The sequence below is a fragment of the Mesorhizobium sp. M1403 genome (assembly GCF_040317695.1).
In the GTDB taxonomy this organism is placed as follows: domain Bacteria; phylum Pseudomonadota; class Alphaproteobacteria; order Rhizobiales; family Rhizobiaceae; genus Mesorhizobium.
Genome location: NZ_JAMYKY010000011.1, coordinates 1 through 55,406, shown reverse-complemented (window position 1 = coordinate 55,406; position 55,406 = coordinate 1). Strand labels below are relative to the sequence as shown.

At 62.7% G+C, this 55,406-nt stretch carries 54 protein-coding genes and 1 pseudogene; 24 read left to right on the top strand and 31 right to left on the bottom strand.

Features of this window, described 5'->3' with window-relative positions:
- Positions 1-53: 53 nt before the first annotated feature.
- Both NKH01_RS18760 and NKH01_RS18755 read right to left on the bottom strand, forming a co-directional pair.
- Positions 54-413, bottom strand: coding sequence for a hypothetical protein (locus tag NKH01_RS18760; RefSeq protein WP_023719320.1), 360 nt, complete (start codon positions 411-413; stop codon positions 54-56).
- A 247-nt stretch (positions 414-660) separates the two neighbouring features.
- Positions 661-1,107, bottom strand: a complete 447-nt coding sequence (locus NKH01_RS18755) for a YcgN family cysteine cluster protein (RefSeq protein WP_023719321.1) — start codon at positions 1,105-1,107, stop codon at positions 661-663.
- A 224-nt stretch (positions 1,108-1,331) separates the two neighbouring features.
- Here NKH01_RS18755 and NKH01_RS35320 point away from each other — a divergent pair, with 224 nt between their 5' ends.
- Positions 1,332-3,530: an OmpA family protein gene (locus NKH01_RS35320; protein ID WP_502912645.1), complete on the top strand. Its 2,199-nt coding sequence runs from the start codon at positions 1,332-1,334 to the stop codon at positions 3,528-3,530.
- A gap of 237 nt (positions 3,531-3,767) precedes the next feature.
- Entirely contained in the window at positions 3,768-4,283 is a 516-nt protein-coding gene (locus NKH01_RS18740; RefSeq protein ID WP_023719323.1) for a TIGR00645 family protein, read from the top strand.
- A gap of 54 nt (positions 4,284-4,337) precedes the next feature.
- Here the strand turns inward: NKH01_RS18740 and NKH01_RS18735 are convergent, their stop codons facing one another.
- Positions 4,338-5,204 (bottom strand): SDR family oxidoreductase, encoded by an 867-nt coding sequence (locus NKH01_RS18735; protein WP_353021633.1) that lies wholly within the window; start codon positions 5,202-5,204, stop codon positions 4,338-4,340.
- Positions 5,205-5,402: 198 nt separating this feature from the next.
- On the opposite strand from NKH01_RS18735, the gene NKH01_RS18730 reads away from it, so the two are divergent.
- Both NKH01_RS18730 and NKH01_RS18725 read left to right on the top strand, forming a co-directional pair.
- Positions 5,403-5,669, top strand: a complete 267-nt coding sequence (locus NKH01_RS18730; RefSeq protein ID WP_023719325.1) for a type II toxin-antitoxin system VapB family antitoxin — start codon at positions 5,403-5,405, stop codon at positions 5,667-5,669.
- Positions 5,666-6,055, top strand: a complete 390-nt coding sequence (locus NKH01_RS18725; RefSeq protein WP_023719326.1) for a type II toxin-antitoxin system VapC family toxin — start codon at positions 5,666-5,668, stop codon at positions 6,053-6,055. Before NKH01_RS18730 ends, NKH01_RS18725 begins: the two co-directional genes overlap by 4 nt.
- Before the next feature lie 7 nt (positions 6,056-6,062).
- Here NKH01_RS18725 and NKH01_RS18720 read toward each other — a convergent pair whose 3' ends face one another.
- Both NKH01_RS18720 and NKH01_RS18715 read right to left on the bottom strand, forming a co-directional pair.
- Positions 6,063-6,695 carry a helix-turn-helix transcriptional regulator gene (locus tag NKH01_RS18720; protein ID WP_353021629.1) on the bottom strand — a complete coding sequence of 211 codons (633 nt, stop codon included), beginning with the start codon at positions 6,693-6,695 and terminating at the stop codon, positions 6,063-6,065.
- Positions 6,696-6,702: 7 nt separating this feature from the next.
- Positions 6,703-7,575, bottom strand: a complete 873-nt coding sequence (locus NKH01_RS18715) for a S1C family serine protease (RefSeq protein ID WP_023719328.1) — start codon at positions 7,573-7,575, stop codon at positions 6,703-6,705.
- 175 nt (positions 7,576-7,750) lie between these two features.
- Between NKH01_RS18715 and NKH01_RS18710 the strand changes: the two genes are divergently transcribed.
- The gene (locus NKH01_RS18710) at positions 7,751-8,701 is read left to right on the top strand and encodes a S1C family serine protease (RefSeq protein ID WP_353021626.1); all 951 of its coding nucleotides are present in this window, start codon (positions 7,751-7,753) and stop codon (positions 8,699-8,701) included.
- Here the strand turns inward: NKH01_RS18710 and NKH01_RS18705 are convergent.
- Positions 8,698-9,124 (bottom strand): annotated as a pseudogene (locus NKH01_RS18705) (VOC family protein). The gene NKH01_RS18710 and the pseudogene NKH01_RS18705 sit on opposite strands and share 4 nt — an antisense overlap.
- Before the next feature lie 66 nt (positions 9,125-9,190).
- On the opposite strand from NKH01_RS18705, the gene NKH01_RS18700 reads away from it, so the two are divergent.
- A complete protein-coding gene (locus tag NKH01_RS18700; protein ID WP_353021624.1) occupies positions 9,191-9,790 on the top strand; it encodes a TetR/AcrR family transcriptional regulator in 600 nt (199 codons plus the stop codon).
- Here NKH01_RS18700 and NKH01_RS18695 read toward each other — a convergent pair.
- Positions 9,750-10,706 (bottom strand): LysR family transcriptional regulator, encoded by a 957-nt coding sequence (locus tag NKH01_RS18695; RefSeq protein ID WP_352639934.1) that lies wholly within the window; start codon positions 10,704-10,706, stop codon positions 9,750-9,752. The genes NKH01_RS18700 and NKH01_RS18695 overlap by 41 nt on opposite strands.
- 109 nt (positions 10,707-10,815) lie before the next feature.
- Between NKH01_RS18695 and NKH01_RS18690 the strand changes: the two genes are divergently transcribed.
- A complete protein-coding gene (locus NKH01_RS18690) occupies positions 10,816-11,460 on the top strand; it encodes an FMN-dependent NADH-azoreductase (protein WP_353021620.1) in 645 nt (214 codons plus the stop codon).
- Positions 11,461-11,522: 62 nt separating this feature from the next.
- Here NKH01_RS18690 and NKH01_RS18685 read toward each other — a convergent pair whose 3' ends face one another.
- The gene (locus NKH01_RS18685; protein ID WP_023719334.1) at positions 11,523-11,813 is read right to left on the bottom strand and encodes an HlyU family transcriptional regulator; all 291 of its coding nucleotides are present in this window, start codon (positions 11,811-11,813) and stop codon (positions 11,523-11,525) included.
- A 113-nt stretch (positions 11,814-11,926) separates the two neighbouring features.
- The gene (locus NKH01_RS18680; RefSeq protein ID WP_023719335.1) at positions 11,927-12,610 is read right to left on the bottom strand and encodes a PadR family transcriptional regulator; all 684 of its coding nucleotides are present in this window, start codon (positions 12,608-12,610) and stop codon (positions 11,927-11,929) included.
- 272 nt (positions 12,611-12,882) lie between these two features.
- Between NKH01_RS18680 and NKH01_RS18675 the strand changes: the two genes are divergently transcribed.
- A complete protein-coding gene (locus NKH01_RS18675; RefSeq protein ID WP_023719336.1) occupies positions 12,883-13,140 on the top strand; it encodes a DUF2798 domain-containing protein in 258 nt (85 codons plus the stop codon).
- A 62-nt stretch (positions 13,141-13,202) separates the two neighbouring features.
- On the opposite strand, the gene NKH01_RS18670 is transcribed toward NKH01_RS18675, so the two are convergent.
- From NKH01_RS18670 to NKH01_RS18650, 5 genes are all read right to left on the bottom strand, one after another.
- Positions 13,203-13,583, bottom strand: coding sequence for a thiol-disulfide oxidoreductase DCC family protein (locus tag NKH01_RS18670; RefSeq protein WP_031194130.1), 381 nt, complete (start codon positions 13,581-13,583; stop codon positions 13,203-13,205).
- 236 nt (positions 13,584-13,819) lie between these two features.
- Positions 13,820-14,113, bottom strand: a complete 294-nt coding sequence (locus tag NKH01_RS18665; protein ID WP_023719338.1) for a GYD domain-containing protein — start codon at positions 14,111-14,113, stop codon at positions 13,820-13,822.
- Between the two features lie 205 nt (positions 14,114-14,318).
- Positions 14,319-16,340, bottom strand: coding sequence for an RNA polymerase sigma factor RpoD (gene rpoD, locus NKH01_RS18660; protein ID WP_023719339.1), 2,022 nt, complete (start codon positions 16,338-16,340; stop codon positions 14,319-14,321).
- Between the two features lie 373 nt (positions 16,341-16,713).
- On the bottom strand, positions 16,714-18,690 hold the full coding sequence (gene dnaG / locus NKH01_RS18655) for a DNA primase (RefSeq protein WP_352494942.1): 1,977 nt from the start codon (positions 18,688-18,690) through the stop codon (positions 16,714-16,716).
- A 158-nt stretch (positions 18,691-18,848) separates the two neighbouring features.
- Entirely contained in the window at positions 18,849-19,238 is a 390-nt protein-coding gene (locus NKH01_RS18650; protein ID WP_353021614.1) for an RcnB family protein, read from the bottom strand.
- 378 nt (positions 19,239-19,616) lie between these two features.
- Here NKH01_RS18650 and NKH01_RS18645 point away from each other — a divergent pair, with 378 nt between their 5' ends.
- From NKH01_RS18645 to NKH01_RS18635, 3 genes are all read left to right on the top strand, one after another.
- Complete coding sequence (locus NKH01_RS18645) at positions 19,617-21,281, top strand: Na/Pi cotransporter family protein (protein ID WP_023719342.1); 1,665 nt, start codon at positions 19,617-19,619, stop codon at positions 21,279-21,281.
- A gap of 123 nt (positions 21,282-21,404) precedes the next feature.
- Positions 21,405-21,614 carry a DUF2061 domain-containing protein gene (locus NKH01_RS18640; RefSeq protein ID WP_023678301.1) on the top strand — a complete coding sequence of 70 codons (210 nt, stop codon included), beginning with the start codon at positions 21,405-21,407 and terminating at the stop codon, positions 21,612-21,614.
- A gap of 128 nt (positions 21,615-21,742) precedes the next feature.
- Positions 21,743-22,924 (top strand): MFS transporter, encoded by a 1,182-nt coding sequence (locus NKH01_RS18635; protein WP_023719343.1) that lies wholly within the window; start codon positions 21,743-21,745, stop codon positions 22,922-22,924.
- A gap of 2 nt (positions 22,925-22,926) precedes the next feature.
- On the opposite strand, the gene NKH01_RS18630 is transcribed toward NKH01_RS18635, so the two are convergent.
- The 3 genes from NKH01_RS18630 to NKH01_RS18620 form a co-directional block, all read right to left on the bottom strand.
- On the bottom strand, positions 22,927-23,484 hold the full coding sequence (locus NKH01_RS18630; protein WP_023719344.1) for a GNAT family N-acetyltransferase: 558 nt from the start codon (positions 23,482-23,484) through the stop codon (positions 22,927-22,929).
- Positions 23,485-23,693: 209 nt separating this feature from the next.
- Positions 23,694-24,776 (bottom strand): arginase family protein, encoded by a 1,083-nt coding sequence (locus tag NKH01_RS18625; RefSeq protein ID WP_352592386.1) that lies wholly within the window; start codon positions 24,774-24,776, stop codon positions 23,694-23,696.
- 96 nt (positions 24,777-24,872) lie between these two features.
- Entirely contained in the window at positions 24,873-25,322 is a 450-nt protein-coding gene (locus NKH01_RS18620) for a GatB/YqeY domain-containing protein (RefSeq protein ID WP_353021609.1), read from the bottom strand.
- Positions 25,323-25,641: 319 nt separating this feature from the next.
- Here NKH01_RS18620 and carA point away from each other — a divergent pair, with 319 nt between their 5' ends.
- On the top strand, positions 25,642-26,856 hold the full coding sequence (carA, locus tag NKH01_RS18615) for a glutamine-hydrolyzing carbamoyl-phosphate synthase small subunit (protein WP_352848096.1): 1,215 nt from the start codon (positions 25,642-25,644) through the stop codon (positions 26,854-26,856).
- Between the two features lie 130 nt (positions 26,857-26,986).
- A complete protein-coding gene (locus NKH01_RS18610; protein WP_353021607.1) occupies positions 26,987-27,634 on the top strand; it encodes a helix-turn-helix domain-containing protein in 648 nt (215 codons plus the stop codon).
- Here the strand turns inward: NKH01_RS18610 and NKH01_RS18605 are convergent.
- The 3 genes from NKH01_RS18605 to ypfJ form a co-directional block, all read right to left on the bottom strand.
- Positions 27,562-28,509: an alpha/beta fold hydrolase gene (locus NKH01_RS18605; protein WP_353021605.1), complete on the bottom strand. Its 948-nt coding sequence runs from the start codon at positions 28,507-28,509 to the stop codon at positions 27,562-27,564. The two genes, NKH01_RS18610 and NKH01_RS18605, sit on opposite strands and share 73 nt — an antisense overlap.
- 312 nt (positions 28,510-28,821) lie before the next feature.
- The gene (locus tag NKH01_RS18600; RefSeq protein ID WP_353021602.1) at positions 28,822-30,087 is read right to left on the bottom strand and encodes a TCR/Tet family MFS transporter; all 1,266 of its coding nucleotides are present in this window, start codon (positions 30,085-30,087) and stop codon (positions 28,822-28,824) included.
- A gap of 151 nt (positions 30,088-30,238) precedes the next feature.
- On the bottom strand, positions 30,239-31,159 hold the full coding sequence (ypfJ, locus tag NKH01_RS18595) for a KPN_02809 family neutral zinc metallopeptidase (RefSeq protein WP_353021600.1): 921 nt from the start codon (positions 31,157-31,159) through the stop codon (positions 30,239-30,241).
- 207 nt (positions 31,160-31,366) lie between these two features.
- On the opposite strand from ypfJ, the gene NKH01_RS18590 reads away from it, so the two are divergent.
- Complete coding sequence (locus tag NKH01_RS18590; RefSeq protein ID WP_353021598.1) at positions 31,367-33,415, top strand: hypothetical protein; 2,049 nt, start codon at positions 31,367-31,369, stop codon at positions 33,413-33,415.
- 34 nt (positions 33,416-33,449) lie between these two features.
- On the opposite strand, the gene mntR is transcribed toward NKH01_RS18590, so the two are convergent.
- On the bottom strand, positions 33,450-33,905 hold the full coding sequence (mntR, locus tag NKH01_RS18585) for a manganese-binding transcriptional regulator MntR (RefSeq protein WP_023678308.1): 456 nt from the start codon (positions 33,903-33,905) through the stop codon (positions 33,450-33,452).
- Positions 33,906-34,141: 236 nt separating this feature from the next.
- On the opposite strand from mntR, the gene NKH01_RS18580 reads away from it, so the two are divergent.
- Both NKH01_RS18580 and NKH01_RS18575 read left to right on the top strand, forming a co-directional pair.
- On the top strand, positions 34,142-35,509 hold the full coding sequence (locus NKH01_RS18580; RefSeq protein WP_352483177.1) for an Nramp family divalent metal transporter: 1,368 nt from the start codon (positions 34,142-34,144) through the stop codon (positions 35,507-35,509).
- A 151-nt stretch (positions 35,510-35,660) separates the two neighbouring features.
- Positions 35,661-36,314: a dihydrofolate reductase family protein gene (locus tag NKH01_RS18575; protein WP_352494935.1), complete on the top strand. Its 654-nt coding sequence runs from the start codon at positions 35,661-35,663 to the stop codon at positions 36,312-36,314.
- A 55-nt stretch (positions 36,315-36,369) separates the two neighbouring features.
- Here the strand turns inward: NKH01_RS18575 and NKH01_RS18570 are convergent, their stop codons facing one another.
- Complete coding sequence (locus NKH01_RS18570) at positions 36,370-37,239, bottom strand: LysR family transcriptional regulator (RefSeq protein ID WP_352592404.1); 870 nt, start codon at positions 37,237-37,239, stop codon at positions 36,370-36,372.
- 92 nt (positions 37,240-37,331) lie between these two features.
- Between NKH01_RS18570 and NKH01_RS18565 the strand changes: the two genes are divergently transcribed.
- Positions 37,332-37,931: a LysE family translocator gene (locus NKH01_RS18565; RefSeq protein WP_352494934.1), complete on the top strand. Its 600-nt coding sequence runs from the start codon at positions 37,332-37,334 to the stop codon at positions 37,929-37,931.
- Positions 37,932-37,942: 11 nt separating this feature from the next.
- Here NKH01_RS18565 and NKH01_RS18560 read toward each other — a convergent pair whose 3' ends face one another.
- Positions 37,943-38,734 carry an SDR family NAD(P)-dependent oxidoreductase gene (locus tag NKH01_RS18560; protein ID WP_023719357.1) on the bottom strand — a complete coding sequence of 264 codons (792 nt, stop codon included), beginning with the start codon at positions 38,732-38,734 and terminating at the stop codon, positions 37,943-37,945.
- A gap of 196 nt (positions 38,735-38,930) precedes the next feature.
- Here NKH01_RS18560 and NKH01_RS18555 point away from each other — a divergent pair, with 196 nt between their 5' ends.
- Complete coding sequence (locus NKH01_RS18555; protein ID WP_353021594.1) at positions 38,931-39,389, top strand: MarR family winged helix-turn-helix transcriptional regulator; 459 nt, start codon at positions 38,931-38,933, stop codon at positions 39,387-39,389.
- 38 nt (positions 39,390-39,427) lie between these two features.
- Here the strand turns inward: NKH01_RS18555 and NKH01_RS18550 are convergent, their stop codons facing one another.
- Positions 39,428-40,606 carry an MFS transporter gene (locus NKH01_RS18550; RefSeq protein WP_023719359.1) on the bottom strand — a complete coding sequence of 393 codons (1,179 nt, stop codon included), beginning with the start codon at positions 40,604-40,606 and terminating at the stop codon, positions 39,428-39,430.
- Between the two features lie 182 nt (positions 40,607-40,788).
- Here NKH01_RS18550 and NKH01_RS18545 point away from each other — a divergent pair, with 182 nt between their 5' ends.
- On the top strand, positions 40,789-41,145 hold the full coding sequence (locus NKH01_RS18545) for an ArsR/SmtB family transcription factor (protein ID WP_023719360.1): 357 nt from the start codon (positions 40,789-40,791) through the stop codon (positions 41,143-41,145).
- Between the two features lie 90 nt (positions 41,146-41,235).
- Positions 41,236-41,982, top strand: a complete 747-nt coding sequence (locus NKH01_RS18540; protein WP_352846739.1) for a metallophosphoesterase family protein — start codon at positions 41,236-41,238, stop codon at positions 41,980-41,982.
- Positions 41,983-42,098: 116 nt separating this feature from the next.
- Here the strand turns inward: NKH01_RS18540 and NKH01_RS18535 are convergent, their stop codons facing one another.
- Complete coding sequence (locus tag NKH01_RS18535) at positions 42,099-44,510, bottom strand: DNA/RNA non-specific endonuclease (RefSeq protein WP_353021590.1); 2,412 nt, start codon at positions 44,508-44,510, stop codon at positions 42,099-42,101.
- 28 nt (positions 44,511-44,538) lie between these two features.
- Between NKH01_RS18535 and NKH01_RS18530 the strand changes: the two genes are divergently transcribed.
- Both NKH01_RS18530 and carB read left to right on the top strand, forming a co-directional pair.
- Positions 44,539-45,660, top strand: coding sequence for an SH3 domain-containing protein (locus NKH01_RS18530; RefSeq protein ID WP_353021588.1), 1,122 nt, complete (start codon positions 44,539-44,541; stop codon positions 45,658-45,660).
- A gap of 280 nt (positions 45,661-45,940) precedes the next feature.
- Entirely contained in the window at positions 45,941-49,444 is a 3,504-nt protein-coding gene (gene carB / locus NKH01_RS18525; protein ID WP_353021585.1) for a carbamoyl-phosphate synthase large subunit, read from the top strand.
- A gap of 363 nt (positions 49,445-49,807) precedes the next feature.
- On the opposite strand, the gene NKH01_RS18520 is transcribed toward carB, so the two are convergent.
- From NKH01_RS18520 to NKH01_RS18495, 5 genes are all read right to left on the bottom strand, one after another.
- Positions 49,808-50,821, bottom strand: a complete 1,014-nt coding sequence (locus NKH01_RS18520; RefSeq protein WP_353021583.1) for a hypothetical protein — start codon at positions 50,819-50,821, stop codon at positions 49,808-49,810.
- A 334-nt stretch (positions 50,822-51,155) separates the two neighbouring features.
- Positions 51,156-51,611 (bottom strand): hypothetical protein, encoded by a 456-nt coding sequence (locus tag NKH01_RS18510; RefSeq protein ID WP_353021581.1) that lies wholly within the window; start codon positions 51,609-51,611, stop codon positions 51,156-51,158.
- Positions 51,612-51,995 (bottom strand): DUF6152 family protein, encoded by a 384-nt coding sequence (locus NKH01_RS18505; RefSeq protein ID WP_353021578.1) that lies wholly within the window; start codon positions 51,993-51,995, stop codon positions 51,612-51,614.
- Positions 51,996-52,316: 321 nt separating this feature from the next.
- Positions 52,317-52,829 carry a GNAT family N-acetyltransferase gene (locus NKH01_RS18500; protein WP_353021575.1) on the bottom strand — a complete coding sequence of 171 codons (513 nt, stop codon included), beginning with the start codon at positions 52,827-52,829 and terminating at the stop codon, positions 52,317-52,319.
- Entirely contained in the window at positions 52,822-53,643 is an 822-nt protein-coding gene (locus NKH01_RS18495) for a transglycosylase SLT domain-containing protein (RefSeq protein ID WP_353021570.1), read from the bottom strand. The genes NKH01_RS18500 and NKH01_RS18495 overlap by 8 nt, the downstream gene beginning before the upstream one ends.
- Positions 53,644-53,806: 163 nt before the next feature.
- On the opposite strand from NKH01_RS18495, the gene NKH01_RS18490 reads away from it, so the two are divergent.
- On the top strand, positions 53,807-54,376 hold the full coding sequence (locus NKH01_RS18490; RefSeq protein WP_353021568.1) for a methylated-DNA--[protein]-cysteine S-methyltransferase: 570 nt from the start codon (positions 53,807-53,809) through the stop codon (positions 54,374-54,376).
- 48 nt (positions 54,377-54,424) lie between these two features.
- Here the strand turns inward: NKH01_RS18490 and NKH01_RS18485 are convergent, their stop codons facing one another.
- Positions 54,425-54,751, bottom strand: coding sequence for a hypothetical protein (locus NKH01_RS18485; protein ID WP_023719370.1), 327 nt, complete (start codon positions 54,749-54,751; stop codon positions 54,425-54,427).
- Positions 54,752-55,049: 298 nt separating this feature from the next.
- Between NKH01_RS18485 and NKH01_RS18480 the strand changes: the two genes are divergently transcribed.
- Positions 55,050-55,262 carry a cold-shock protein gene (locus tag NKH01_RS18480; RefSeq protein ID WP_023678332.1) on the top strand — a complete coding sequence of 71 codons (213 nt, stop codon included), beginning with the start codon at positions 55,050-55,052 and terminating at the stop codon, positions 55,260-55,262.
- Positions 55,263-55,406 lie beyond the last annotated feature (144 nt).

Sequence of the window (55,406 nt, the reverse complement as noted above, 5' to 3'; positions counted from 1 at the left end):
AGGCTCCGCTACTTTACCGGCTGAAAGACGCCGGCCGCAAAGCTTCGACGGGCTTAGCGATAGATAATCGGACAACCGCGCTCGTTGGCGAATACGATCACCACGCGGTCGCCGTACTGGCGGCCAGCGACCTTGACCGTGCGGCGGTTGATGTCGACGATGCGGGCGCGGCGCAGGCCCATACGTTCGGCCTTGTCGAGGGCACGCTCCGGCGAACAGGAGCGGCGCCAGTTGCGCTCACGGCGGTGTTCGCGATAGTAACCATCATCTTCGTCGCCGGTATAGACGCCGACGCGCGGATCTTGGTTGTTGCCGAAGCCGAGATAGATACTGTCTGCATGGGCTGGGATGGCAGCAAGCGTGCCAAGGCCGACAAGAGCCGAAAGAGCCGCCGTCTTGATGGTGTTGAACATTGTCTTCTCTCCTTGTTTGAGGGTTTCCACCCGTTTTCGTCGAACCGATGGGAGGAGAATGCACCCGCCTGTCTGAATTTTTTGCGAACCGGCCGTTCATCTCCGGTTCATGCGGCAGAACCGGGATAGTCTCTCGCTTCCGGAACCGGTGCTATGGACGGCGGTCCTACATAGGGTGGACCGGCATGGGCGGATAGGCAACGTCCGTTTTGCTGTCGGTTCTGGGTCCTCGATTCCGGAGTAAATCCTAAGGCTCGTCTGCAAGCATATGGTCGAAATAATCCTCCGGCTCGGCAAGCTCCGTCTCGCTGGCGCTGACCCGGCCGCGCATCGAGATGCCGGCCTCGTGCACAGTCTCGTCGCTTCCCGACACCAGCCTGTGCCACCAATAGAGATCGCGGCCCTCGGCAACCAACCGGTAAGCGCAGGTCTTGGGCAGCCAGCTGATGGTGCGCACATTCTGCGGCGTCAGCCCGACGCAATCCGGAACACGCGCCAGCCGGTTGGTATAATCGGAGCAGCGGCAGCTTCCAGCGTCGAACAGCCGGCAGCCGACGCTGGTCCAGTAGATATCTCCGGTGTCCTCGTCTTCGAGTTTGGACAGGCAGCATTTGCCACAGCCGTCGCAGAGCGATTCCCACTCGGCCGGGGTCATCGCCTCCAGCGTCTTGGTTTTCCAGAACGGCTTTTCCATCGTCGGCATGTGGACCTCGGAGGCGTCAAGGTCAAGCGCAGCAACCCATGCACCCTCGTCCGAACCATACGCCGGGACCATACGCCAAGACCATACGAATGACATGAAGTCGCCTTCAAAACGCCGGTCAATCGCCCTGTGCCACCGCTAAGACCTACAAACAGGAACCAAACATGGTTGCTGAAAGTTTGGGCAGGGATGGGACGCCACAAGGAGTGTTTATGATGAAACGCCAACCACGGATTCTGGCAGGCACGGCGCTTGGCCTGTTGATGGCGTCCGCGCCGTTAGGCGCGTTCCCGCTGCAAGGCAGCGCCGCATTCGGCCCCGCTCGGAACAGCGCAGTGCTTATCCCGGCGCAGTCGAATTGCGCCGAAGGCGAGTCGGCCGAAGCCTGTGCCCAAGGCGGGCAGGCGGAGCCGGAACAGAAGCCCGGCAAGAGGCGCGAACGGCAGGAGCGAACCGAAGCACCCGCCGAACAATCGGGCGAGTCCGAGCAAAAGCCGCGCCGGAACAAGCGCGAGCAGCAACAGACCGAATCCGCGCCCGCCGAACAACTCGCGCCCTCGGGCGGAGAGGAGCAGGGCAATCAACGCAGGAAAAAGAGGCAGCAACAGCAGATCGAAGCCGAACAGCCGGCCGAGCAGGCTGCACCCGTGAATGACGATCAGCAGATCAAGCCGCGCAGGAAGAAGCGCGACCAGCAACAGCGGGAAGCCGCACCTGCTGAACAGCCGGCCGAGCAAGCTGCGCCCGCGAGCGACGATCAGCAGCAGCTCAAGCAGCGCAGGAAGAAGCGCGACCAGCAACAGCAGGAAGCCGCACCTGCTGAACAGCCGGCCGAGCAGGCTGCGCCCGCGAACGACGTTCAGCAGCAGCTCAAGCAGCGCAGGAAGAAGCGCGACCAGCAACAGCAGGAAGCCGCACCTGCTGAACAGCCGGCCGAGCAGGTTGCCCCTGCAAACGACAACGAGCAGGGCAATCCGCGCAAGAGGAAGAATAAGCAGGACCAGCAGGCGGCGCCGGCTCTCCCACAGGCCGAGCCACTTCCAACCGACAAGCAAGCCGCTCCTGCTCAAGCCGAACAGCCCCAGGACCAGACGAAGAAACGCGGCAAGAAGCCCGTTGGGGAAGAGCCGGTGACAGGCGAACAGCAGCCCGCAACCGGTGAGCAACCCGCCACCGGCGAACAGGCAGCACCCGCCGAGGGTAGGCCCCCTGCTTCGGGCGAAGCCGCGGCCAACCCGAACGAGGCGCCCATACTGGACAGTCAGAAGGATGTCAGGCGCAGGCACGGCAAGGACCAAGGCCGCCAAAACGCGGGTCGCCAAAATGGCGGCAAAACGGGTGGTCAGGAAGGCAACCAGCCCGTCGAGGAGAACGGCAACCAGGCGGAAGTCTCGAAACCGGCTCCGGTCGACCAGGGGCCGCCCCCGACCGACGACCGGGCAGCGCAGCAGGAGATCAAACCTGAAAAGATCGCTCCCGTGACCGAGGAAAAAGGCAAGCGCGTCGAGCGCTCAGCCGATTTCGAGGATGTTCGTCGTCGGCGGCGCCCGCAAGGCACCAATGTCCTCAGGGAATTCGGCGACCGCGTCATCCTCCAGTTCAACAACCAGACGTTCGTCGAAAGCAGCGACGCCCCGCGTATGCACCGCGGCGCCAGGAATGTCTATTATGAGGACCTGTCGGGCGATCGCACCCGGGAAATCGTGGAGCGTGACAACGGTTTCCGGATCGTCACCATCCGCAACCGCTACGGCGACGTGATCCAGCGTTCACGCATCGCGCCTGACGGACGCGAATATGTGCTGAGCTATGTCGACGAGCGGAACTATGACGATGATGCAGACTGGCGCGACCCGGGCGACGACCTGCCGCCGATGCGCCTTACCATCCCGCAAGAGGAATACATTCTGGATTCCGAAGAGGTCGAGGATCCGGACGACTACTACACCTTCCTCGAACGACCGCCGGTGGAGAAGGTCCAGCGCCTCTATTCGATCGACGAGGTCAAACGCTCGGCCCGCGTGCGCGACATTGCCCGCCGCATCGACCTCGATACGCTCAACTTCGAATTCGGTTCGGCTTCGATTTCCGACACCGAGGTCCAGAAGCTGGAGGGTGTTGCCAACGCCATGGACAAGCTGCTGAAGAAAAACCCGGCCGAGACCTTCCTGATCGAAGGCCACACGGATGCAGTCGGCAAGCCGGAAGCGAACCTTGCATTGTCCGACCGCCGCGCCGAGGCAGTCGCCGAAGCCTTGACCAATGCCTTCGGCATCCCGCCGGAGAACCTGACGACACAGGGCTATGGCGAGGAGTATCTCAAGGTAGACACGTCGGGACCCAACCGTGAGAACCGCCGCGTCGCCATCCGCCGCATCACCTCGCTGGTGGCGCCGGTGGCCAGCGCCCAATAAGCGGAATGTGAACCGCGCGATCCGATCAACCATTGAATCGCGCGGTCACCAATCTTGAAACGCGAGGTCACCAATCCCAAATTTTGGAAAGGGCGTCCCTGCCCCGTCCCGACTCCAGCGGGACACACGAGCCCCGCCGGTTCCCCTCCCCGGCGGGGTTTCGTTTTTTAGAACCTTGCAAACCGCCGCAGCCTGCCCGAAATACGGCACTCCGACAACGGAGCCCGGAATCGCCGCATGAAGCGCCTCGAACTCGCCATCGAATCGATCATTCTCGCCTCGCGCTGGCTGCTGGTCGTCTTCTATCTCGGACTGGGCGCGGCGCTTGCCATCTATGCCGTGTCCTTCGGCAAGAAGCTGTTCGAGTTCGTCTCCGTGGCCTTCACGCTCGACGACACCGATACCATCCTGAAGATCCTCGGCCTCATCGACGCCGCGCTGGTCGCCTCACTGGTGGTGATGGTGATCATCTCGGGCTACGAAAACTTCGTAAGCCGCTTCGATGAAAATGACGGCAAGGTGCATTGGCTGGGCACGATCGATGTCGGCTCGCTGAAGGTCAAGGTCGCCTCGACAATCGTCGCCATCTCCTCGATCCACCTCTTGCAGGTTTTCCTGAACTCGGTCTCCTACACGACCGACCAGCTGATGTGGCTGACCATCATTCATCTGGCCTTCGTTCTGTCGGCACTGATGCTTGCCTATATCGACCGGCTGATGGGTCTTGGCAAAGCCAAGAAAGCCGAAGGCTGAGCACGCGTCTGTGCCGGTCTTTAAGAGATACGCCTGTCAGCTAGATGCTTTCCGTCAGTAAATACCTTTGATTTTGGTATCAGTCCGCTCGAACACCTCGTCCGGCACAAAAAAGTCGCCGGCGAGCGGGCCTGTCGCGCCCGGCGCATAGGCTGAGAAATCGCTGACGCCTTCGGCGCGCAGCACTTCTTCGTCGATGTAGAAATTACCGGTTGCCCCGCGCGACGGCCTGACCAGGATGGCGTGTGCGGCATCGGCCATGATGTCGGGCGAACGGCTCATCGCCGCCACCGTCGCCCCGCCCAGGAGGTTGCGCACCGCCGCCGTGTCGATGGTCGAGATCGGCCAGAGCGAATTGACCGCAATGCCATCCCTGGCGAACTCGGCGCTCATGCCCAGCGTGCACATCGACATGCCGAACTTCGCCATCGTGTAGGCGACATGGTTCTTGAACCACTTGGCCTTAATGTCGAGCGGCGGCGCCAGATTCAAAATGTGAGGATTTTCCGCCAACCTCAAGTGTGGAATGCACATTTTGGAGACGAGAAAAGTACCGCGCGTGTTGATCTGGTGCATCAGGTCGTAGCGTTTCATGTCGGTCTCCAGCGTGCCGGTGAGTTGGATGGCGCTGGCATTGTTGATGCAGATATCGATGCCGCCGAACGTCTCCACGGTTTTGGCGACGGCTTCGGCGACCTGCGCTTCATCGCGGATGTCGCACAGCGCCGGCAGCGCCTTGCCGCCGGCCCGCTCGATCTCTTGCGCCGCTGTGTAGATCGTCCCCGGCAGCTTCGGATGCGGCTCGGCGGTCTTGGCCGCGATCGTCACATTGGCGCCGTCGCGCGCGGCGCGCAGCGCAATCGCCAGCCCGATGCCGCGTGACCCGCCAGAGATGAACAGCGTCTTTCCCTTGAGCGACATCCTCGCCCCTCCCTGTGCTACTCTCTTTTCTACCATCTTTTCTCCTTGCGATCCTTGCCTGCACCGCCGGCGGATACAAGCGCCCTTAACCCGCAGCGGTGGTGTGACGCTACGGAGGGTCGTGGATTTCGCGGGAGCGCGCGTTGAATCTGTCGGGCAAGTTGGTATATATTCTATACGAAAAGGGAGAATATATAAATGGCCTTATCGATCAAGAATATGGCGGTCGAGCAACTGGCACGTGAGCTCGCCCGCCGGCGCCAGGTATCGGTGACGGAGGCCATCCGTCAAAGCCTCGAGCGCGAAGTTGCGCGCGAGCGGCTTGTGCCGCGCGACGAGACCGGTGACCTTTTTCAACGTCTGATGGCGATTGCGGAACGAGCTGCACGAATACCGGAGCGCAAAGATGCGATGAGCGACGATGAAATTCTCGGTTATGACGAACTGGGTATCCCGACGCGATGATCATCGATTCCTCGGCGCTGGTCGCCATTTTGCGCACGGAGCCGGGCTACGACCGCTTCGTTTTGGCGATCACCCAGGCTGAAAGACGTTTGCTTCCGGCACCGACACTGCTTGAAACGACAATGGTGCTCGTCGGCCGCTGGCAGGACCAGATTATCGATCGCTTCGAAACTTTTTTGCGCACCGCCTCGATCGAGACGATCCCCTTCACGGCCGACCACGCCGCGGTCGCTCGTCAGGCGTTCCTGCGCTATGGCAAGGGCCGGCATCCGGCCGCCCTCAACTTCGGCGACTGCATTGCCTATGCTGCGGCACGTATCGAAGCCATGCCGTTGCTGTTCAAGGGTGACGATTTCCGGCTGACCGACATCGAACCGGCTGTTTGATCCACGGCTAGACCAGCACCAGGCCCTGCCGCATGGCGATGGCGATCGCATCGGTGCGGTTGGCGGCACCGAGCTTCGTCAGGATCGCTGCGACGTGGAATTTCGCCGTATGCACGGAGATGTTCAGCCGCCGCGCGATGACCTTGTTGGGCGCGCCTTCGGCGAGCAGTGCCAGCACCTCGCTTTCGCGCGGCGAAAGCGTCGGCCGGACGATTTGCTCGTTACTCGGTTCCTCGTCGAACCGGTCGCTGTCATGAAAGGTAAAATCGTGCCCGTCTGACAGAGCGTGGCTGTCACGCGAAATCCGGTAGCCAGTCGCCGCCAGCCGCGCCGCAGCGGCGATCAGCACGTCGTCCGCTGCCACCGGCAGCACGGCAAACACTGTATCGGCCGGCCGCTCCCCGGCCGCTCGCGACGATAGCAGCACCCGAGGCATGGCGGCGTCGACGAGCCCGCCTTGCACCCCATGATCATCGACGATGGCGACATCCGCCGCCCAACGCCCGTCGACTTCGCCCGCCAGAAAAGGCTGCAGGTCATCGGTCGCAGCGAGAGCCGCGGACAGACTTCGCGCGCGCTCGACGTCACCGAGCACGATCAGCACCGTCAGCCGTCTGCCAGCGACCTCACCGCTTACCATCTATCCCTCAGCTCAGTGGTTTTTCACCGATGGTCAGTGAGACCTCACGGTTCTCGCCGCCGCGCACCACGCCGAGTGTCACCAAGGCACCGGCGCTGTCCGGCCCGAGCTTGCGGATCAGCTCGCGCGGGCCATGCACCGTCTCTGCGTTCCACGATACGATGATGTCGCCGAGACTGAGACCGGCGGCTTTCGCCGGGCCGCTATCGTCAAGGCTCATCACCATGGCGCCCTGTGTATCACCATTGCGGACCGGATGCAGGCCGGCACCAAGATAGCCCCTCGCCACATGACCCTTCTCGCGCAGCGTCGTGACTGCCCGCTCGATCGTTTCGTAAGGCATGACCAGCGCCCGCCGGCGTGGCCCGAACAGCAGCATGCCGATCAGTCCGCCCTTGGCGTCGAGCACAGGGCCGCCCTCGAAACGGCCGCCGGCATTGACGGCAAGGTTGATGCGCCGGTCGATCGTGCCGCCGCGCATTGAACGCCAGGCCGGGCCGACCTCGCCGACCGTGCCGAAGGTAGCGAGCGAGGTGCCGTCGCTATTGCCCGCGACGATCGCCAGATTGCCCGGCCGCACTGCATCCGCCTTCACCAGGGACGGCACGCTTGGTGCGCCGGTGGGTTTCAAAACGGCCGTGCCGGTGGACGGGTCGCGGCCGACCAGCTCGGCCTTGACGGTCTCGCCCGAAGGAAACGTCAGCTCGATCTCCTCGCCGGCCTCGACCGCCTCCTCGGCAGTGACGAAATAGCCGTCCTGCCAGTGGAAAGCGGTAGACGTGCGGTGGTGGTGCGTCGCGAAGCTGGCCGTCGCTGGAGCCGCGGCTGCGGCGATGTCGGCAATGGCGTCGGAAAATGTGCTCAGATTGAAATCGCTCATGATTTGTCTCCTGGGTTCCTCGTGACCCAGATATCGCCCGGCAGGGCGTTGGCGGATACTCGCCTGACGGCTAGTTGGGCGTTTGACTGGCCATCTGGTCAGGTCGCGGCCGGTCCGGCCGCTCCGCACATATAGGCATTGTTCATCTTGTTCCAAAAGCTACGGAGCCCCGCAGATGGCCCTGCCCGCCCAGCAATTGCAATATGACGATGCCCTTCTCGATGCCTATTCGGCGACGGTCGCCGATGCCGTCGACCGCATCGGGCCCGCCGTCTGCCGCATCGAGCGTGTCGGTGGCCCGGGCGGCCATGGCTCAGGCTTCGTCATCGCGCCGGACGGGCTGGTCGTCACCAACTTCCACGTCGTCGGCGATGCGCGCAGTGTGCGCGTGTCGATGCCGGACGGCGCCTCCAGGGAAGGCCGCGTGCTCGGCCGCGACCCCGACACCGACATTGCGCTGGTGCGCGCCGACGGCAACTTTGCCGACGTTGCGCCGCTTGGCGATTCCAAGCGTTTGAGGCGCGGCCAGATTGCAATTGCCATCGGCAACCCGCTCGGCTTCGAATGGACCGTCACCACCGGCGTCGTCTCGGCGCTCGGCCGCTCGATGCGTGCCTCCACCGGCCGGCTGATCGACGACGTCATCCAGACTGACGCCGCGCTCAACCCCGGCAATTCCGGCGGACCGCTGGTGTCCTCGGCCGGCGAGGTGATCGGCGTCAACACCGCGATGATCCACGGAGCGCAAGGCATCGCGTTCGCGGTTGCCTCCAACACCGCCAATTTCGTCATCTCGGAGATCATCCGCTTCGGCCGCGTGCGCCGCGCCTTCATCGGCGTTTCCGCCGACACCACCAACCTGCCGCGCCGCGCAGCACTCTTGTCGCAAGTGTCGAGCAGCACGGCGGTGCGCCTGCGCAGCGTCGAGAAGAACAGCCCGGCGGACAAGGCCGGCCTCAGGGAAGGCGACATTATTGCTGCAATTGACGGCCGCCCGGTCACCGGCGTCGACGATCTCGTGCGCATGCTAGACGCCGAGCGCATCGGCCGCGAGACACTTTGCACGGTGGTGCGCCGCTCCGGCATTACCCAGGTCACGGTGATGCCGTTGGCGAGGGCAAGCTAGCTCGCTGCAGCACCCTGCGCATATTGCGCCAGGAATTCCGGGCTCGGCGGGATCGGCCTGATCACGTCGATCAGCACGCCGTTGGGATCCTTGGTGATGAAATGGCGCTGGCCGAAGGGTTCGTCGCGCAGCGTTAGCAGGATCGGCAGGCCGGCGGCGGTGATCCGCTCATAGACGGCATCCCGGATCCCTGACCTCGAAATTGATCAGCAGGCCAGACGTGCGGCCCCACCCCTTCTCCGGGATCGTCTCATGATCGCCCTGGACGATACCGAGATTGACGCGGCGATCTTCGGCTGAGCGCAGATGGATGTACCAGTCGGCCTCGAACAGCGGCTTGAAGCCGAAATGCGCGACATAAAAGGCTGCAGTGCCGGCAACATCGCCCGTCATCAGCACCGGATAATAGCTCGTCGTCTTCATCTTTCCTTCTCCAGGCGAACAACATACAATCTGCATGTAAATGTAACTAACATACAGGCTGAATGTATGCAACAGGGATCCGCTCGCCGCTCCAACCGCGATCGCACCGAGGCGACACGCGCCGAGCTCATCGCCGCGGCGCGAAAACTGTTCACCGAAAAATCCTATGCCGAGACCAGCACACCCGAGATCGTTGCCGCTGCCGGCGTAACGCGCGGCGCGCTCTATCATCACTTTGCCGACAAGCAGGCGCTGTTTGCCGCTGTGGTCGAACAGGAGGCGCAAGCCGTGGCAGAAGAGATCGAACGCGCGTCGCCGCCTTCGCTATTTGCCCGCGATGCGCTGATTGCCGGCTCGGATGCCTATCTGGCTGCCATGCGCGCCCCCGGCCGAACTCGGCTCTTGCTGCTTGATGGCCCCGCCGTGCTCGGCCGCGCCGCCATGGATGCGATCGACAATCGCCATGGCAACCGTTCGCTGCGTGAGGGCCTTGTTGCCGCGATGCGCTCGCACTCTATGACGAGATTGCCTGTGGAAGCACTGACCGCTTTGCTCGCCGCTGCCTTCGACCGCGCAGCGCTCGCCATTGAAGCTGGAGCATCGATCGAGGACTATCGCGCCGTTCTCATCGCGCTGATCGACGGTCTGTCTCCGGCTCCTCCTTAGGCACCTCACCCGGCTCGAATTCGTTGAAACAACCAAGCTGGCGCTTGAACTGATCGATCAGCCAGGCGGCCGCCGGTTTCGGGCTGCGATCGGCGCGGTGCATGGCATAAAGCGGCGAGCGGACTTCGCTGTAAGGCTCGAGATCGAGTTCGACGAGCCGGCCGTTCGCCAGATCATCGGCAATCAGCCATCGCGGCAGCCCGCCCCAGCCCAGCCCCTCGCGCATCAGCACGTGCTTGGTGCGCACATCCGTCAGCCGCCAAGTGCGGTAGGCGAAGACGCCATAGTCGCGCCCGCGCGTACGCTCGGACTGGTCCGAGACGACCAGTTGGATGTGTTCGCGGACATCCTCCAGCGCCACTGGTCTGGGCAGCAGCGCCAGCGGGTGATCAGGCGCTGCGGCCGGCACCAGGGAGAAGAAACCGATGCGCAGCAGATTCACGTCCGCCTCGCCCAGAAGCCCTCCGATGCCGAGATCGGCCTGTCCGCCGACAACATGATCGAGGATAAGGCCAAGCGAGCCGATATGCAGACGCAGTGTCACGGCCGGAAACTGCACCTCGAATGCCTTTAGCACCCGAACCAGCACCGGCGACGGTAGCGTCACGTCGACCGACAGCGCAACTTCCGCCTCCAATCCCTGCCGATATCCGTCGATACGCGAGCGGATGCGTTGCAGCACGCCGACCATGCGCCGCGCATCTTCCAGCGTCGCCTTGCCGACATCGGTCAGTTGCGGCTCACGCGTGCCCTCACGCTCAAACAGCTTCAGCCCAAGCTGCGCTTCGAGGTTGGCAATGGCGTAGCTGATGACCGACTGCGCGCGGTTGAGCTTACGGCCGGCAGCCGAGAAGGAACCGGTGTCGGCCACCGCAACCAGGATCTGCAGTTGGTCAAGCGTCGGGTTGGGCTGCATCTTTCAATCCACAATTTAGATGGATCATATACAAAATATACCAGTTTTTCAAATGGGTCTGCGCACACATATTTGCCGGGAGATTTTAATCCAACCCTGGAGAGTCACCATGTCCATCCTTCTTGTCACATCCAGCCCACGCGGCGCCGCCTCGCACTCGACCCGTGTCGCCAACGAACTCGCCGACAAACTGCTTGCCGCCGATCCTTCGGCCAAGCTTGTAGCCCGCGACCTCGTCGCCAACCCGCTGCCGCATATCGACCCCGACTATTCGACCGGCATCTATACGCCGGCCGAAGCGCGCACCCAGCGCCAGGCTGAGGTCGTCGGCGTTTCCGATACTGTACTGGACGAGCTGTTTGCGGCCGACACCGTCATTCTCGCCACCGGCTTCATCAACTTCAACATCTCGTCGACGCTGAAATCCTGGGTCGACCACGTCGCCCGCTCCGGCAAAACCTTTGCTTATAGCGATGCTGGCCCGAAAGGCCTCGTCACCGGCAAGAAGGTCTATATCGTGCTGGCTTCGGGCGGTATCTATTCCGAAGGTGCGGCCGTGCAGTTCGATCACGCCATTCCCTACCTGCGCAGCGTGCTCGGCTTTCTCGGCATGACCGATGTCGAGGTCATCCGCATCGAAGGAGTCGGCATGGGCGCCGATGCGGTAGCAGCAGCGCTGGCCAAGGCCTCGACCAAGGTCGACGCCATTGTGGCCGCGACCGGTAATGCCGAGCGCGTCGCCACCGCGGCGTAAAGCTGGCATTGACCACCGAAGCCAAAGGCAAGCGCTGACATGGCGCTTGCCTTACGACGGATCTACCCGAAGATCTTCTCGCCTTGCTCATCGACCAGCTGGATGCCCTTCTTGATCGAGATGTCGACAGCGTCATCAAGCCCGGCAAAGCGATCCGCGCGGATGAATTTGTGCTCCTTCATCACGCCGTCGATCTCCTTCGAAACCACGCCGCAGGTCTGGTACTGGCCCTCCGCCTTGTAGGGCGTGGCGCTGATCAAAAATCCCTTGTGCTCGATTTGCTTTACCGGCGCCGCTGTCTTTGGCTCAGCGGCTTCGTTGCCGCCGCCGAAAAGACGCTTCAGAAAAGACATGGGGTATCCTCCAACGGCAATCATCCTGCACCACATAGCGTGGTGCAGGATGATTTTCAGTACCGGTCCTTGGCCGAGCGGGCAAGGGCCGCAGCTGGCTTGGCACTCAGGGGTCAGTCGCGCGACAGCGCTTCCAGGGCCTCTGCGGCAGCTTCCAATATGCTGATTGCCTCGGCCTGCTTTGCTTCAGGCGCATCTACGATTTCGCCGAGCGCGGCGCGCAGCCGGTGGCGCACGGCGCGGAATTCGTCGCGCTTTTCCGAGCGGCCGCGGCCGCGCCGGCCACCGTCGCCGTCATCGTTCCAGCCGAACCACTCGCGCGCCTTCGCCATCTTGCGGCCGAAGCGCTCGAGATGGTCGAGCACGTGGTCGATCATCTCGCGATTTTCGTTGAGATGCGCCTGCCCTGCCTCGGTGATCGAAAACACCTTCTTGTTGCCTTCCGCCGCAGAAACGGCATAGCCGGCCTCTTCCAGGAAGGTCAGCGTCGGATAGACGACGCCGGGGCTCGGGCTGTAGACGCCGCTGGTGCGCTCCTCCAGCGCCTTGATGATGTCGTAGCCGTGCCGCGGCGCCTCGGCCAGCAGCGACAGCGTGATCAGCTTGAGATCGCCGTCAGCCAGCATACGCCCGGCGCGGAACATGTCGCCTGGTCCGCCGCGTCCGCCGCCGCCTCTCATGCCATGCCCGAACGGGCCGAACCCGCCGCGTCCGCCGAACTTGCCGGCCATATGCATGAAAACGCGCTCGGCGTGTTCGCCAAAACGATGATGCCCGAAATGATTGTCTTTGTGCATTGTCTGCTCCTTGAGTTATGTCTTACGATATATCTCAAGTAGGTGCTCGTCACGATCGAGTCAAGATATATCTTACGATGTATCTGAAAATGCGCCAGCAGGATTGATTTCGCCGGCAAGGGCAGCTAGGAAGCGCGTGAGGGTCGAAGACCCCTCCGTAAGCGTCTGACGTGAAGCAACGCATCCACCCCGGTCGTTTCCGGGCAGTTACGCCGGAAGACCGGCGAATGGATGCCAATGCGACGGACCGGATGCTTCAGGGAAAAATCCAAATGACCATGAAAACCCCGCGCAGGAAGCTGCCTGCGCGCTATGCCGCCGTCCTCGGCCCGCTGGTGCTGTCGTTGCTGATGACGTTCATCGTGTCGTTCATCTCGACACTGAAAAGCCTTGGCTTCCAGCCCGACCTGCCGGCCACCTGGCTGACGGCTTGGGGCCTGTCCTGGATGGTGGCCTTTCCGACGCTGCTGCTGTTGCTGCCGGCGGTGCGCCGCATCGTTGGCTGGCTTTGCGAGCCCGTGGCTCGATAGCAGGCTGCGCCAAGGGCCCGAAGCAACTTACGGGTCTTTCAGTGCGAAGTGAACGGACACTATCACCAACGGCCTTTGCGGCGGTTCCAGGCATAGAGCAGATCGGCGAAGCGATCATAGGCATAGCGCGTCAACGGCAGCGTGGCGGGATTGCCGAACAGCGTCGCCAACCAGCCCTCGCCCGGCGTTATCAGCCAAACCGCAACGGCAACATCGGCGCCGACCAGCAATTTGCCACCGGCGTCGGTCGCATGCAGCCGGCGCCGGATATCCTCCAGCCCGATGCCGTAGCGGGCCAGCGCCGTCGGTTCGGCATTGATGTCGCGAAATTCGATCCGCCCCGCCTTGACCGCCTCGATCAGCCGCCGCTTCTGCCGGCTGATGCCGGCATCGCAGACCGGACAGCGCGTATTGTACCAGACGGTCAGCAGAGGCTTGGCCATGGTTCGCAACACCAGCGGAGGACGCGCGACGACTATCCAGCGAATGCCGTTGCGCCGCAACGTGACGCGACACCGCGGAATGTCCCGGCTTCGGCTAATGCACGTCGCCCCAAAAACATGTCCTCGGGCCTGGCCCGAGGGTGCGCGGCGGTTTGCCATACCGACCTGTTTAAAAAGAAGAGCGTAAAGCGCGTCGCAAGAGGCCGTTCAAGCGCGACGCGCTTCAGGCACGGCACTCAGCCGAGCGAGGTAATGATCTCGCGATAGGCATCCTCCGGGAAAGCCTTGAGTGTCCGCGTCCTGACGTTTCCGCCCGCCGCCAGCATCAGCGAGAAACGAGCTAGTACGGCATCGTCGGGGGCTTCGACCACCGCCACCATGTCGCAATCCCCCATGGTGAGATAAAATGCCTTGAAGGACCCGCCCATGTCTCCCAACAGCTTCTTGGCGGCATCGAGCCGCTTCGGCGACTCGCGCACGTTTTTGGCGCCTTGCTCCGTCCAGTTGATCAGCACGATGTAAGTTGTCATGGCACACCTCCCTCCGGGGCCACGGAGCACGGCGTCACAGCCGGGGCGGGCATCCGGGTTTGTCGCCCAGAAAATGCATCCGTCGCGGAATTATCCTCTCGTAGGGCACGACCCGCAAGAGCGGCGCGTCCAATCGTGATCGCCTGTGCCCAAACGGAAAAGGACGCCACCGGCGCCCTTTAAACTGCTTATCCGTCACCCAGACTCAGCTGTCGAGGAAGCTTCTGAGCTTGCGCGACCGGCTCGGGTGCTTGAGCTTGCGCAGCGCCTTGGCTTCGATCTGGCGGATGCGCTCGCGGGTGACCGAGAACTGCTGGCCGACCTCCTCAAGCGTGTGGTCGGTGTTCATGCCGATGCCGAAGCGCATTCTGAGCACGCGCTCTTCGCGCGGCGTCAGCGAGGCCAGCACGCGCGTCGTCGTCTCGCGCAAATTGGCCTGGATCGCCGCGTCGATCGGCAGGATCGCCATCTTGTCCTCGATGAAATCGCCGAGATGCGAATCCTCCTCGTCGCCGACCGGCGTTTCGAGCGAGATCGGCTCCTTGGCGATCTTCAGCACCTTGCGCACTTTTTCCAGCGGCATTGCGAGCTTTTCCGCCAGTTCTTCCGGCGTCGGCTCACGGCCGATCTCATGCAGCATCTGACGCGAGGTGCGTACGATCTTGTTGATCGTTTCGATCATGTGCACCGGAATGCGGATGGTGCGCGCCTGGTCGGCGATCGAACGGGTGATCGCCTGCCGGATCCACCATGTCGCGTAGGTCGAGAACTTGTAGCCGCGGCGGTATTCGAATTTGTCGACCGCCTTCATCAGGCCGATATTGCCTTCCTGGATCAGGTCGAGGAACTGCAGGCCGCGATTGGTGTATTTCTTGGCGATGGAGATGACGAGACGCAGATTGGCCTCGACCATTTCCTTCTTGGCGATCGCGGCTTCGCGCTCGCCCTTCTGCACCTGGTTGACGATCTTGCGGAATTCCTGGATCGAAATCGCCGTCTCGGTGGCGAGGTTCTGGATCTCGGCGCGCAGGTCGCGGATGGCGTCCTTCTCGTTCTTGGTGAACTCCTTCCAGCCGCGCGAGGTCAGATTACCGATCGAACGCGTCCAGTTCGGATCGAGCTCCGAGCCCTGATATTCCTTGAGGAACTCCTCGCGGCGCACGCCATAGCTTTCGGCCAGCCGCAACAGCTTGCCCTCGTTCTGCACCAGGCGCTTGTTGATGTCGTAGAGCTGCTCGACCAGCGCCTCGATGCGCGCCGTGTTCAAGGACAGCGACTTCACCGCCTTGATCAGCTGGTCCTTCAGCTCCTTGAGCCGACGGTCCTGGCTTGGCGACAGCGTGCCGGCGGCGGCCAGCCGGTTCTCGACCTGCTGGTCCTGCAGCTTGCGCAGCTTCTTATAGGTGTCGGCAATGACGTCGAGCGTCTCCATCACCTGCGGGCGCAGTTCCGCTTCCATCGCCGCCAGCGACAGGCTCGCCTCGTCATCGTCCTCCTCGTCGTCGTCCACCAGGCCACGGGTGTCGCCGCCGACATTGGTGATGTCGTCCTCGTCCTCGCGCGAACGGCGCGGCTTTTCCTCGGTCTTGGCTTCCTCGATACGCTCGACCACCGGCGCCTGCTTGGCCTCCGGCCCGGCATAGGTCGCCTCGAGGTCGATGATCTCGCGCAGCAGGATCTTCGATTCGTTGAGCTCGTCGCGCCAGATGATGATGGCCTGGAAGGTCAGCGGACTTTCGCAGAGGCCCGCGATCATCGTCTCGCGGCCGGCCTCGATGCGCTTGGCGATCGCGATTTCGCCCTCGCGCGACAGAAGCTCCACCGAGCCCATCTCGCGCAGATACATGCGAACCGGATCGTCGGTGCGGTCGGTCGGCTCTTTTTTGGTCGTGGTGGCGGCGACGGCGGTGCCGGTCTGCTCGGCCAGCTCGTTGGCATCCTCCTCGGCGTCAGCGGCGGTATCGGCGGCTTCGGGCTCCTCGCCCTGCTCGTCGTCCTCGACCACGTTGATGCCCATGTCGGAAAGCATGGCCATCGTGTCCTCGATCTGCTCGGAGGTCACTTCCTCCGAGGGCAGCACCGAATTCAGCTCGTCCATGGTGACATAGCCGCGCTTCTTGGCGGCCTTGATCATCTTCTTGACAGCATCGTCGGAAAGGTCGAGCAGAGGGCCATCGGTCGCGGCCTCGCGTTCGGTCTCGACTTCTTCCTTTTCTTTTGTCGCCATAGTCTTTATTTTCTCCAAGCGGCTGAGTATCAAAGCCGCGTAAGCTGCCGGTCCGGTCAAATTGGATGCGCTCTTTCCAGAACGCGCTTTACCGGGCCAGTAACTGCATCTCTCGTTAAGTCCAGATTAACCCTGATATCTGTGGCAAGCTGACTGCCTGTCCAGTGATCAGTACCTTACATCGCTGCATTCCCGTCGATGCCGGGGCGGGTTAACGTTTCGAATCGACCTGATTCCGCCATTCTGCCGGAAGGTCAAGCGCCTCTCGCATGATTCGCATGAAAAAAGCGAATCAATTACCCGACTTAGAGCGCCGCACGCTTGATTCGACGCGCAAGCACGTCCTTACATTCAGTCTTCTGGAGGCTTCGATCTAAACGCGCCCAGCCCTGCCCGACGATACGCCAAACCCTTCGATCAGCGCTTCCGTTGCCTGCACATCACGAAATTGCGCCTGGATTTCGACCAGGTGCCGGTAGTTTTCGTCCGTGGGGTCGCTGGCGAGCGCTGCTTCCGCCTGCTTCAGCTCCTTATGTAAGGTGCGCGCGCTGCGCTGCAAGTGGAGGGCCTGGCTGAACGCATCGCGGGCATCGTCGAGTGCCGCCGTTTCCAGCGCCGGCCATTGCCGCGCACGTTTGATCAGCGCCACCGCACGCTGCCAGATCTCGCCGCAGCCGGCCCGCTCGATCGTCGCGATCACCGCGTCGCGGTCATTGGCCATATCATGCGCCATGGCGTCGAGGATCGCCGCATGCAGCCGCTTCAGATCGGAGTTGGCGAGATCGAGGAACTCGACATGGGCGAAATTCTCGTCGATCAGCACGGGATGGTTGACGAGGGCGGCAATGATCGTCGCCTCGCGTACCGACATGCCCTCGCCGCCGCGCTTGACCAACGCCGAGCGACCGAGGCTTTCGGTGATCGCGGTGCGCCCACCGGCATTGCCGCCGCGCGCAAACTGTCCGCCGGGTGCTGAACCCTTGCCCTGGAAACGTTCGCCGGGCCGTCCGTCCTGACGCCCCTGGCGTCCGCGCTGGGCACCGAAGAAGCTCTGCACCCGCTCGCGCATTTCCTGTTGGTAGTGATAGCGAAGGCTCTCGTCGCGGATACGGCTGGTCAGTTCGCGCAGCGTCTTTTCGAGCTCGGCTCGCCGTTCCGGCGTGTCGAAGATGCCGCCGGCCGTCTCGCGCATCCACAAGAGGTCGGCCAGCGGCCGCGCCTCGGAAAGCACGGCGCGGAACGCATCCGGTCCGTCACCCTTGACCAGATCGTCGGGATCCTTGCCCTCCGGCAGCAGGGCGAAGCGAACCGAGCGGCCCGCCTGGACCGCCGGCAGCGCCATGTCGGCGGCGCGCCATGCTGCCTTCAACCCGGCGTGGTCGCCGTCGAAGCACAGCACCGGCTCGCCGGCCATGCGCCATAGAAGTTCGAGCTGGTTTTCAGTCAATGCGGTGCCGAGCGGCGCCACCACGTTTTCGAAGCCGGCCTGCGCCAGCGCGATCACATCCATGTAGCCTTCGACGGCAATGACCGTGCCGCCCTTGGCCAGCGCCCCCTTTCCCAGCGCCCCCTTTCCCAGCACTTGCCGCGCACGAGCGAAATTGTAGAGCACGTTGCCCTTGTGGAAGAGCTCCGTATCGGGCGAGTTCATATATTTGGCCAGCGCATCCGGCGCTAGCGCCCGCCCGCCGAAGGCGATGATCTTGCCCCTGGAATCCGGGATCGGGAACATAATGCGGTCGCGGAACCAATCGTAGGAAACCGGGACGTCGTCGCCATGGCGCACCAGCCCGCACGCCTCGATGTCGGCCTTGGGGACGCCCTTGGCGGCAAGATGCTCCTTCAGCGCGTTGCGGCTGTCGGGCGCATAGCCGAGGCGGAAGGACTGCTGCGTCGCCGGTGTCAGTCCCCGGTCGCGCAGATAGGCGCGGGCCTTTGCGCCTTCCGGTCCCTGCAGCCGTTCCTGGAAGAACACCGTCGCCATCTCCATGACATCGGTCAGGCTGGCGCGTTCCTTTTCGCGCCGTTCCTCATCGGCGTCGCGAACCGGCATCGGCACGCCGGCCATGTCGGCGATCTTCTCGACGGCCTCGGGAAAGCTCATCCCGTCGAGTTCGGTCAAGAACTTGAAATGGTCGCCCGAAACCGAGCAGCCGAAACAGTGATAGCGGCCCTTCTTGTCCTCGCAATGGAAGGACGGGCTCTTCTCGCCATGGAACGGACAGCACGCCCAATAATCACCGCGCGGCGCGTTTGTCTTTTTCCTGTCCCACGCGACGCGCTGGCCGATCACCGAAGAAATCGGCACGCGGTCGCGGATCTCGTCGAGGAAAGCAGGCGGAAAGCGCATGAGGGACAGCTCGTTTGGCCTCCATATAATCACACGGGCCAAGCCCGACGACTCCTAATGCGGAACCATACCCGGTTTTCACAGGCCAAAAAGAGAAGGCGGCCTGCGGGCCGCCTTCTCGATCTAATCCGGCGCAGCGCCGGTCAGCCGTTCCGCACCTACTGCGCGGCGATAGCGCCGAAGATCAGGCCCGAGAGGTTGCTGACCAGCAGATAGTCGTTGCCGACCCGGATCCACTCATGGCCGGGACCGGGACGGCGCAAGCCGTAGTGGCGATAGTCGCGGATCGGCTGGTGACGCTTCCAGCTGGAATATCTCTGGCCGTTGCGCCAATGGCTGCGCTTCACCACGATCTTTTTCGTCACTACGACGCGCTTGTTCACCTCGACATGCTTGTTCACGTCGACATGCGTGCCGGGCTTTTGCCAGTCGACCTGGCTATAACTCGATTGCGGTGCGTTTGGTGGGTTCAATGGTGCAGCCTGGCCCTGCAAGGCCGTTGCAGCCAGCATCGAGAAGGCAATGGCGGAAAGAACGATGCGTTTCATAGCGGGTACTCCTTGGTTGTCGATGCCTCTGGAATAGAGCCGGAAGGATGAACCGAAACTGAACGCAGAGATTACGTTTTCGTAATGATTTCCTACATTTAGCACGCCTAACTCAGCACTACCTTTAAAGCGGCTGTCCGAGCACGGACGCATGACCCTCCGCAACTCCGCGGGCAATGCAACCATTTTGCCGGCCATCCATTTCCGACACGCCCCGTCGCGGGGCAACACTCGTCCGAACCGGGCAAAATTTATTATTCGGCTAAAATAAATCGGAGTAATATCAACCTCTGCAATGTCCACGATTCGCGCCCACTTTTGCCCTCGTGACGTCACGGCGCCCGCGTCGCTGATACCGGTCGGGTTGCGGGGTCGGGCATGAGCGGCTCCGTCGTTTTGCTGCACCTTGCCGGTGCGGTGGCACTGATGCTGTTTGCTACCCGTTTGGTGAAGACCGGCGTCGAGCGCGCCTATGGCGATGTGCTGCGCCACAAACTGCGCGCCACCATGCGCAATCCCTTCATGGCGGTTCTGGCCGGCTGCGGCCTGGCGGTCGCGCTGCAAAGCTCGACCGCCGTTACCTTGCTGGTCGGCTCATTCGCCGGCTCCGGCATTGTCAGCGGCATGTCGGGCCAGCTTGCGGTGCGCGGTGCCGAGATCGGCTCGGCGCTGGTGGTCAAGCTGCTTACCTTCGATCTGTCGCTGCTGGTACCGGTCTGCCTGGTCGCCGGCACCGTCATGTTCATGGCCACCGAGCGGCGCGACTGGCGCCAGTTCGGCCGCATCCTGGTCGGCATCGGCCTGCTGCTTCTGTCGCTGGAGATGATCGGCCAGGCGTCGGAGCCGCTGCGCCAGAGCACGCTGATGCCGCTCATCGTCGATTACTTCTCCGGCGATCCGGTCACCGCCTACCTTCTGGCGGCGTTGGTCACCTGGCTGTTCCATTCCTCGATCGCCGCGGTGCTGCTTATGGTGACGCTCGCCGGCCGCGGTTTCATCCCGCCCGAACTCGGCATCGTGCTGGTGCTCGGCGTCAATCTCGGCTCTTCGATCATCGCGCCGCTTCTAACCCGCAACGCAGAACCCGGCGTTCGCATCGTGCCGATCGGCAATCTCCTGATGCGCGGCATGGGCTCTCTGATCATGCTGATCCTGTTCCTGACGTTCAAGCCGCCAGTCGCCTTCTTGGGCAGCACCGTGCCCGAGCAGATCGTCAATGCCCACATCGTCTTCAACATCCTGATCCTGATCGCCGGCCTGCCGCTGGCGCGCCTGGTCTATCGTGCCTCGGAAAAGATCGTGGCGCTGGGCACCAGGCCCCAGCCCGCCAACGCGCTCGACGTCATCGAGCTTTCGGCGCTCAACGAAAGTGCGCTCGACGTGCCGAGCCAAGCACTCGCCAATGCCACCCGCGAGGTGGTGCGGGTCTGCGAAACGGTCGAGATCATGCTGAAACGGATCATCGAACTCTATGAGAGCGCCGACGCCGACAAGATCAGTGCGCTGGCCGCGCTCGACGACCGTGTCGACAGGAAGCACGCGGCGATCAAGCTCTATCTCGCCAAGGTCACCAAGAACCCGCTGAGCGAGGACGAGGCCCTGCGTTGCCAGGAGTTGATCGGCGCCTGCGTCAAGCTGGAGCAGGTCGGCGACATCATCGTGCGCAACATGCTGGTCCATGTGAAGAAGAAATTCGAGCGCGGACTGGAGTTCACGCCGGAAGGCTGGCGCGAGCTTTGCGCCTTCCATGCCCTGGTGCTTGCCAATGCCAGGCTAGCCTTCAACGTCCTGGTGTCCCGCGATCCGGAGACCGCTCGCCAGTTGGTGCTGGAAAAGGACCGGCTGCGCGACCGCGAGAAGGAAACCAGCCAGAGCCATTTCGTGCGGCTGCGCGACGGCACCGCCAAGAGCGTCGAGACCAGCTCCATCCATCTCGACACCATTCGCGACCTCAAGCAGATCAACTCGCTGCTCGCCTCGATGGCCTATCCCGTGCTTGAGGAACGCGGCCTGCTAACCGGTTCGCGGCTGAAGGCCGGATAGATTGCGTCCACAGGCCGGTAGCTTCAGAAGCTCGCCTATGCTGTGAGCCAATGCGCAAAATTACCTTTGCGCCACCTCCTGTCTGTCGGCTAAAGATCGCCAGATCTACCGGAAGGAAAGTCGATGGACACCCATTCTCGCAGCTTCGCCAAGGCGCTTTCCTGGCGTGTCACCGGTACCATCGACACGATGATCATTTCGCTCGTCGTGACGGGAAGCATCAAGCTCGCTGCGGCCATCGGCCTGACCGAGGTCGTCACCAAGTCGCTGCTCTACTACCTTCATGAGCGGGCGTGGCTGAAAATTCCTTACGGAAGGAAGGCGGCCGCGTAGCTCTTGCCGCCGCGGCCGGCACCTGACCGGTGACAAAGAAAATCTAAAGCGGCGTCGCCAATTTCTGAATTGCCCGGTGCCCTTATCCGTGGTTTGAGGTCACCTTATCCGAGGATCGCCTTCCCGCCATGCTTCCCCTCATTGCCCTGTTCATTGCCGCCTTCGCCTTCGGCACCACCGAATTCGTCATCGCCGGCGTGCTGCCGCAGGTGGCGGATGGCCTTGGCGTCGCGATCCCGACCGCCGGCTATCTCGTTTCCGGCTATGCCGGCGGCATTGCAGTCGGCGGCCCGCTGCTGGCGCTCGCCACCAAAAGGTTCTCCCGCAAGGCCCTGCTGCTTGGACTGACTGCAGCCTTTACCATCGGCCAGGCGGCCTGCGCGCTGGCGCCCGACTTCGCCTCGATGCTGCTGTTGCGGATTGCGGTGGCCGTGGCACACGGCGCCTATTTCGGCGTTGCCATGGTGGTGGCCGTCGGCCTCGTGCGCGAAGACCAGCGCGGCATGGCGGTGGCGCTGATCCTGTCCGGCCTCACCGTATCGAATGTCATCGGCGTTCCGGCCGGCACGGCAATCGGCAACATCTGGGGATGGCGTGCGACATTCTGGGTGATGTGCGCTCTCGGCGTGGTGGCCTTCGCCGCCATCGGCGCCCTGCTGCCGCGCAAGACAGGATCGTCGAGCCCGTCCGTCAGCCTTGGCAGCGAGGTACGCGTGCTCGCACGCCAGCAGGTCTGGACCTCGCTCATCATGATGCTGATGCTGATGATCGGCCAGTTCGGCCTGTTCACCTACATCACTCCGACGCTGCTTGAGGTCACCGGCCTCGACGAGAAATGGATACCTTGGGTGCTCCTGCTCAACGGTGTCGGCGCTACAATCGGCGTCTTCGTCGGCGGGCGCCTCGCCGACTGGAAGCTGATGCCGTCGCTCATCGCAATGCTATTCCTGCAGGCGGCGATGCTCGCCTCGATCTACGCCGTCAGTCCTTACCCACTGCCGATGGTGATGGCGATCTTCGTCTGGGGCGGCCTCAACTTCGCCATCGGCACGCCGATCCAGACCCGCATCCTGACCTGGACCGCGGACGCCTCCAATCTCGCCTCGTCGCTCATTCCGTCAGGCTTCAACGTCGGCATCGCGCTCGCCGCATCGCTCGGCGCGGCGATGCTCAATGCCGGCTATGGCTATCGCAGCTTGCCGGTGGTTGGCGCGATCGCCATGCTGGTCGCGGTCGCGGTTGCGCTTGCCTCGCATGTCTGGGAATGGCGGAGCCGGGCGGCGCCGCCGCTGCCGGCTGCCGCCGAATAGGGCTACAGATCGATCCGGTAACGCAGGCTTTCCGCGCCGCCATAGGAAGCATCCTCGAAGAAACGCCCGACGAGCCCGCCGCCATTGGCCAGAACGACCTTCTGCGAGGGCACATTGTGAGGCTTGCAGGTGATTTCGACGAAGGGCAGGCCAACCGCCCTCGCCTCCTCCAGCATGAGCCGCAGCGCCTCCGTCGCATAGCCGCATCCCCGTTTCCACGGCACCACCGCATAGCCGATGTGGCCGAGCACGTGCGATGGCAGCGCCGCGGTTCCGGGCTGCCAGCGCAAGCCGATCGAGCCTGAGACTTCCCCGTCCCAGATCCAGCGCCGAAATCCAGGCAGCCGCGGCACCGTCGAACCGTCCGGCAAGACGATCGGCGGTCCCTTGCCATCAGGATCGTCGAGATCGGCAAGGAAAGTCGCTGGATCCTTTTCGATAGCCGCAAGCTGCTCGCGCGTCGCGTCGAGCAGCCGCACATTGTCCGGCGACCAGCCGCGCTCGAGGGCCGCCTTGTAGGACGGCAGGTGTTCAAACGCCGGTTTGACGAGTTCGATCATGAGCGCGAGCTTTTGGCTGTCGGCCCTCAAAGGCGGGCTTGCGGCTGTAGCGACTACGACAAAACTGCCCCGCCATCGACCGTAATTCCCAAGTTTTCCGCATTGCGCCCATGTCGCGCAATGATTGCGACCGGGCGCATAAGGCTGGCTCCGCTTGGATGAGGCAAGCCGGCCAATTGCCCGCGAACGACCGTGAGATGGATCTCGAACTATCCAAGGGCGTCTGCAAGCATCTCATTCAAGCGTGCGAATGCTGCGGACTCGTCTGGCGCATGGGCCGGATTAACTTCTGTGATGGTCAGGCCGCGCCATTGCGGCAGGGCTGTCAGTTGCTTTAGCACAAAGGCGACTTGCTCCAGTTTGAGACCGTCGCAACGGCGCACATTCTCCGCAATCGGAAAATCGATAAAGGAGAGCACATCGACATCGAAGTGGATAAGCACGCAGTCAAAGCGCGCCGCCCATTCGGCCGCGCGCGCCGACGCCGCCTCGATGTCACTCAAAGCTTCCTCACGCGATATGATCTTGATCGCGTGATTTCCGATCACGGCCGCTTCGGGCGGGGTGATGTTCTCGATGCCGAAATAGAGGAGTTGCTGAGGCACGAGCATCGGGCGGGTCGGGCCGAGCCTCGCGAGCGAAGGCTCGCATCCATGGATATTGAGCAGATGGGCGACGCCGGTCCAGTCCAAGGCGCCGTCGCTCGTGTCAGGTGTGTTGAGATCGGCGTCGAAGTCAATGTAAACGAGTCCGATCCGCGCGCCGGCCGCATTCGCCCCGGCGACCGTCCCCAGTTCCACAGTACAATCGCCACCTAAAACAAGCACGTCTTCCTGCGCTGCGATCGCCGTCGCTACGTGGCTTGCGACCAACTCACAGGCGTCGCGCACGGCTTCCAGGTTCATAGCCTGCGACCGCGAAGGGTCCGGTCGCCATCGGAACGATGCAACATCGCCACGATCCCTGATGGATCTGCCTCGGTTCGTGATCGCTTCTGCGAGCCCATTTCGCCGAAAGGCCGCGGGGGCCTGTTCCTGACCCGGCGAATAGGCGCCGGCACTCGTGGCCGCACCGACAATATTCAACAAACGCGCCGCCAAATCGAAGCTCCATTTTCGCATGATCTTCTCGCAAACGTGTCCGGAGGGAGGAAGGTTCCTCCTCGACTTGAGAGGTTGCCGCCCGGCATCGGCACGAGGCCTAACAAGCAAAAAGCTCGCCGCATCGATGCCGTCGTGAGACGCCAGACGTCGAACATACAGGTTCATTCGCGCGGCCGTGGCGATGAACATGTCGGTGCGAACTGCCGTCCGCTCCGCCGCTCCTAGCCTGGCTCCTCGCGATGGTCTCTTCGAGTCTCATGAGCACCGCTAAGGCGGGAAAAATCCCTACTGAAGCAGGCTCTTGACGATGCCGCTCGCCTTGGAGAAATCCATCTGGCCGGCGTATTTCTCCTTGAGTGCCGCCATCACCTTGCCCATGTCCTTGACGCCGCTAGCACCTGTCTCGGCGATGGCGGAACGGACGGCGCTTTCCGTCTCGGCCTGGCCCAGTTGCGTCGGCAGGAAGTCGCGGATGATGGCCATCTCGTCGCGCTCCTGCGCGGCAAGTTCCGGCCGCTTGCCGTCATCGAACGCTTTGGCCGATTCCTCACGCTGCTTCACCATCTTGGCCAGGATCTGCAGGATCTCATCTTCGCTGGTCGGCTCCTTGCCGGCCCCGCGATTGGCGATGTCGCGATCATGAATGGCCGCCTGGATCAGCCGCAATGTCGGCAACCGGCGCTTGTCCTGCGCCTTCATCGCGCTCTTCAGGGATTCGGCGATTTTGCCTCGCATGGTGCTTCTCCTTCGAATGCGGTGGACAATAGCCGTGCCGAAAGCCCAAGGCAAATTCGACTATGTCCGGCAAATCCCTGATATTGTTCGACGAAATAAATCCAGGCACGTACGGCGCGGCATCATTGACCGCCTTGGCGCCTTCCCCTATGTACTGTGCCTTGCATGAATTGAATTCTAGTGCACGTCGCCCAAAAGTGCGTAGCGGTTTTGGGGCAACGACATGCACAAGTGAAAGTTAGCGCGCCGAGGCTGTGAGATTGCCGCTTCGCGCTTTTTGTTGCGCCGATTGAGGGGCGCAGCCTTTAGGAGTGCCGCCATGGCAACGATGACCGCCGCATCGACCCCCCCTTGGGCCACCGAGAAGCCGACCGCCCTGCTGGTGCTGGCCGACGGCACCGTCATCGACGGCCGTGGTCTGGGCGCTTCCGGCTCCGCCGTCGCCGAGGTCTGCTTCAACACTGCGCTGACCGGCTATCAGGAGATCCTCACCGACCCGTCCTATGCCGGCCAGATCGTCACCTTCACCTTCCCGCATATCGGCAATATCGGCACCAATGACGAAGACATCGAGGATCTCAATCCGCTGGCCCGCGCCGGCGCCGTCGGCGCCGTGTTCAAGGCCGATGTCACCAACCCGTCGAATTACCGCGCCGGAACCGGTCTCGACCAGTGGCTGAAGAAGCGCGGCATCGTTGCACTTTCGGGCATCGACACGCGCGCGCTGACCGCGCTGATCCGCGAAAAGGGCATGCCCAATGCCGTTATCGCGCACGCCCCAGACGGTATCTTCGACATCGAAGACCTCAAGCGCCGCGCCGCCGCATGGTCGGGGCTTATCGGGCTTGATCTGGCCAAGGAGGTCACCTCCGGCCAATCCTCGGTCTGGCGCGAGACACCCTGGGCCTGGAACGAGGGCTTTGGCGAACAGGCCGACCCGTCGATGCACGTCGTTGCCATCGATTATGGCGTCAAGCGCAACATATTGCGCCTGCTTGCCGGCCTCGGCGCCAGGGTCACCGTGGTGCCGGCCAAGACCGGCGCCGAGGAGATCCTGGCGATGCGGCCCGATGGCATCTTTCTATCCAACGGCCCCGGCGATCCGGAAGCCACCGGCGACTACGCCGTTCCGGTCATCCAGGATCTGTTGAAGACCGATATCCCGCTGTTCGGCATCTGCCTCGGCCACCAGATGCTGGCGCTGGCGCTGGGCGGCAAGACCGCAAAAATGCATCAGGGCCACCACGGCGCCAATCATCCGGTCAAGGACCACACCACCGGCAAGGTCGAGATCGTCTCGATGAACCACGGCTTTGCCGTCGACGCCGACTCATTGCCGAGCGGCGTCGAGGAAACCCATGTCTCGCTATTCGACGGTTCGAATTGCGGCATCGCGCTCACCGGCAAGCCGGTCTTCTCGGTCCAGCATCATCCCGAAGCCTCGCCCGGCCCGCAGGATTCGCACTATCTGTTCCGCCGTTTCGTCAACCTGATCCGCGAAAAGCGTGGCGAGCCGGCACTGGCCGAGCGCTGACCAAGCGGATGCATCAGCTATAATATTTCGGCGGCGCGTGATCTGGACAACTTGCCGCCGGACGTCCGCGAGCAGGTCTCGGAAGGTCCGATTTCTTACGCAGTCGGCGGTCGCGGAGATACCAAGCGTCTTGTCGGCAGGAAAGGTTACAGACTTCGGATCGGGTCGCTACCGAGTCATATTTGACGAAGACCGCGCCACGATCCTTGCGATCTATGTCGGCACACGCGAAACGACAACTACCGTCGGCCATAGTAGGACAGAACACCATGAACGCCCCGCAAATTATCAAGACCCCAACCGGCGAGGAACTGGTCGTTATCCCAAGGCGGATTACGAGATCCTTTTGCGTGCCGCCGAAGAAGCTCTGGAAGACGCTGCCGATGCGGCGATCTACGACGAGCGTAAGGCCGATCTCCGAGCGGAAAGGGCACTGCCCGCGGACGTGACCATGGACATCTTGCGGGGCTCCAGCCGGCTCAAGGCGCTGCGCAACTGGTGGCGGCTGACGCAAGCCGATTTGGCGGCCATGATCGGCGTCAGCCAGGGTTTTCTGTCGGACCTGGGGTCCAATCACCGCAAACTATCGGCGCAGAGAGGTGCAATGCTGGTCAAGGCGCTCGACATTCCAAGCGAATGGATTGAGCACCAGGTGATGCTACACTGGTTTGCGGCTTCTTCTCCCTTGGTTTTAGCTGATCCCGGTCATGGCGCGCCGGCGCCGGTGCGCTTCTCGATCAGTCCGGCAACCGCATCAGGATTGTCGGCCAGTACATAGTGGCTCGCATCGGGGATCTCGGCGCGCTCGACATGGCTCATGCCCTTGGCGCGGTAGCCGGCGAGGAAGGTCGGCAGCAGCGCAACAAAGGGGGACTTCTGGCCGAAGGCGATGACGAGCGGAACGGTGCTCGGCGCCGTCTGGGCGGCGTTCCATTCGGCATCGCTGGGGAAGGCGCGGTAGATCTCGAACGCGGCATGCAGTTGAGGCGCTCGATAGATGCGAAAATAGTATTTGCGTTCCTGCCTGGTGAATTTGCCGAAGTCGAGGAACCAGCCAAGCACGGCGGCCTGCCGACCGGGAACCACCTTTTCGGCGAGGCCGCCGGGCGCCTGGATGAAACCGATATGCCACGTGCCTGATATCGCCTTGTCCCAGCCGTCGATGCCGGGCATCGGAACATCGAGGATCATCGCACCGCGCAGCGTGTCGGGAAAGCGCCTGAGATAGGCATAGGTGACGATGCCGCCAAGGTCGTGACCCACCACATAGGGTTTTTCCAGATGCAGAGCGTCGGCAAGCCCATGGATCTGCGCCGCAAGATTGGCGGCTTCATAGCCGCCCCTGGCAGGCTCCGAGCGGCCTATGCCGGGCAGGTCGACGGCAACGACGGTGAAGCGTTGCGCCAGTCTCGGCATGACGGCCTGGTATTCGTTCCAATCTTCCGGAAATCCATGCACCAGGATAAGGGCTGGTCCGTGCCCGCCACGCAGGTAGTGCATGCTGCTGCCGTTCACCGCGGCTTTGGCCGAGGTGAACCCGGGCGGCACCTGACCTGCCCGTCCAGCAGGCGCCGCATGAGCCGCCACTACAACGAGCACCGCGCAGACAGCCACAGCCATGAGCGCCGCGCGATGAAGTATCCGGTTCAACATGTTGCTCTCCTCTCGTCTTCGATCCAGGCCCCGCGTTTGTTGCTTCTGACGTAAACTAGGGCGGGAGTTCGAATGGTCAGAGTTACAAAATGCGGCGCGAATGCCTCGAGGCGGACTGCGCGATTACCGGAGTTGCGTTGTTGCCCTCATTCCTATCGCCTTTTTTCAATGAAGCCATTAAAACCGGTCAACCGGTCTGTTTAAGTCGCGCAAAGAGAAGAAGGCTCCCGAAGAACCAGTGTGACGGGCATTTCGTTGGCCGGATCTGTCTCCACAGCCCGTCCTTGGTCAGGGCGATGCGGCCGTCATGGCTCATATCTGTGCTCCGTCTTCAGCAACGCCGGACGTGACGTTTCTGAGCGCCGCCGGCTTGGCTACTTTCGTGACGAAGACGATGAGCGCCAGCGTCAGGAAAATCGCGCCGAGCAGGTAGGGTGCGCCGCCGAAGGTCACGGGCGCGTTCGGCCCCGTGAACCAGGAAAAGATCGCCGTATAAAGCAGCGGCGTGATGATCGAGGTGATCGAGAAGATCGACGTCATCGCGCCCTGGAGTTCGCCTTGTGCCGAAGGCGGCACCTTGGCGGCGGCAAGGCTCCTGAGCGGCGGATCGGCCAACGCCTCGAGGCAGCCGACGACGATCACTGCATAGATCATCCAGCCTTGCGACGCGAATGCGTAGCCGAAGGCGCTGAGTGCCGTAAATGCCAGACCGATTACCGCCGTCTTCCACTCACCGAGCTTGGGGATTACGCGCGGCAGGACCATCGCCATGACGATAGCCCCGCACAGGCCGAAGGCACCGAGCGAGAAGCCGATCTGTTGTTCGCTCCAGCCATAGCGATAACTGGAGACGAACGACCAGACCGCAGGATACATCATGTGCCCCAGCGTCATCAGAAAGAAGACAAGCCCGATCCAGCCGATGCCTTCGTAGTTGCGCATCTGGACGAGCGTGCCGACCGGGTTCGCGCGTTTCCACTCGAAGCGGCGACGATGCTTGCTATCAAGCGTTTCCGGCAACAGAAACAGCGCGATCAAAAAGTTTACGAAGGCAAGCCCGGCAGCGAAATAGAATGGCACGCGCGGCCCGAACGTGCCGAGCAACCCGCCCAGAACCGGCCCGATGACGAAGCCGACGCCGAAAGCGATGCCAAGCAGGCCGAAATTCTTCGCACGGTTCTCGTCGGTCGAGATATCGGCGATGAATGCCGATGTCGTGGAATAGCTGGCGCCGGAAATGCCGGCCAGCACACGCCCGATGAACAGCATCGGATAGGACCAGGCGATGGCACAGATCAGATTGTCGATGGAAAACGTCAGCACGGAGGCGAGCAGAATCGGCCGTCGTCCGAACCGGTCGCTCAACCCGCCCATCACTGGTGCGAAAATGAACTGCATCGCCGCATAGGCGAAGAACAGCCAGCCGCCCTCGATAGCCGCCTCACTGATGCCGACGCCGGTCAATTCTCTGAGATAGGCCGGCAGCACCGGCATGATGATGCCGAAGCCGATGATGTCGAGCAGCAGGGTGGTGAAAACAAGCGCAAGGCCCCGCCTGGCGGTTTTGGGGTCTATCATGATGGTATCTCCTCGGGCCGCCCGAGCAAACGGGAACACACCTTATAGGCGAGCACATCGCTGGGAACAATGAGGGAACGGGCAGGGTGTTTTCATCCTGACATCCCCTGACTGCGATCCAGTCTCTCGGATTACGAGAAAACCGTCGGGCTCAGATCGGGTTGTTGAACGTGTCGCAGTCCGAAAGCTTGCCGTTCTGGAAGCCTCGAGCCAGCCAGGTCTGCCGCTGCTGCGACGTGCCGTGGTTGAAGCTTTCCGGCACGACGTAGCCCTGCATCTTCTTCTGAAGCGTATCGTCGCCGATCTGCTTTGCGGCGTTCAATGCCTCCGCCATGTCGCCCTGTTCCAAAATGCCCTTCTGGCCGGTGAAATGTGCCCAGATGCCGGCAAAGCAGTCGGCCTGCAGCTCGACCTGCGCCGACATGTGGTTGGCGTCGGCCTCGCTCATATTCTGCCGCATCTGGTTGAATTTGGGCAGGATGCCGACGAGGTTCTGCACGTGATGGCCAACCTCATGCGCGATAACATAGGCCTGTGCGAAATCGCCCGAGGCACCGAACTGCTGATCGAGTTGCTGGAAGAAGGTGGTGTCGAGATAGACCTTGCGATCGTTGGGACAGTAGAATGGTCCGGCCGCTGACGAGGCAGAACCGCAGGCGGAGCGAATCTGGCCGCTGAACAGGACCAGTTTTGGATCTTGATAGGTCAGGCCCTCGGACTGGAAAATACCAGTCCAGGTATCCTCGGTCTCGGCCAGCACGGTCGACACGAACTGCTTCATCTCGTCGGAGGCCGGCGCACCGGTACCGCCGCCTTGCTCGCCGCTATTGTCGGTGATCTGGCCGCCGCCGCCGGGCTGCAAGCCGCTGTTATCGAGGATCTGACTCGGGTCGAAGCCGAAATACCACCCTGCCAGGAAAATCAATCCTACGATGATGATGCCCGACATGCCGCCGCCGCCGGCGCGACCGCCGATCGGGATGCGAAACTGCCCCGGCCCGCCGCCAAGCCCGCCGCTCTGGCCGCGCTCGTCCTCGACATTGTCACTCTGACGACGGCCCTTCCAGAGCATGGCAACTCCCCGTGATGCACGTTTGCAATCAACCCGCCGATGTCCTGGCCGGTTCCAACCCAGCAAACAATTATCCCAATGGTTACGCCAAGTCACAGTATTTTTCGCGCTAACAAGCAATGCCTGCTGACGCGGGTCTGCTCTGGCTTAGACGTCGCAAGGTCTGTAGCATCTACCGTGGCTGTGGAAGCGAGGGGGCGCTTGCGGATGATCGGGCGGGTTCTGTTGCTGTTTGCGGCATTGTCTTGCCTTGGCCCCGCGCCGGCCAGCGCCGTCACTCTCGATTCCAGTGTCGCAATCACCGATCCCGAGACCTTGCAGGCGCTCGAGCGCGGCGGGCTATCGATCAGCCGTCTGCTTGGGCCAGCGCTCGGACTGACACGCGACGTCGACAATCGCGGGCTGTTTTCGGTGCGCGCGCTGAGCCCGGTCCGCAACGCCGTCAAACAGCAGATCGTAGACGAACCAAGGAACAGCCCCGACTCCTATGTAGCCGCTCTGGCAAACTCGAAAGACATCACCCAGAAGTTCAATCCGAAATACATCGACGACGACGGTTCGACGCTGGACCTGACCGGCATCGTCAATCGCATGGATCGCGGCTATCTCGGCCACACCGAATGCGGCGAGATCAGGCTGATCTACCGCTTCCACTATTCGGTCGAGGAGAAGCCTGGGCAACGCATCTCGTCGCGCCTGCCGCTGACCCTGAGCCTGGTCTTCAACGCCATACCGACTTCGGCACAGACTCGCGCCTCGAAGGACCGTCCGCGCTCGGCTAACGGTTCCTGCGCGGACGTGGCGAAGCGCTGGCTTGGCGCCGGGCAGAAGAATCTGGAGCCGGATCAACTGGCGGCCTGGCTGCGCTCGGAAGAAGGCCCGCTTTCCAGCGCGATGTTGAATTCTCCGCAGATCATGCGGCTCGAGCTCAACATGCAGGTCGTGCGCCTATCGGCTTCGAGCCGGCGCGATTTCGGCGGCCACGCTGAGTATCTGTTGAAGATATTCAAGTGGGACCCGGCCAAAGCCATTTTCCAGGAAGCGAAAATGGAGAACCAGATCGACCGCAAGCTGGTGCTGGCCGACAGGCAAACCTTCGAAAGATGGCTGCTCACCGACCGCAACATCTATGATCTCGACCGTGGCCGCCTGGTGATCGACGAAAAATTCCTCGCGACCACCGCGGTTTCGGTGGCACCCGGCGGTATGAGCCGGTCGCAAAACAATTTGGCTTTTAGGCTGCTCGATGACGATGCTATCGACAAAGCGCTCAAGGTCTATGTCGCCAAGGGCAATACGCTTCGCACCGTCAAATCGGTGGCCGGCTTCAATCTGCGCCTCAACGAGATGACCTGCACCGGCTGTCACCAGACGCACGGCATCGCCGGGTTCCATTACACCGGCGCCGACCCGGCCAGCGAACCGCGCCGCAACGCGGTGTTCGTGCCGGGCTCGGCTGTGTTTTTTGCCGACCTGCCGCGCCGCCGCGCCATTGTCGAGTCGTTCGCCGCTGGTAGACACCCGGATTTCAGCCGCGGCTTTGCCGGCCGCCAGGAGGCAAAATACGCCGAAGCGCTGAAAGGCACCGATCTCTACAATGGATGGGGCTCGACCTGCTATCGCGGCACCGACCCAAGTTTCGTAGACTGGACCTGCGACAAAGGCCTGCGTTGCGCCGGGGTCCACGAGAGCGCCATCCATCCGGGCTTTGGTACCTGCGTCAGCGAGGCCGGCACCGCGGTCGGCGATCCGGTGGAGTTCGGCGAGATCAGGATGTCGAAATGGGGCAACGACCAATATTGCCGTCTGTCACCGGCAACCGCGAAGGCCTGCGCCATCGACCCGGCCAGGGACAGAAAACCGCCGATAAAGCTCGCCGGCTATGGCGCGGCGCGCCAGCGTTACGATAATCCCGAGCAGAAGACTGGCGGCTTTCCCGGCGGCATGCTGCGCAAGGCGACCTGCGAAAAGCTGCCCGACGAGGCAAGCTGCGGCCGCCTCGCCAAGACCGGCTTCAACGACTGCGTAGGCTCCGGCAAGGACCACAAATTCTGCACCAGGGAATTCACCAAGACCGCTGGCCTGCGTGCTTGCGACAAGGCCCATCCCTGCCGCGAGGACTATATCTGCACCGCCGGTTTTGACGATCTGCCGGAAGCAAAGCCCGGCAAGGGCACTTGCATCCCACCCTATTTCATCTTCCAGTTTCGCGTCGATGGTCACCCGCGCAACTGGGTGCAGGATACGAATGAGTGAGCAGGTCAGTCGCACTGCATATCGCTTCGATCAATCAGCGGGCGGCGATTATTGCCTTGCGAAAGGCTTCGAGCGTCTCGGCGCTGACATGGTGCTCGATGCCTTCGGCGTCGATCCGCGCCGTCTCGGCGCTGACGCCGAGCGAGCGCAGGAAAGCCTCGACCGTCTGGTGGCGAATGCGGCTCTCTTCCGCAACCTTGCGGCCGGCATCGGTCAGGAACACGCCGCGATAGGGTTTCCGGGAGACCAGCCCGTCGGCGCACAGCCGCGTCAGCATTTTCGCCACCGTCGGCTGGGCGACGCCGAGCCGTGCCGCGATGTCGACCTGGCGCGCCTCGTTGCCGTCCTCGATCAGGTCGGCGATGAGCTCGACATAATCCTCGACCAGCGCGCTGCGGCGCGCTTCACGCGTCTGCCGGAACCCTTCCGAGTGGATTTCTGCGTCAGGCAGCGGTTTTTCGCGAGGAACCGGTCTTTTCTTCAGCGCCAATACGCGCTCCTCCCGGCAGTTTGAATCGGCATTGCAGTCATAACACGGAACCCTATTGGTTCTGGCCGTTTATTTCCATTCGGTGGCCGGCGCAACCGGCGTTCACTGCCGTTCCGGTCGCACCGTCAAGCGGCCATACGAAAAAGCACGAACAATGAAATATAGCATATTGCATAATGTTCAGCCGTGGCATAGATAAGGAGACAACATCGATCGTTCCAGTGGAAAGCCATTTCATGTCGGAAGCCGAAGCCACCTCAGCCCCCCGATCCATGTGGCGATTTGCCCGCCCGGAAGACGACGAGCAGCCCAGCCTTCGCGAAGTCAACGCAACGATCGCGGTGCCGCACTCGGGGATATGGCTTCGCCGGCTGTTCGCCTTCGTGGGGCCGGGCTACATGGTTTCGGTCGGCTACATGGATCCGGGCAATTGGGCGACCGACCTCGCCGGCGGTGCCCAGTTCGGTTACACGCTGCTATTCATTATCATGTTGTCGAACCTGATGGCGATCCTGCTGCAGGCGCTCGCCGCCCGGCTCGGCATCGCCACCGGCCGTGACCTTGCGCAGGCGTGCCGCGCCTATTACCCGCGGCCGGTCAATTTCATGCTGTGGGTCGCTTGCGAACTGGCCATCATCGCGTGCGACCTGGCCGAGGTCATTGGCACGGCGATCGCCTTGCAACTGCTGTTCGGGATTCCGCTGATCGGCGGCGCCATCATCACCGCGCTCGATGCCTTCCTGCTGTTGTTGCTGATGAACAAGGGCTTCCGTTTCCTCGAGGCCTTCATCATAGCGCTTTTGATTATCATCTTCGGCTGCTTCGCCATTCAGATCTTTGCCGCCGCGCCGCCGGTCGGCTCCATCCTGCACGCCATGTTCGTGCCGTCGTCCGAGATCGTCACCAATCCGGCGATGCTTTACATTGCCATCGGCATCATCGGCGCCACGGTGATGCCGCACAATCTCTATTTGCACTCCTCGATCGTGCAGACCCGCGCCTACGAGCGCACCGATCGCGGCAAGCGCGACGCCATCAAATGGGCGACGACCGACTCGACCATCGCGCTGATACTGGCGCTGTTCGTCAATGCTTCCATCCTGATCGTGTCGGCGGTGGCGTTCCACGGCACCGGTCATCATGACGTCGCCGAGATCGGCCAGGCCTTCGAGCTGCTGTCGCCGCTACTCGGCCTCGGCATTGCTTCCATTCTGTTTGCCGTGGCGCTGCTTGCCTCCGGCCTGAACTCGACGGTGACGGCGACGCTGGCCGGCCAGATCGTGATGGAAGGCTTCTTGCGGCTGCGCATCCCGCAATGGGCGCGCCGCCTGCTGACGCGCGGCATCGCCATCATCCCGGTGGTGGTCGTCACCGCCCTCTATGGCGAGAAGGGCACCGGCCAGTTGCTGGTCTTCAGCCAGGTGATCCTGTCGATGCAGCTTCCCTTCGCGGTCGTCCCGCTGGTGCAGTTCGTCTCGGACAAGCGCAAAATGGGCAATTTCGCCATTTCCCGCGCCGTCGCCGTGCTGGCCTGGGTGGTTGCCGCCCTCATCCTGGTGCTCAACTTCAAGCTGCTCTACGATACGGTCGTCGGTCTGGGCTGAGCGTCTGCTCCAAACTGACGCAACTAAGGTCGGCAGTCATCCGCCCTTCCAGCCCTGGAAATTTGCCGGCCGCTGTCGGACAAATGTCCGTTCGCCCGTCCTTGGCTCGAAGTCCGGCCATGACGGCACGGATCAGGGAAAGGGAGCTCCAATGAGGAAGATCATCGCCGCAACATTCGTCAGCCTCGACGGCGTCATGCAAGCGCCCGGCGGCCCGCACGAGGACCCGGTCGGCGGCTTCAAGTTCGGCGGCTGGACGTTCCACTACTGGGACGATGTGATGGGCGCCGCCATGGGCGAGACGTTTTCAAAACCGTTCGCGCTGCTTCTCGGCCGCAAAACCTACGACATCTTCGCCGCCCACTGGCCTTATCAGAAGAATGACCCGATCGCCGACAGCTTCAACGCCGTCACCAAATATGTGGCGACGCACAGGCCAGATACGCTGTCCTGGCAAAACAGCCAGCCGCTCGGCAGCGACGTCGTGGCGACATTGCGCCGGATGAAGCAGGAGGACGGCCCGGACCTGCTCATTCAGGGATCGAGCGAGCTGATCCAGACCTTGCTCGCCAATGACCTGATCGACGAGATCAGCCTGCTGATTTTCCCGCTGGTGCTGGGCAAGGGCAAAAAACTGTTCGGCAGCGGCACAATACCTGCCGCCTTCAAGCTGACCCGCTCGCAGGCATCGACCACCGGTGTCATCATGGCGAGCTATGAACGCTCCGGCGAGATCAAGACCGGGTCCTTTGCCACGGAGCAGCCGTCCGAAGCCGAGATCGAGCGGCGCAAGAACTGGAAATAGAGGCTGCCGAGGCGATCAAGGACGGCTGAACACTGGCCGTCCTTTTTGCTGTTTTCTAAGCCGCCTCCCGTCGCCGTGCCAACCCATCGCGGAGGTGGCCCGCGAACGCCAGTGCAGCCGGCGCAAGGCCGTGCTTCGGCAAATGCAGATTGATCGAAAAATTCGGCAGCGACGGCAGTTCCGGATCGTTGGCCAAAATATCGAGGTCGGCAGGCACGGTCGACGCCAACCAGGTGGTGACGGCCAAGTCCGAACGCACCGTCGCCGTCGTCGCGTCGATGCTGCCGTTTTCGAATACGGTGCGCCATTCCAGGCCGTGCTCGTTAAGCGCCTCCAGCACCACCGGGCGGAACGCGCAGGTCTCGGCCACCATCGAAACCGGCAAGGGGCGCTTGCTGCGAGCCCCGCCGCCTTTGGCGCCGACCCAAACTAGCCGGTCGACAACAAGGCATTCGCCGGCCGACCGACCGATCGGCTCCTCGATCACCGCGAGCTCTATCGTGCCGGCCGCCAAGGCCGCAGCCAACTCCGGCGACGAAGCACAGATCAGCGAAATCTCGACCTGCGGATACGCCTCGGCATAGGCCTTGAGCACCGGCGCAAGCAAGGTGCCGACAAGGTCATACGGCACGCCAAGCCGCACCTGACCGGCAACCGCATCGCCCGCCATCTCCGCCAGGATCTCGTCATTGAGGGAAAGCAGGCGCTTGCCCTTGCCGAGCAATCGCTCGCCGGAGCGGGTCAACCGCAATGCACGCCGGTCGCGCTCGAACAGGCTGCAGCCAAGAACCTCTTCCAAGCGCTTGATATGTTGGCTGACGGCGCCTTGGGTCAAATGCAGCGCGTTGGCCGCTGCCGTCATGCTTGCCTTATCCGCAACGGTGACGAAGGTTCGGATCAAGGCGGTATCGAGATTGCGAGCCATCTGACTATTATGCTTCTTAATAGCAACCATTGCAAACATTGCATTTACTGATGAGCCAAAAGACCTACCGTGCAGGCTTCAAAGGAAGCAGCATGCTTGAAACCGTCCTTCCCCTCGTCCTGTTCGCGCTGGTCTCAACCTCAACGCCCGGCATGGCCACGACCTTGTCGACGGCGTCCGGCGCGCAGTTCGGCTTTCGCCGCTCTATCCCGCTGATGGCCGGAAGTGCGGCCGGCCTGGCCACGGTGGCTGCGGCAGGTGCTGCCGGGCTCGCCGGTCTGCTGGCCGCCGCCCCTTCTTTGCAACTGGCAATGAAAATAGCCGGCACCCTCTATCTGGTATGGCTTGCCCTCAAGATCGGCCGCAGCGGCCCGCCCAATCTGAACGTGACCATGGCAAAGCCGAACAGCTTTTTGGGCGGCGCCGGCCTGCAATGGATGAACCCAAAGGGCTGGGCCATGGGGCTGGGAGCGGCGGCATCTTTTGCCGCGCTCGCCAGCGGGCCACTGCAGCTCGCCTTGCTGCTCGGCACGGTCTTCGGCCTTGCCGCGGCGCTATCGCTGGCGGCGTGGTGCGTGGCGGGCACGCTGCTCGCCCGGTTGCTGCGAACCGAGCGGCAGTGGCGCATCCTCAACGCCGTGCTTGGCTTGCTGCTGGCCGCCTCGATCATTCCGATGTGGCGGACAGCGTAAGACCAGTTATTTCAGGCAGCGTAGCGTGCCGCCGGCTTGCCGGCCAGCAGGCTACCGAAGAAGCCTTGTCGGACGCCAAGAAAGGCATCCACCCCGGCAACGTCGGCAAGACCCGGTGCCGTGAACGCTTCACCCTTGGCCAGGCCGGCAAGCGCGGCATCGACCAGATCGTCCGCAGTCATGACAATCTCTTGGGGCACATTGGCAATATCGCTTCCGGCGACTTCCCAGAACTCGGTCCGCGTAGCCCCCGGCAGCACGACCTGTACGGCTACACTGCTGTCGGCGACTTCCCGCTGCAGGGCCTCGGTGAAGTTGACGACATAGGCCTTGGTGCCGCTATAGATGCCGCCGAACGAGGTGTCGAAGGCCAGCACCGAGGCGATGTTGACGATGGCGCCGCGGTTGCGCGCCAATAGTCCCGGCAGCACCGCGCGCGTCAGCCGGGTCAGCGCCACCACATTGACCTTGATCATGCGCTCGGCGACATCGGCGTCGGCCGTTGCCACCACCTGCGCGCCGCCAAGGCCGGCATTGTTGACCAGCAGCGTCACGCTGTCGTCGGTTGATATCGCCTGTTCGACCCGTCGCAGATCGGCGTCGTCGGCCAGGTCGGCGCTGATGACGCTGACCTTGATGCCATACGCGTAGCGGAGCCTCTCCGCCAATTCCTCCAGCCGGTCGGCGCGCCGCGCCACCAGCACCAGATCATACCCTTGGCCGGCGAGCCGGTCGGCATAGATCGCGCCGATGCCCGACGAGGCACCGGTGACGACCGCCGTGCCTTTGTTCTGTTCGCTCATTGTCTTGTTCCTTCTGGTTCGATTCCAAATGCCGGTGCCGCGGGGCAACACCCTTGCTTCGACCGGCAGGCTAATTAAAGGCATATGCCACTATCCGTACGTAGGCATATGCCACCATCTTGTCAATCCGCGGAGCGAGGACTATTTCTGGTTCGCATCGAGGGTCCCTTCCGGTCCCCTCATCGGAAATCCGCCAATGTCCCGAACCACCCTGCCCGGCCTGGTGTTTTGCAACAACGCCATGCTGCGCCGCGCGACGCGGAAACTCGGCCAGTTCTATGACGATGTGCTCGCACCCTCGGGCATTAAGGCCACGCAGCAGGGCCTGCTCTATCAAATCCACGTCGGCAATGAACCGACGATGGGTGCGATTGCCGCGGCCCTCGTCATGGATCTGTCGGCCCTCGGTCATACGCTGAAGCCGCTGATCCGGGACGGTTATGTCGAGGCCTTCGCCGACCCTGCCGACCGCCGCATCAGGCGCGTCAGGCTGACGCCGCAGGGCCGGACCAAGCTCGAAGAAGCCCTGAAGCTGTGGCAAGTCGCCCAGCAGCGCTTCGAGGAGATGTTTGGAAAAGAGCAGGCGGCAAGCCTGCGAGCGGCGCTGGACGAAATCGCCGCGCTGGATTTTGACGCACCGCCGGCCGCGACTTGAATTGTCGGCGGCCGGCAGCCAAGCTTTGCTAACAAGCCTTATTCGGCCGGCATCGCCACCGGACGTGCGGCCAGGTGTCCCGCCAGCATCACGCCCAAACCAATGATCGGGAATGCCGCCGCGACCACGCCGAGGTCGGCCGGTGCGCCATAGCGCAGCACCGCGGCGCCGACCACGGCCCCCAGTGCGACGCCGAGATAGAGCGCCGAAGCGTTCAGCGACAGCACGATGGGCGCGGCATCGGGCGCCAGCTTGATGATGCGGCTGGCCTGCGCCGGTGGGAACGCCCAGCCGACGATACCCCACGGCACCATCATGGCCATCAGTGCCGGCCCGGCGATCTCGCGCGGCAGGAATGTCGGGATCAGCGAAAACGTGACCAGCATGGCGGCACTCAGCGCCAGCGACCAGCAGACGGTGCGCGTCGCGCCGAAACGGTCGGCGGCCTGCCCACCGCCGATATTGCCGATGACCGCGCCGACGCCGAAGGCGAGCAGCATTCCGGGTAGCGCGATCGGGCTCAGGCCGCCGCCTTCGATGGCGAGCGGCGCGACAAAGGCAAAGACAGTGAAGGCGCCGATCAGTGCCAGGATCGTCGTCACCAGGATGGGCATGACGCCGGGGCGAAGTGCCGCTGCCAATCGCATCCGGAGCGGCAGCCTGGTGCCGACGATGCCGCGCGGCAGCCGGTACCACAGGATCGCGCCGGCGAGCGCGCCAAGGCCGGCAATGGCAAAGAAGGTGCCGCGCCAGCCGGCAACCGTCGCAACAAGCGCGCCAAGCGGCGCGCCGACCGCCACCGCAACCGTGGTGCCGCCGACGACCACGGCAATGGCGCGGGCGCGGTGATGATCGTCGACAAGCGCAACGGCCGTTCCCTGCGCGGTCGCCGCGAACAGGCCTGACGACAGCGCCATGACGATGCGCGCGATCAACAGCAATTCGAAGGAGGAACTCAGCGCCGCGGCGACGTTGCCCAACACGAAGAACACCAGCGTCCACAGGATGACGCGGCGCCGGTCCCATTCGCCAGTCAGCGTTGCCAGGATCGGCGTGCCGATCGCATAGGCGAGCGCAAACGCCGTGATCAGCGTGCCGGCGAGCGGAACGGAGATGGCGGCATCCTTTGCAATGTCGGGCAAAAGGCTGGAGATGACGAAACCTTCGGTCGAAATCGTGAATGATCCGAGCGCAAGCCAGATGAGGCGCTTATCCATGGCAATTTCCTTAGTTCAAAGGTTATTGAACAATTGGACATAACAAGGCATGATGTCAATGAGCTTGTGCAGACTAATCGAACCCTACTGACAGCCCTGTGTCAGGACAGGCCCGAATACCACCAGAACCGCGAAGGATCAGATGCGTTGAAATCGGCCCCGAATGTGCTTAATTCCTGGTCATGACCTTGCCCCATCCCACCGCCGACCAGATCAGCCTGCCGAACGTGCTTGCCGTGCTCGGCGACCCGACGCGACTGGCCATCGTGCGCTATCTCGCGAGCAAGGAGGGCGTGCCGCTGAATTGCAGCCGGTTCCTCGACCTCTGCTCGAAGACCAATCTGAGCTACCATTTGGCCAAGCTGCGTGAGGCCGGCGTTACCCGCACCGAGGCGGTTGGCACCAGCCGGCTGATCACGCTGCGCCGTGACGATCTCGACCGCCGCTTCCCGGGCCTGCTCGACAGCGTGATTGCCGCGGCCGGCGACGATGCATCGTTACCGGCGGTCGGCGGCCATGAGATCGAAGTCCGCGCCTAGAGCGACCCCGAAGCTGCATTCCGCTCTCGCCCGCTTCGCGAGGTGAGGAAGATAATTGTCCTCCAGCCATTCCAACAAACGGAGCCTGCCATGCGCATTGCCGTCCTCGCCGACATCCACGGCAATGTCCTGGCGCTCGACGCCGTGCTTGATGATCTGCGGCGACGCGGCGGCGCCGACCTCATTGTCAATCTCGGCGATTGCGTTTCCGGCCCGCTCTGGCCGCGCGAGACCATGGAGCGGCTCGAGGCGCTCGACCTGCCGACGGTGCGCGGCAACCACGACCGCCGCGTTGCCTACGACACCGCCGACGAGACCATGTGGCCTTCCGACCGCTACGCGCATGAACGGCTGGCGGCAGCCCAGCGCGAGGCGCTGTTCGCGCTGCCCGTCACGCTGGAGGTGGCGCCTGGCGTGCTCGCCTTCCATGCCCGGCCCGACCACGATGAAAAATACCTGGCTGACGCGATTGTCGACGGCCGGCTGGTGCGCGCCCCACTGGCCGCCATCGAACGGCGACTCGGCGCGATCGATCCCGCCTGCCGCATCATGCTTTGCGGTCACAGCCACCGCAGCGAGCTGGTCCGCATTCCCGGCGGTCCGGTCATTTTCAATCCAGGCAGCATCGGCTGCCCGGCCTATCACGACGACACGCCGCCGGCGCATGTCTCCCAACAAGGCTCGCCGCACGCCCGCTATGGCATCGTCGACCTGCATCCCGATCGCTTCGAGGCCATCGCCGTCGATTACGACCATGAGGCGGCAGCGCGTCAGGCCGAGCAGGCGGGACGGCCGGAATGGGCTCACGCGCTACGCACCGGCTTCATGCCGGGTTGACCGCGTTCATACCGGGCCGAACGAGGAACAGGCTGAGCTTGCCCATGCCAGGCTGAACGGATGACCGCCTTCGAGCGGCAGGCAAGCAGCCTCAGAAGCCGCGACCGGTCCAATCTTCACTTGTCGGACGCGGATCGCTTCGATCGCCTGGCAGGACGTCCGGTGCTGGCCGCCGAAATCTTGGTCACTGAAGTCTTGGGCGATGAAGCCTTTGGCCGTGAGGTCTTGGGCGCCAGTTGCGTTGGGTTGAAAGTCTGTGCGGGGGCCGATTCGGATCCGGCCCGAATGTCGGCGTCGCGCACCTGCTGGCCAAAGTTCAGGCCAGTCAGTTCTTCAATCTCGGCCACCGTCGAAAGGAACTCCGATACCCTGGCAATTTCAAGCGGGTCGTCGAATGCCTCGGCACGCCCACCGAACGCTTCGGGCATCACTTCCAAAACCGGCTTTTGATCCGCCAGCAGCGCGATGGCGCGCAGGTCAGCTTGATCGGACCACAGCGCGATCTTCCAGAACTTCAGCGGAACATGGCTGTTGAAGCGGTAGGGAGGATCGTCCTCGCGGAACACTGGCCCGGCAAACACCGTGACACGGCCTCGCGTCGTATAGGCGTTGCGCAGCACATAGGTTTCCACCGCGCGCCATCTCAGTTTCCCCTTGGAGCCGGGATGGTCAAGCGAGCTTCCCTGATTGAAAAAGCCGACTTGCGGCGCAGCATTGGGATAGAAGAACGTGTCCCGCTCTGCCGCGACGGCCTCCTGATCCACCCCCCATGCAGGGTCGCCGCGAAGCGTAATATGGCCCTTCTGGAACATTCGAGCTATTCGTTCCTTGGATTTTGGGACGGGAAATCCAGGCACATTCTGGCTCGAATAGAATTCCTGGGTCATCTGCTCGCCAGGGTCGATGCGACGGTCGGGCCGGAAAGCGTCGCTGGCTTCCGAACCGGAAATCGACTCTACCCCCAATTCGACAAGCGACGGGTTGTCGATGACGGTCTTGTCCTCACGATTGACCGCCTTGGTGCGGGATCCATCGATATTGCAGGCGGTGACGAAGGCAAGCCTGCGATCGGCGTTCATCAAGATCGAAAAATGATGATAGCGCAATTCGTGTGGGTCCTCGCCCGGTTTGGCAAGGAGGTTTTTGGCCAACCGGTAGGGTGAATTGGCAACCGTCGGCATTGGCAGGACAAAGCCCGGTATGAAGCCGGGTTCATACCCTCCGCGATCGTCGAAATCCTCTGTTTTCCAAGCTGCTGCCTCCGCGATTGCTAACTTCGCGGGTTCACTTGCCGGGCCTTTGCCGTCGCTTCGTCTCGCATCGCCGCCGTCGCGGTCGATCAACGGCGCCCGGACATTTATCTCGACGGGAAAAGTCCAGGTGACCGAGCCATCGGCATTGTGTCTCGTCGCCGGCGGATTGCGATCCGGTTCCGGCCGCTGCACCGGCTTGTCCGGCACATCTTCGCGAATGTCGGCGTTCAGCCGAACTGTCTCATCCATCACGCGTGGCGTGCCGGCCCAAATCGCCAGAGCTTGCGAAACCGCCGACGCCGAGGAGCCCGGCAGCCTGGATTTTCTAGCGCTGAGATCGTCAACGATGGCGCTGATCCTTATGCCTTCGTTGATCTCGCGCGTCAGCGCATAGCCACCTATGCCCGTCACCTCGTGGAATGGCCCGGCCCAATGGTGCAGGGCAATTGGCTCCCATTCATTGTTGAAAACCGGTGAACCGGACGAACCCTGTTCGGTATCGGCAACATAGTGCAGCACTTGAACCGTTTCGTCGCGGGCCACCAGCCGGTTTTCACGCAGCACCAGTTCCTTGAAGCGGCCATCGGGGTGCTGAACGATGTTGGCGATTTCGCCAAGCATATGCTTGTCGCGCGCATCCGACAGCGAGATAAAACCGAACTCCCCCAGTTCCTTTGGGCCGGAACGCCGCTCGCCGACCCCGATCAGCGTATAGTCCAGACCCTCTATGCTATCGGTCACGAAACAGGATTCAGGATCGAACAGGAACGTCGTCGGCGTGCGCACGGCATTCGCACCGTCCTGCTCATAATCGAACTGGACCTGGAAGCGCCGGGAATCTGCCGGCGACGAAATCACATGGTTGTTTGTGAGGAACAGCCTTGGCCCGACCAGAAAACCCGATCCTTGTGGATTGCCGTTGAGAAAGGCAACGCGGCCGACCGCATCGGCCACACGGCGCCCACGCTCCAGAAATGCGACACCGATGAAATCGAGCGTTGGGCCGAGAATTGCCTCCGGTCCTGGCTGTTTGGCGGCGGCCTTTCTCTCCCCGGCAGACCTCATGTCGATTGCTGCCGATATCATCTCCGCTTCGGTGCGGCTGAGCGACGCTTTTACCTGCAACCTGTCGAGTCGCCTGGAGAGGGTCTGTTCGGCGGCCAGCGGATTGCCGTTGGCGATGTGACCAAGTGAAGCCTCAATTTCCGCGCGCGTTTTCTTGATACGCTGGCGAACTATGTTTTCCACTTGCGCGAATATTTCAAGGTCGACCATCTTTCCCTCCCAAACCTTACTTGAGAGAGTGCATATTTACATGAAATGTGCAATATTTTGCCGGCTTTCAGCTCACGGAAGTGGCCTGCTCCGCGATTCAACACGCGGCACCTTACTCATTTTCGGGCTTACACAGCGCCGCCTCGTCGCCTATAAAAACCGGCTGGCGTGCGATGGCGTTTCCGTGCCTGGCCGCGCCTTCGGCAATGCAACCTACCGCCCATGGCAGATGATTAGGCGCACAGTAACACTCCCGACGACGCTGCTTGCGGTGATTGCCGCTCCGCTGATGCTGGCGGGCCCGCCGGCCAGTGCCCAGGAGCCGGAGCCCATCATCTCGATTGTGACTGGTCTCGGTCCGGGTGATCTCCTGAACGTGCGCGCCACGGCATCGGCGATGGGCAAGATCGAGGCGCGGCTGCCGATTGGTTCGAGCTTGAAAAATCTCGGCTGCGGCGACGTCAGCGGCCATCGGTGGTGCAAGGTTGAAGACATTGACGACCCCAAGCTGAGCGGATGGGCGCCCGCGCGCTACCTCGACCCTATCAATCCCCAGCAAGTGACACCCCAGGCGGCGGCCAATACGGAGAGCCCTGCCTCTCAACCGCTGCCCGATCTGACAACGCGCCTCGGCGCGACCGCTCCCGAAACGGAGCTGAACTCCGCTGACGCAATCGGCAGGGTGGCGATCGAGGATGCTTACCGCCTGGCCCTGGCCGCTGGAAACCCCTCGACCGGACAGGTTGATGGATCGGCGCCCGCGGCAATGGGTCCCGTCCAAAATTTCGGCGCGGCCAACGCGGCGCCTCCGCCCGACGCACAGACCGTTGCGCGGCTTCAGCCGCCGGGGACACCGGTCCCTGGTGCTGGCAACGCCATCCCTTGCGCGCGCTATCTCGGCCAGCCGATGACCAACTGCAAGGCGGCGGTCGTGCGCACCGGCGACAAGACCGACGTGACCGTGACATGGCCCGATGGCGGCACGCGCATCATCAGCTTCAAGGCCGGCAAGCCGGCCGGCTCAAACGGGCCCGGCGAATTCCGCTTCACCCGCGAAGGCAGCCTGAACATGATCCGCATCGGTGCTTCCGAGCGGTTCGAGATCACGGATCAGTTGGCTGGGTTAGGGAATAAGGCAGTAGGGCAGTAGGGCAGTATGTTTAAAAGGGCGCTCGAACCTCTGCCTACTCCCCTACTGCCCTACTGCCCTACTGCCCTACTGCCCTACTCCCCTACTCCCCTACTCCCCTACTGCCCTACTGCCCTACTCCCCTACTCCCCTACTCCCCTACTCGCATTTTAGGGGGTTACATCCGGCAAAACTCTCCCCTATAAGGCCCTCCTAGCCTGATACCAGAATCGCGAGCACAACCGGCCGGGTCATCCCGTCCGGCTTTTTGTGCAAGCCGCCCGCCGAACGGACCCTCGACATGCCAAGACGCACCGACATCAAGTCGATCCTGATCATCGGGGCCGGCCCCATCGTCATCGGCCAGGCCTGCGAGTTCGACTATTCCGGCACCCAGGCCTGCAAGGCGCTGAAGGAAGAGGGTTTTCGCGTCATCCTGGTCAACTCCAATCCGGCCACCATCATGACCGATCCGGAGCTGGCCGACGCCACCTATATCGAGCCGATCACGCCGGAAGTTGTGGCCAAGATCATCGCCAAGGAGCGGCCGGACGCGCTGCTGCCGACCATGGGCGGCCAGACCGCGCTCAACACCGCTCTGTCGCTGCGCCGCATGGGCGTGCTCGACCGCTATAATGTCGAGATGATCGGCGCCGACGCCACGGCCATCGACAAGGCCGAGGACCGCGCTTTGTTTCGCGAGGCGATGAACAAGATCGGCCTGGAAACGCCGAAGTCGATGCTGGCCAACGCCACCGACGTCAAGAACGCCGACCGCAAGACGCACGAGGCCGAGCGCGCCGCGCTGAAGGCCGAGAAGCCCGAAAACCTCGACGCCGCGCTCGACGCGCTGGAGACCAGCTGGAACCTCGGCGAAGGCGACCGCAAGCAGCGCTACATCAGCCACGGCATGGCGATTGCAGCACAAGCGCTCGACCATGTCGGCCTGCCCGCCATCATTCGCCCGTCCTTCACCATGGGCGGCACCGGCGGCGGCATCGCCTACAACCGCGCCGAATTCTACGAGATCGTCCAGTCCGGCCTCGACGCCTCGCCGACCACCGAAGTGCTGATCGAGGAGAGCGTGCTCGGCTGGAAGGAGTATGAGATGGAGGTCGTCCGCGACAAGGCCGACAATTGCATCATCATCTGCTCGATCGAGAATATCGACCCGATGGGCGTGCATACGGGAGACTCGATCACCGTCGCCCCGGCGCTGACGCTGACCGATAAGGAATACCAGATGATGCGCAACGCCTCGATCGCGGTGCTGCGCGAGATCGGCGTCGAGACCGGCGGCTCCAACGTCCAGTTCGCCGTCAACCCGGCCGACGGCCGCCTGGTAGTCATCGAGATGAACCCGCGCGTCTCGCGCTCGTCCGCACTTGCCTCCAAGGCGACCGGTTTTCCGATCGCCAAGATCGCCGCCAAGCTCGCCGTCGGCTACACGCTGGATGAGCTCGAGAACGACATCACCGGCGGCGCCACGCCGGCCTCGTTCGAGCCGAGCATCGACTATGTCGTGACCAAGATTCCGCGCTTTGCCTTCGAGAAATTCCCCGGCGCCGAGCCGGTGCTGACGACCTCGATGAAGTCGGTCGGCGAGGTCATGGCCATCGGCCGCACTTTCCAGGAATCGCTGCAAAAGGCTTTGCGCGGGCTGGAAACCGGGCTGACCGGTCTGGACGAGATCGAGATCCCGGGCATCGGCCACGGGAACGCGCCGGCCAGCCATGTCGATGACCGCAACGCTATCCGCGCCGCTCTGGGCACGCCAACGCCCGACCGGCTGCGCATGGTGGCGCAGGCGATCCGCATGGGCACCTCGCTGGAAGACGTGCACGCAATGTGCAAGATCGACCCGTGGTTCCTCGAACAGATCGCCGGCATCCTCGACATGGAAGCTCGCATCCGCGAGCACGGCATCCCGCAGGACGCCGCCAATCTGCGCATGCTGAAGGCGATGGGTTTCTCCGACGCCCGCCTCGCGTCGCTGGTCAGGAAAGACGTCGAAGAAATCCAGAAGATTCGCGACAAGCTCGACGTTCATCCGGTTTACAAGCGCATCGACACTTGCGCCGCCGAGTTTGCCTCGCCCACCGCCTACATGTACTCGACCTACGAAGTGCCCTTTGCCGGCGCGCTCGCCAACGAGGCGCAGGTCTCGTCGCGCAAAAAGGTCGTCATTCTCGGCGGCGGCCCCAACCGCATCGGCCAGGGCATCGAGTTCGACTATTGCTGCTGCCATGCCGCCTTTGCGCTGCGCGACGCCGGCTTCGAGGCGATCATGGTCAACTGCAATCCCGAGACCGTGTCGACCGACTACGACACTTCCGACCGGCTCTATTTCGAGCCGCTGACGCCGGAGGACGTCTTGGAGATCCTGCGCGCCGAACAGGCCTCGGGCGAACTCGTCGGCGTCATCGTCCAGTTCGGCGGCCAGACGCCGCTCAAGCTCGCCGATGCGCTGGAGAAGGCTGGCATCCCGATCCTCGGCACCTCGCCCGACATGATCGATCTGGCCGAGGACCGCGACCGCTTCCAGAAGCTCTTGCACAAGCTCGGCCTCAGCCAGCCGAAGAATGGCATCGCCTATTCGGTCGAGCAGGCCCGCCTCGTCGCTGGCGAGCTTGGCTTCCCGCTGGTGGTGCGCCCGTCCTATGTGCTCGGCGGCCGCGCCATGCAGATCATCCACGACGAGAGCATGCTGCAATCCTATCTGCTCGACACCGTGCCCGGCCTGGTTCCGGAGGACATCAAGCAGAAATACCCTAACGACAAGACCGGCCAGATCAACACGCTGCTCGGCAAGAACCCGCTGCTGTTCGACACCTATCTGTCGGGCGCCATCGAGGTCGATGTCGATTGCCTCTGCGACGGCAGGTCGACCTACGTCTCCGGCATATTGGAGCACATCGAGGAGGCCGGCATCCATTCGGGCGACTCGGCCTGCTCGCTGCCGGTGCACTCGCTGCCTTCGGAGCTCGTCGATGAACTCGAGCGCCAGACGGCGGCCCTTGCCCGCGCGCTCAACGTCGGCGGCCTGATGAACGTGCAATATGCGATCAAGGACGGCACGGTCTATGTGCTGGAGGTCAATCCGCGCGCGTCGCGCACGGTGCCCTTCGTTGCCAAGACCATCGGGCGTCCCATCGCGAAAATCGCCGCCCGCATCATGGCCGGCGAGAGCTTGGAAGACGCCTTCGCCCATTACGGCGCCATGCCCGACCCACGCAACCCGGGCCACATCGCCGTCAAGGAAGCGGTATTCCCCTTCGCCCGCTTCCCCGGCGTCGACATCCTGCTCGGGCCGGAAATGCGCTCGACCGGCGAGGTCATGGGCCTCGACCGCGACTTCGCGTTGGCCTTCGCCAAGAGCCAGTTAGGGGCGGGTGTTGATCTCCCCCGCTCGGGCACTCTGTTCGTCTCGGTGCGCGACGAGGACAAGAAAGGCATATTGCCGGCGGTCAAGCGCCTCGCCGGCCAAGGTTTTAAAGTGCTCGCCACCTCCGGCACGGCGCGCTTCCTCGCCGAAAACGGCGTTGCCGCCGAGAAAATAAACAAGGTGCTCGAAGGCCGCCCGCACATCGAGGACGCCATCCGCAACCGCCAGGTGCAGATCGTCTTCAACACCACGGACGGCCAGAAGGCGGTGTCGGATTCGAAGTCGCTGCGCCGGGCAACGCTGATGCAGAAGGTGCCGTATTACACGACGCTGTCGGGTGCGGCTGCGGTGGCGGAGGCGATTGCGGCGCTGAAGGCGGGGAGCCTCGAGGTCAGGCCGCTGCAGGAGTATTTTGCGTAGAGATTGGAGGCATTGAAGCCATCGGCTTCTGGCCTTGGCCATCTCATCACTCCTGCCCTTCGGTCAGTCCGGGATGTCGGGTTCATCGCCCCAAGTAGCCGAACCCACACGATTCGCTGTCGCCGATCCGGCCCGATTTGCCGTAGCAAACGGAGAACTTATCGCTGCGCTGTCAGTGGATCGATACACGAGCCGGTCGCCAGCAACTGTGCCGACGTACCGACCATCGGGCCCGTAGACCTTACTGCCCTTAATACGACCGACGACCTTACCCGATCGGCTGTAGACCTTGTCCCCTGAAACCTGGAGGGGGCGACCATCTCTTGTGTATAGGCCCAATTCGCTTAATCCTCTGGTACGCTTTTAAACAGAGCCATCGCCCGGCCAGTTCAGCGGAGCATTGTCACCATCCCGCTTCGTGTACACCGGCTGCGCGCCGTCTTCTACAAGTGGGCTAAAGCTGCTGGGGTTACGGGCATACATCCCGACCATGAACTCGACGGAGCTTTGCTTCATAGCCAACATACAGTTTACCATTTCAATCCCATCCTCGGTCCGACGGTAAGTTGAATCAGAACCGTTGGGCCAATGGACCCGAAAGCCGCACATGAGCCGGTCTTTCTCGACGAGTACCTCCAACAATCCCTTGTATTGCATGTCGTAAGGCAAGCACTTCCCTGCCAACCCTCCCCATGAATAACGGGCGGCGTGCTCAATTCCAAAAAATGTAGAATAGAAGGCTTTGCAACAAGTTACGGTTTGGTTCAGCTTATCGAGGGGAATTGAATACGCTCCCCATGCTCCGGTTCCGTTCCGCACACGGAACTCCGTTTCCGTAAATGTATAATCCGAATGGCTGATCGCATTCCGAAGTTGCGGGTTATAAAATTCGTCGAATATATCGCCCACATTGATCCCAAGCTCGCGTGAGAGATTTTTGATTATCCTGATTTTTCCAACGGGAAATATACCTCGCCTCTGGAATTGCTTTTTCTCCTCGTTCTTCAGAAATTTAAAGTATGGATTCGGGCTGTATCCGTGACCAAGTTGGAAGCGAAGAAGATTTGTGATGATCTCATAGGGCGCGTCCATCTCCACCATATGGCTATACATTAGAAGACCCATCCGCCATTTCGTCATCTCCGCGTCAGGAAAACCCTCCGGAGGCAGTTCCATCTGCATGATGCTGTTCAAATCCTCGAGGCTCGCTCGCGATTCAAGCAGCGGGTCCCACCCTCGATCCTCCATTCCGACAACGCGCAAAAGCGATGCGAAGAAGTTGATTATGTCATGTTTGATCGGTAGTTCTGGAAAGAACAGTGGCTTCAGCGCTTGATAGTAGTGCTCCCGAACCGCCTCGATGTCTTCCGGCGTCATACCCAAGCCCACTCCTGTCAACAACAACCAAGTGGATCTTATCACGACCGCAGTTTTATTGGGTGTTCAAGCCACCGCGACACGCTCGATCTCAGTAATCGAACTCCGTCGGCCAGAGGCCACCGGCACGAAGCAGCGCGCCGGCGGATTCACGCTGAAATACTTCGCATAGACGCGATTGACGGCGTGGTAGAAGCCGGAATTTGACGGCGTAGATGCGCACCATCACCACGTTTTCCAGCGAAGTGCCCCGCCGGTTCCAGGCAATGTTTCAGCGCCTTCAGTGACGCTTCGGTCTGTGTTTCGATGCGCCACGCACCACCTCGCCGGTCTCTTAGAGAAACCCAATAAACCGCCCCGCAAACAGCACAGACGTCCACAGCACCAGCGAAAGCACAGCCGTGACGGCCCCACCGGCCGGCTCGTCACCGCCTTTTGCGCAGCGCACGAAGACAAGGAAGTTGGCGCCGGCGAGAAGAATGAGTGTCATCTTGGTGAGGAAGATCGGCATCGCCGCATATTCGCTCGCCCTGACTGAAAACAGCAGCGAGCCCGTGACAAGCGCACCGCCGAACGCGCCCAATGCGGTGCGGCGCAGCAGCGCCACGAACGCCGCCTGCGGCAGCGACCGGAAGGCGCCCAGAATCCTGAGGTCGATCAGCCAGACGCTGGTCAGCAACGCGCCGATCGACATGATGTGCAGCGCATTGATTATGGGGTAGGCGACGAAGGAGGCCTTCAGGCCCCGCACCAAAGCGAGTTGCTCGATGCCGGCGAAAAACCCGTCCATTCAGGCCGGCGGCACGCGGTCGGGATAGACATCATAGGTCTTGCCGCCGACGATGATGCGGACTGCCTTCATCCGCTTTTCGCTCTCGTCGCGCGAGCGATGGCCGATCGCCGTCACCTCGTCGCCGACCTTGGCAACACCTTCCGTGAAGCCGGCAGCGATCGTGCGGGAGGGCGGAGCCATCTCCACCCGCCAGACCGCGCCCTCGGCGTCGACATCCAGCGTGGCGTGCGGGTTGCCGATATAGATGGCCGTGATCCGGCCCTTGAGTTCGAAAAACCCGTCCTGCGTCCACGACCAGCCATGATGGGCATAGGCTGCGGTGGCGGCGACAAGGATCACCGCCGCGGCCAGCGCGACGCTCCGGTTGAAAGGTGACTGCATCGCTCGTCTCCTCGGTTCCGGCATTAGAGGGTAGGTCAGCGCGCCGCAGCGTCAAATCACATGAGGGCCTTTTGGGGCGCTGCGCTCCACAGCCATGGTAACGGCATGGATCCTAGGGTCTGCGCTCCGCTTCGCGTTCGCTCCGCCCTAGGATGACGAAGCGAGGGGAGGTTTCCAGCCAATCTCCAACGTCCGCGATTGGCCTTATGCACTGTACCTTCGTCATCCTAGGGCGGAGCAGGAGCGAAGCGACGTCGCGGAGACCCTAGGATCCATGCCGTTACCTTCGAGCGTCGGAGCCCCTGCTGAACATCGCCGCACTTACCAAGGCGCTTGCCCCGACCTCTCACCCGCCCAGTCCACCTCGACCATCCCCAGCCGCTCATAAAGCCGCACCGCAGCCGCGTTCTCCACCGTGTTGGTCTTGAGATCGACATGCGTCGCGCCCCTTGCCTGAAACACCGCAAAGGCGTGCCGCATCAGCGCCTCGGCGATGCCCTTGCAGCGCGCCTCGGAATGGACGGCAAGATCCTTGACAAAAGCCCGCGTCCAGCAGAGCGCCGCGCCCGCCAGCCGGCCCTTGCCGTCGATGACCAGGAAACACAAAGCGGGATCGAATTCCGCGTCGCCCGAAACGCGCGGCCACCATTCGTCGAACGGCCCATCGGCGCCATCGTCGAACACCGCGGTCAAAAGCGTATGCAAAGCGACCGCATCGGCGGCTTCGAAGCCGCGCATGAAAAAACCTTCTGGCCAGCGCGGCGCCAGAAGCGTGTCGTCGAGGATCTTGCGCAGGCGGATGTCGTTTGGCGCCGGTGGACGCGGCTCAGGCATCGGGCTGCATGCGGCGGCGCAGGCTGTCGCTGACGAGGCCGGTTTCGCTCAGCATCCCCTTGCGCTTGGCGTCATAGTAATAGCCGCTCTGGTAGAGCCGGTCGGCGCGCTTGGGGTTGCCGCCCGACACCAGCCAGGCGCCGCGCAGATATTTCACCGCATATTTCAGGTTGGTCTCGGCGTCGAACAGGCCGCTTGCCGGCCCGTCATAGCCCATGCCACGCGCCGTCGCGTGCTTGATCTGCATCAGCCCCCAATGGCCGTGATTGTAGGCTTTCGGGTTGAAGGTGCTCTCGCGGTTGACGACGCTGCGCACCAGATCGACCGGCACCTGGTAAAGCGCGGAATATTTCTCGATCAGCCGCTCGATCTCGCTGCGGGCGCCGGCATTCGACCGGCCCTCGGTGGGGTAGGTCGCGGCCAGCGCGGCCGGGTTCTGCGGCACCGTGTAGGAAACCGGCTGAACGCCGGGCATGGCTGCGGTCTGTTCGGTGACCGGCATGGCGACGGCGGGCGTCGCGGCGACAGGCTGGGCATTGGCCGTCATGACGCCGGGCGCGGAAGCCGCGAGCGGCGTCGGCCCGGCAAAGGCGGCGGCCGGCTCGACCGGCAGCGCCGCTGTCTGGGCGACGCCGGACGGCTCCGGCAGCACCGAAACTGTTTCGGGCAGCGCCAACGTAAAGCCGGCATCGGTATTGGCCGTATTTTCGGTGAAGGCCGGCGTCGGGGTCACCGGCGAAGTCGAGGTGCAGCCGCTGAGAGCGGCCACCGCCAACACCGCCGCCAGGACGGGAAAGAGGAATTTTGCTGGCAAGCGGGCGCTCGGGTCCGGTTCGTCGGGTGTTAAGAAGTCCTTACACCAGCATCTTTCCCCCTGCAATCCGCGGTAGCCGGTGGTTTTCGGGTGGCAAGCCGGGCCGGGAAATGCGATATTGTTCTGGATTTGTACTTCGAAGGATTCCGGAAAGGAGCACGCCATGGACGCCTCTCATGCCACCGCCGGCCACGCGGTCTTCGAAACCGTGCTCGGCTTCATGGGCATCGCCTGGAGCGATGCCGGACTGACCCGGCTCTGCCTGCCGCAGCGCAATCGCGACGCGGTCGAGCGCCGGTTGCTGCGCCATGCCGCCGCCGACCAGGCAGCGAAGCCCGAGCCGCAATGGGTTGCCGAACTGATCGCGTCGATCAAGGCCTATGCCGCCGGCGAGGACGTCGATTTCTCCGGTGTGCCGGTCGATCTCAGCGGCGTCGACGAGTTCCGCCTGGCGATTTATGACGCGGCGCGAAAGCTCGCCTTCGGCGAAACCACCACCTATGGCGAACTGGCCAAACGCGCTGGCCATGCCGGGCTCGCGCGTGAGACGGGCGCGGCGCTCGGCGCCAACCCGGTGCCGCTGGTCATCCCTTGCCATCGCATCCTTGCCGCCGGTGGCAAGATCGGCGGATTTTCCGCGCCCGGCGGCTCGGCCACCAAGGAAAAGATGTTGGCCATGGAAGGCGTGCGGGTTGGCCCGCCGCCGCCCGCGCAGGTGTCGTTCGGGTTTTAGGTATGTCGATATTCAGGTGATGCCGGCACCCTGGGACGTCAACCGCCCCTAATCCGGAAGCAGGCGCCGGCGGAAACGCCGGTCGATCTCCACCCGCTTGCACTTGTAGACGGTGCAGGAATTCGTATCGGCGCTCGGCACCGAGGCCCGCGCCCTGACCTCGCCGATGTCGCAGAATTGCTGGCTCCGCACATAGCGGTCGTAGAGCGCCAGCCCCGGCACGCGCGCCGATCTGTAGCGCAGGATGACCGCACCCTCGCGCGCGATCGTCGCCTGCACCTTGCCGCAGCTCATGCGCGTCGGGTCGTAGCGCGAGACCGCCTGCGCCTCGGCGGCCACCAGCGTCAGGCAAGCGGCAAGTAGAACGATTTTCATGGCCCTCTCCCCAAACCCGGTCGCGCCCGAAGCCGGCACGATCCTCCCGCGTCAGGCGCGCAACGACGACGCTCTCACGCGATTGGGGCGTCCGTTGGGCAGCGTTGCCGCCGCGCCATTTTCCGCCCCGTCTTGTTTTTCGCGCGAAAGCATATTATATGCGGTCCATTGATATTTCGGCCGATCGATCCGGGCCTCGCGATATTCGCGTTTGCTGACGTTCTATCTCCAAAATCTCGATACAAACCGGCTGGGTTTCGGTCCAGTCAAACTAAAGCAAACGTAAAGGACTATCGAAATGGCAACAGGTACGGTCAAGTGGTTTAATTCCACCAAGGGTTTCGGCTTCATTCAGCCTGACAGCGGCGGCGCGGACGTTTTCGTTCACATCTCCGCAGTCGAGCGTGCTGGACTGTCGACCCTGGTCGAAGGCCAGAAGATCAACTTCGAGATCGAGCAGGACCGCCGCACTGGCAAGTCGTCCGCTGGATCTCTGAGCAAGGCAGCCTGATTTTGCGAATGGCGCGCCCCGGGCGGTTGCCCGGGGCGCGCGGCCAGTAACCGCTTTTATGGAGGTCGCGCGCGGTGCGCGCCGGAGCGCAAGACCACGCCCAACCCCCGCAGCATATTTGTTCCCGCCCGGCCAAAACCCCGC

Excerpts from the sequence above, each read along its gene's own strand:
- NKH01_RS18600 (WP_353021602.1), bottom strand. The coding sequence starts at position 30,087 with ATGATAGACCCCAAAACCGCCAGGCGGGGCCTTGCGCTTGTTTTCACC.
- NKH01_RS18650 (WP_353021614.1), bottom strand. The coding sequence starts at position 19,238 with ATGAAACGCATCGTTCTTTCCGCCATTGCCTTCTCGATGCTGGCTGCA.
- NKH01_RS18700 (WP_353021624.1), top strand. The coding sequence starts at position 9,191 with ATGCAACAGGGATCCGCTCGCCGCTCCAACCGCGATCGCACCGAGGCG.
- NKH01_RS18500 (WP_353021575.1), bottom strand. The coding sequence starts at position 52,829 with ATGCCTGAGCCGCGTCCACCGGCGCCAAACGACATCCGCCTGCGCAAG.
- NKH01_RS18645 (WP_023719342.1), top strand. The coding sequence starts at position 19,617 with ATGAGCGGCTCCGTCGTTTTGCTGCACCTTGCCGGTGCGGTGGCACTG.
- NKH01_RS18555 (WP_353021594.1), top strand. The coding sequence starts at position 38,931 with ATGTCCCGAACCACCCTGCCCGGCCTGGTGTTTTGCAACAACGCCATG.
- NKH01_RS18540 (WP_352846739.1), top strand. The coding sequence starts at position 41,236 with ATGCGCATTGCCGTCCTCGCCGACATCCACGGCAATGTCCTGGCGCTC.
- NKH01_RS18480 (WP_023678332.1), top strand. The coding sequence starts at position 55,050 with ATGGCAACAGGTACGGTCAAGTGGTTTAATTCCACCAAGGGTTTCGGC.
- NKH01_RS18550 (WP_023719359.1), bottom strand. The coding sequence starts at position 40,606 with ATGGATAAGCGCCTCATCTGGCTTGCGCTCGGATCATTCACGATTTCG.
- NKH01_RS18695 (WP_352639934.1), bottom strand. The coding sequence starts at position 10,706 with ATGCAGCCCAACCCGACGCTTGACCAACTGCAGATCCTGGTTGCGGTG.
- carA (WP_352848096.1), top strand. The coding sequence starts at position 25,642 with ATGGCAACGATGACCGCCGCATCGACCCCCCCTTGGGCCACCGAGAAG.
- ypfJ (WP_353021600.1), bottom strand. The coding sequence starts at position 31,159 with ATGCTCTGGAAGGGCCGTCGTCAGAGTGACAATGTCGAGGACGAGCGC.
- NKH01_RS18560 (WP_023719357.1), bottom strand. The coding sequence starts at position 38,734 with ATGAGCGAACAGAACAAAGGCACGGCGGTCGTCACCGGTGCCTCGTCG.
- NKH01_RS18725 (WP_023719326.1), top strand. The coding sequence starts at position 5,666 with ATGATCATCGATTCCTCGGCGCTGGTCGCCATTTTGCGCACGGAGCCG.
- NKH01_RS18730 (WP_023719325.1), top strand. The coding sequence starts at position 5,403 with ATGGCCTTATCGATCAAGAATATGGCGGTCGAGCAACTGGCACGTGAG.
- NKH01_RS18520 (WP_353021583.1), bottom strand. The coding sequence starts at position 50,821 with ATGACGCCGGAAGACATCGAGGCGGTTCGGGAGCACTACTATCAAGCG.
- NKH01_RS18680 (WP_023719335.1), bottom strand. The coding sequence starts at position 12,610 with ATGCACAAAGACAATCATTTCGGGCATCATCGTTTTGGCGAACACGCC.
- NKH01_RS18620 (WP_353021609.1), bottom strand. The coding sequence starts at position 25,322 with ATGCGAGGCAAAATCGCCGAATCCCTGAAGAGCGCGATGAAGGCGCAG.
- NKH01_RS18720 (WP_353021629.1), bottom strand. The coding sequence starts at position 6,695 with ATGGTAAGCGGTGAGGTCGCTGGCAGACGGCTGACGGTGCTGATCGTG.
- NKH01_RS18505 (WP_353021578.1), bottom strand. The coding sequence starts at position 51,995 with ATGCAGTCACCTTTCAACCGGAGCGTCGCGCTGGCCGCGGCGGTGATC.
- NKH01_RS18755 (WP_023719321.1), bottom strand. The coding sequence starts at position 1,107 with ATGGAAAAGCCGTTCTGGAAAACCAAGACGCTGGAGGCGATGACCCCG.
- NKH01_RS18565 (WP_352494934.1), top strand. The coding sequence starts at position 37,332 with ATGCTTGAAACCGTCCTTCCCCTCGTCCTGTTCGCGCTGGTCTCAACC.
- NKH01_RS18485 (WP_023719370.1), bottom strand. The coding sequence starts at position 54,751 with ATGAAAATCGTTCTACTTGCCGCTTGCCTGACGCTGGTGGCCGCCGAG.
- NKH01_RS18570 (WP_352592404.1), bottom strand. The coding sequence starts at position 37,239 with ATGGCTCGCAATCTCGATACCGCCTTGATCCGAACCTTCGTCACCGTT.
- NKH01_RS18675 (WP_023719336.1), top strand. The coding sequence starts at position 12,883 with ATGACCATGAAAACCCCGCGCAGGAAGCTGCCTGCGCGCTATGCCGCC.
- NKH01_RS18685 (WP_023719334.1), bottom strand. The coding sequence starts at position 11,813 with ATGTCTTTTCTGAAGCGTCTTTTCGGCGGCGGCAACGAAGCCGCTGAG.
- NKH01_RS18625 (WP_352592386.1), bottom strand. The coding sequence starts at position 24,776 with ATGTTCATCGCCACGGCCGCGCGAATGAACCTGTATGTTCGACGTCTG.
- NKH01_RS18545 (WP_023719360.1), top strand. The coding sequence starts at position 40,789 with ATGACCTTGCCCCATCCCACCGCCGACCAGATCAGCCTGCCGAACGTG.
- NKH01_RS18740 (WP_023719323.1), top strand. The coding sequence starts at position 3,768 with ATGAAGCGCCTCGAACTCGCCATCGAATCGATCATTCTCGCCTCGCGC.
- NKH01_RS18690 (WP_353021620.1), top strand. The coding sequence starts at position 10,816 with ATGTCCATCCTTCTTGTCACATCCAGCCCACGCGGCGCCGCCTCGCAC.
- carB (WP_353021585.1), top strand. The coding sequence starts at position 45,941 with ATGCCAAGACGCACCGACATCAAGTCGATCCTGATCATCGGGGCCGGC.
- NKH01_RS18590 (WP_353021598.1), top strand. The coding sequence starts at position 31,367 with ATGATCGGGCGGGTTCTGTTGCTGTTTGCGGCATTGTCTTGCCTTGGC.
- NKH01_RS18490 (WP_353021568.1), top strand. The coding sequence starts at position 53,807 with ATGGACGCCTCTCATGCCACCGCCGGCCACGCGGTCTTCGAAACCGTG.
- NKH01_RS18665 (WP_023719338.1), bottom strand. The coding sequence starts at position 14,113 with ATGACAACTTACATCGTGCTGATCAACTGGACGGAGCAAGGCGCCAAA.
- NKH01_RS18640 (WP_023678301.1), top strand. The coding sequence starts at position 21,405 with ATGGACACCCATTCTCGCAGCTTCGCCAAGGCGCTTTCCTGGCGTGTC.
- NKH01_RS18510 (WP_353021581.1), bottom strand. The coding sequence starts at position 51,611 with ATGGACGGGTTTTTCGCCGGCATCGAGCAACTCGCTTTGGTGCGGGGC.
- NKH01_RS18735 (WP_353021633.1), bottom strand. The coding sequence starts at position 5,204 with ATGTCGCTCAAGGGAAAGACGCTGTTCATCTCTGGCGGGTCACGCGGC.
- NKH01_RS18605 (WP_353021605.1), bottom strand. The coding sequence starts at position 28,509 with ATGTTGAACCGGATACTTCATCGCGCGGCGCTCATGGCTGTGGCTGTC.
- NKH01_RS18575 (WP_352494935.1), top strand. The coding sequence starts at position 35,661 with ATGAGGAAGATCATCGCCGCAACATTCGTCAGCCTCGACGGCGTCATG.
- NKH01_RS18760 (WP_023719320.1), bottom strand. The coding sequence starts at position 413 with ATGTTCAACACCATCAAGACGGCGGCTCTTTCGGCTCTTGTCGGCCTT.
- NKH01_RS18670 (WP_031194130.1), bottom strand. The coding sequence starts at position 13,583 with ATGGCCAAGCCTCTGCTGACCGTCTGGTACAATACGCGCTGTCCGGTC.
- NKH01_RS18580 (WP_352483177.1), top strand. The coding sequence starts at position 34,142 with ATGTCGGAAGCCGAAGCCACCTCAGCCCCCCGATCCATGTGGCGATTT.
- rpoD (WP_023719339.1), bottom strand. The coding sequence starts at position 16,340 with ATGGCGACAAAAGAAAAGGAAGAAGTCGAGACCGAACGCGAGGCCGCG.
- NKH01_RS18715 (WP_023719328.1), bottom strand. The coding sequence starts at position 7,575 with ATGAGCGATTTCAATCTGAGCACATTTTCCGACGCCATTGCCGACATC.
- NKH01_RS35320 (WP_502912645.1), top strand. The coding sequence starts at position 1,332 with ATGAAACGCCAACCACGGATTCTGGCAGGCACGGCGCTTGGCCTGTTG.
- NKH01_RS18630 (WP_023719344.1), bottom strand. The coding sequence starts at position 23,484 with ATGATCGAACTCGTCAAACCGGCGTTTGAACACCTGCCGTCCTACAAG.
- NKH01_RS18635 (WP_023719343.1), top strand. The coding sequence starts at position 21,743 with ATGCTTCCCCTCATTGCCCTGTTCATTGCCGCCTTCGCCTTCGGCACC.
- NKH01_RS18710 (WP_353021626.1), top strand. The coding sequence starts at position 7,751 with ATGGCCCTGCCCGCCCAGCAATTGCAATATGACGATGCCCTTCTCGAT.
- NKH01_RS18535 (WP_353021590.1), bottom strand. The coding sequence starts at position 44,510 with ATGGTCGACCTTGAAATATTCGCGCAAGTGGAAAACATAGTTCGCCAG.
- dnaG (WP_352494942.1), bottom strand. The coding sequence starts at position 18,690 with ATGCGCTTTCCGCCTGCTTTCCTCGACGAGATCCGCGACCGCGTGCCG.